This is a genomic window from Mangrovicoccus sp. HB161399 (genome assembly GCF_013184745.1).
GTDB lineage: Bacteria > Pseudomonadota > Alphaproteobacteria > Rhodobacterales > Rhodobacteraceae > Mangrovicoccus.
The window spans coordinates 1-54,575 of the sequence record NZ_JAATVU010000002.1; the positions used below are offsets into that span (position 1 = coordinate 1).

Below are 54,575 nucleotides of genomic sequence, written 5' to 3' on the forward strand. Positions count from 1 at the left end.
CAGCGGCGCCGGGTCTCGGCGAAATCCCGGCTGGGCGAGAAGCTGACCTACATCCACAACCACTGGGACGGCCTGCAGACGTTCCTGAATGACGGTCGCGTCGAGATCGACTCCAATTCCGTGGAGAACCTGATCCGCCCGATTGCCCTCAATCGCAAGAATGCGCTCTTCGCGGGCCATGACGAGGGCGGCCGTGCCTGGGGACGGATCGCCTCGCTGATCGAGACCGCCAAGATCAACGGCGTCGAACCCTTCGCCTACCTGAAGGCCACGCTGGAGGCGATTGCCGCCGGGCATCCGCAGAAGCGCATCGACGAACTTCTGCCATGGAGTTTCAAGCCGTCAACCTGAGATCCCGTGAGCCGGGAACACCGCTTACAACGGTTCTTCAGCGCGATATCGTCTCTCGCCTCGTCCAACTCCGTCCGCAGCCGGGCGAGTTCCGCTTCGGCTTCGCGGAGCTTCCTTACCAAACCGGCAATATCCGCGGCGGACCCTTGAAGCAGCTTCGCAAGCGCCGCATCGCTTTCCGGCCCCTCGGACAGAACTTCCTGAGATACCTTGAAGAGCCGGATGGCCAGACCCTCGATAGGCTCGAAGGGCTCCGGCAAGCCTTCATTGCGTATCAGCTTCGTCGCTCGGATGACCTCGTCGAGATATCGCGCAAGTCCTTCGGCACACAGGCTCGCAGATTGCTTTTCCTTGCGCAGACTTTCTGCCTGTCGCCGCGCAGCCTCACCTTTGAGAGGTGTTCTATCATCAATCAGTCGTTGGATAGCCTCGGCCACCGCTGCCGGGCCTTCCTTCCAAACGTCGTCCGGGATCAGGGCGATGTGGCGGCAGAGGTCCCAGTCGGTCCATGTGCCTGCGCGGATCGCGAGATACCAGTTCAACCAAAATTCTCCGAAAGTCCCCATCATTCCAAAGAAGGTGGCCAACCCACGATGCCAAGTCAGGATCGGGCTTGGTGGTGTAGCGTCTGGCCACAGCGGTAAGCGCATAACTTCACTCAACTCCACTCGACTAACCTGATCGATGTCGTCAGCGAAGCATTTGTATAAGGCCGACCTCACCTCATCCGACTCTCGGCCAATCTCATTAGGAAAGAGTCCGTCCGCCACCGAGCGAGCCGCGATCAAATGCAGGTTGCGCTCATTTCTTTGAGACGCCCCTATCGCGTCGGCGGAAGAACGGATTGCGCTAGCTACCCAACGTCCGGGCATTACCCTCTGACCATCAACAGTCTGAACTGAGAACTTATCAACTGCCGAATACGCCGACGATACTGCTTCGCGTGCGACAGCGGCGAACTTGGCATCCGGTTTCCCGGCTTGCATCAACGCGATCACGTTCGCCCTAAGGACGATCATTGCATATCGGTCGACTTTATCATTCTGACTCAGCGATATCGCTGGAACGATGCGTAGTGCTGCCCGAATTGCAAGAACTGCACATTGGTCATTGTTTAGCGACGCTAGTGCTCTCAGAGCGCTTGAGTGATCAAAGACGTGCATCCAACCGCCCCGCTCAAATCCGCCTCCACCCTGCCCGCAGGCCTTGCCCCCAACAACCACCTTGACGCCGCATCCAATCCCGCGCATCTGGCGGCCATGTCCAAGGAAAAGAAACCCCAGCAGGTCTTCACCCTTCTCGTCCAGATCGGCCGCAAGGCCGGGGACGGGCTGCCCGAGGGCGCGACCGGCGCGGCGCTGATGTGCTATTCCTCCGGCGTCGACGAGGCCGAGGCCGTGCGCGAGACCGTCGCCGTGCTGAAGCAGGCCGACCTCGCGCCGCTCGACGTCACCGGCTACGGCACCCGCGCGGAACGCGAAGACATGGGCCACGAGATCGACGAGGACGAGGCCGGGCTGATGGACCGCGCGCTCGCGGAGAACGCCGTGATCGTCGCGCAGATGACCCCGTTCTTCGGAGACGAAGACAAGGGCTGATCCCGGCGGGCGGATTGCGCCCCCCGGCCCCGCGCGGTACTCCCGTCCCAGAAGGAGACCGCCGATGACCACCGATCCCGTCGAGCTGACCCGCCGCCTCGTGCGCTGCCCCTCCGTCACCCCCGAGGAAGGCGGCGCGCTGTCGCTTCTGGCCGCGGAACTGACCGCGGCAGGCTTCGACTGCAGCCGCGTCGACCGGAACGGCACCGCCAATCTCTTTGCCCGCTGGGGCGCCAAGGGCCATCCGAAGACCTTCGGCTTCAACGGCCATACCGACGTGGTGCCGGTGGGCGATGCCGCCGCCTGGACGATGGACCCGTTCGGCGCCGAGGAGGCCGATGGCTGGCTCTACGGCCGCGGCGCGACCGACATGAAATCCGGCGTCGCCGCCTTTGCCGCCGCCGCGATCGACCTGGTGACGGAGACGCCGCCCGACGGTGCGGTGATCCTGGCCATCACCGGCGACGAGGAAGGCCCGGCCAAGGACGGCACGGTGGCACTGCTCGACTGGATGGCGGCGGAGGGCGAGAAGATGTCGGTCTGCCTCGTCGGCGAGCCCACCTGCCCCGAGAAGCTGGGCGACATGATGAAGATCGGGCGGCGCGGCTCGGTCAGCGCCTTCTTCACCGCGACCGGCATCCAGGGGCATGTCGCCTATCCGCACAAGGCCGCGAACCCGGTGGCGGCGATGGCGAAGCTGATCGACCGGCTGAGCTCGGCCATGCTTGACGAGGGCAACGACCATTTCGATCCCTCGACGCTGGCGGTGACCACCTTCGACACCGGCAACCCGGCGACCAACGTGATCCCGGCCAGCTGCCGCGCGACGGTGAACATCCGCTTCAACGACATCCACACCTCCGACAGCCTGGCCGCCTGGCTGGGGCAGCAGATGGCGGAGGTCGCGGCGGAGACCGGAATCGGCTTCGACATGACCACGGCGGTGTCGGGCGAGAGCTTCCTGACCCCGCCGGACGCGCTGGTCGATCTCGTGGCGCAGGCCGTGACCGCCGAGACCGGCGTGACGCCGGACCTGTCCACCTCGGGCGGCACCTCGGACGCGCGCTTCGTCAAGGATCACTGCCCGGTGGTGGAGTTCGGCCTGGTCGGCCACCGCATGCACCAGGTGGACGAGCGGGTCGAGACCGCGCAGATCCCGAAGCTCAAGGCCATCTACACCCGCATCCTGACGGAGTATTTCGCCCAGTGACGATCACCGAAGCCTCAACCGAGAAGGACATGGCGGATATCCGCGCGCTGCGCGAGGCCGTCTTCATCGTGGAACAGAACGTGCCCGCCCAGCTGGAATGGGACGGGCTCGACGCCGAGGCGCGCCACCTGATCGCGCGCGAGGCCGGCAACCCGGCGGGGACGCTGCGCTGGCGGGTGATCGGCGACGTGGCGAAGATCGAGCGGGTCTGCGTGCTCGACACCTATCGCGGCACCGGGATCGGCGCGCAGCTGATGTTCGCCGCGCTAGACGCCATCCGCGCCGAGCCGGAGGTGGCGCGGATCAAGCTGTCCTCGCAGGTCCCGGCCGTCGGCTTCTACCGCAATCTCGGCTTCACCGAGGACGGACCGGAATACGACGACGCCGGCATCCCCCATGTCGACATGTGGCGGCAGCGCCCGTGATCCGTCCCCGGCTGGCGGTCATGGTGAAGGAACCGCGGCCGGGCCGGGTGAAGACGCGGCTGGGGCGCGAGATCGGGACCGTGCCCGCCGCCTGGTGGTTCCGCCATCAATGCGCCGCGCTGCTGCGCCGCCTGCGCGATCCGCGCTGGGATCTGGCACTGGCCGTCAGCCCCGACCGCGACGGGCTGGAGAGCCGGGTCTGGCCCGGGGACCTGCCGCGCATCGCGCAGGGCGGCGGCGATCTGGGCGACCGGATGGGGCGGCTGCTGCGCCTGCCCGGCCCGGTCATCGTGATCGGCGCTGACATTCCCGGCGTCACCCGGGCGCATGCCGCCCGCGCGCTCCATGCGCTCGGCTCGCATGACGCGGTGATCGGCCCGGCGGCGGATGGCGGCTACTGGCTGATCGGCCTCTCGGGGCGGCGCGCGCCGCCGCCGGGCCTGTTCGCCGGGGTGCGCTGGTCGACCGAGCATGCCCGCGCCGACACGCTGGCGACGATGGCGGGGCTGCGCGTCGCCCTGACGGACATGCTGTCCGATGTCGACACGCTGGCCGACCTGCAGGCAGCGCGCCACCTTGGCAGCAGCGGCCCGCGCCGCTAGAACCACCCCGAGCATCTCCGCGAGGACCCCCATGACCTTCCGCCACAAGCACCTCCTCGGCATCGAGCCGCTGCATCCCGAGGAGATCCGCACCGTCCTCGACCTGGCCGACAGCTATGCCGAGATGAACCGGCGCGAGGACAAGCACGGCGACGCGCTGGCGGGGATGACCCAGGTCAACATGTTCTTCGAGAATTCCACCCGGACCCAGGCGAGCTTCGAGCTGGCGGGCAAGCGGCTGGGCGCGGACGTGATGTCGATGTCGATGCAGACCTCATCGGTGAAGAAGGGCGAGACGCTGATCGACACCGCGGTGACGCTGAACGCGATGCATCCAGATCTGCTGGTCGTGCGCCATCCGCATTCCGGTGCGGTGGGCCTTCTGTCGGAGAAGGTGAACTGCGCGGTGCTGAACGCGGGCGACGGGCGGCACGAGCATCCGACCCAGGCGCTGCTCGACGCGCTGACCATCCGCCGCTCCAAGGGGCGGCTGCACCGGCTGAACATCGCCATTTGCGGCGACATCGCCCATAGCCGCGTGGCCCGCTCGAACATCCTGCTGCTGCACAAGATGGAGAACCGCGTCCGCCTGGTCGGTCCGCCCACCCTGCTGCCCGCGGGCGTCAAGGACTGGGGCGTCGAGGTCTATCACGACATGGAGGAAGGCCTCGCCGATTGCGACGTGGTGATGATGCTGCGCCTCCAGCGGGAGCGCATGGATGGCGGCTTCATCCCGTCGGAGCGCGAGTATTTCCACCGCTTCGGCCTCGATGCCGAGAAGCTGGGCTATGCCAGGGACGACGCGATCGTGATGCATCCCGGCCCGATGAACCGCGGGGTGGAGATCGACGGGCTGATCGCCGACGACCTGACCCGCTCGGTGATCCGCGAACAGGTGGAGATGGGCGTCGCCGTGCGCATGGCCGCCATGGACCTGCTGGCGCGGAACCTGCGCGCCGAACGGGCTGCCGCCCCGGTCATGGCATGAGCGACCCGAAGGACCCGCGGATGAGCGGAATGATCGCGCTGGCCGCGCTGGTGGTGATGGCGGCGCTGACCGTCCTGGTGGTGGTGATTGCCTGAAGTCACGCCGCATCCCCTTCCGGGACAGCGCCCGCTCGCCGGCATGGGCTGGATGGTCCTCTCGGGCCTCGCCTTCGTCTGCTTCATCACCGCGATGAAATCCGTGGGCTCAGCCGTGCCGGTGGTCGAGGGCGCCTTCCTGCGCTTCGCCTTCGGGCTGGTCTTCCTGCTGCCCCTGGCGGGCCGCATCCGCGCGCATTGGCCGAAGGGGCGCGACATGCGGCTCTTCGTCGGCCGCGGGCTGGTCCATTCGGTGGCGATCTGCGCGTGGTTCTTCGCGATCTCGCAGATCCCGCTCGCCGAGGTCACCGCGATCAACTATCTCGCGCCCGTCTGCGTGACCGTGGGCGCCGCGCTGTTTCTCGGGGAACGGCTGGCCGCGCGCCGCATCGCCGCCGTCGCCGTCGCGCTCCTGGGCGCGCTGATCCTGCTGCGCCCGGGTTTCCGGACGCTGGAACCGGGGCATTTCGCGATGATCCTCGCAGCTGTCAGCCTCGGCAGCTCCTACGTGATCGGCAAGACCCTGACCGCGCGGTTTCCGCCGACGGTGATCGTCGCCTGGCTCAGCCTCTCGGTGACGCCGATCCTGGCGCCGCTGGCCATCGCGCATTGGGTGACGCCGCCCTGGCAGGTTCTGGCGATGCTGGCGCTGGCCGCGGTCTTCGCCAATCTCGGCCATTACCTGATGACGCTGGCCTTCCGCGCCGCGCCGGTCGCCGTGACCCAGCCGGTCACCTTCCTGCAGCTCGTCTGGTCGGTGCTGCTGGGCTACGTGGTCTTCGGCGAGTCGGTCGATCCCTTCGTGATCATCGGCGGCGGCGTGATCGTTTCGGCCGTCTCCTTCATCGCCTGGCGCGAGCACAAGCTCAAAAAATCGGGCGGCTAGGGGCCGTTTTGATCGGCGTCAAGGTCAGGATCGGCTGTCTCTGCGTAAGGTTGGGAGGTCACCTGAAATGAGGACACCGACGATGACCCACGTTGCCCACGCCCTGGCCGAGGAGTTCCCTGAGCAAGTCGAGACCCTCCGCCATCTGCGCCAGTCCGACGCCCGCGTCGCCAGGCTGGCCGATGAATACACCGAAATCAACGACATCCTGCACCGGGTGGAAACCAATCTCCAGCCGATGTGCGACATCGAAGCCCTGCGGCTGCGCCGCTCCCGGGTTGCCCTGAAGGACGAGCTCGCGAAGCTCCTGTCCCGGGCCGAGCCCGTGGCCGTCTGACGGTCCGGGCCGAGCGCACCGCACGCGATGGGGAGTCACGCGCGCGGTGCGCCGCCAGTTGCCGGCGCTCACGGCGTCCATTCCCAGACTTTCGGCGGCCGGGTCCGGGCGCGGCGGCGCTCCAGGCGCCAGCGCGGCTGGCCCGGCTCGTGCACCGGATCGAGCGACCAGCGGCTTTCCACCCCCGGCGCCCCGCCGGTCCCGGGGGTCAGCAGCAATCCCAGCACCTGTCCGCCGCCGGTCTCCGCCGCCAGGTGGAGCCGCCGGACCGGCGTCATCGCCGGGGGCGCGGGCAGCTCGCAGACCGCCAGCGGCACCGCCCCGCTGCGCAGCGCCTCCTCCATGCACCACAGCAGATCCTCGGCACGGACCGGCTCCGCGAAGATCAGCCGCCCGGGATCGAGGATCTCCCGCATCCCGTCGGTGTTCAGCTTCTCGGATTGCCAGGAGGGACGGATCCACAGCACCGGCCCGTCCAGCCGCGCCGCCGCCATCAGCGCCAGCCGCCGCCGCGCGGCGCCGCAGAACTCATGCGCCCGTCCGGGCAGCAGCGACATTTCGGGCGAGACCTGCAGCTCTGCCGCCGGGCGCGGCAGGGCGCGACTCAGGATCATGTCATTCATGCCCGGATTTTAGCATGTTCTTTCTTTGTTCCAAAGCGGGGGCCGCCCGGCCTTGCGGTTCCGGCAGTGCCATACTAGCCAAGTCCCGGACCGCATCCGGAGAAGACACATGCAGAAGAAGCAGCTGGGCCGCACCGGCCTGACCGTTACCGAGCTCTGCCTCGGCACGATGACCTGGGGCAGCCAGAACACCGAGGCCGAAGGCCATGCCCAGATCGACATGGCGGCGGACCGCGGCATCAACTTCATGGACACGGCCGAGATGTACCCGGTCGCGCCCGTGCTGGCGGAAACCGTCGGCCGCACCGAGGAAATCATCGGCAACTGGTTCGAGAAGACCGGCCGCCGCAACGACTGGATCCTGGCCTCCAAGATCGGCGGCGCAGGCGGCAAGGCCCGCGGCGGCGCCGCGATCAGCGCGGGCGAGATCCGCACCGCGGTCGACAGCTCGCTCAAGCGGCTGAAGACCGACGTGATCGACATCTACCAGCTGCACTGGCCGAACCGCGGCTCCTACGCCTTCCGCCAGAACTGGCGCTACGACCCGTCGAAGCAGGACCGCAACGAGACGGTCGAACACATGCAGGACGTGCTGGGCGAGCTGGCGAAGCAGATCGAGGCGGGCAAGCTGCGCTATGTGGGCCTGTCGAACGAGAGCGCCTGGGGCATGGCCACCTGGTCGCGCGTCGCCGACGAGATGGGCGTGCCGCGGATGGCGACGATCCAGAACGAATACTCGCTGCTCTACCGCGAATTCGACACCGATGCCGCCGAAGCCTCGATCAACGAAGAGATCCCGCTGCTGGCCTATTCGCCGCTGGCGACCGGCATCCTGAGCGGCAAATACCAGGACGGGGCCCGTCCCGAGGGCAGCCGCGCCACCCGCACGCCCGACCTGGGCGGCCGCCTGGTGCCGCGCGCGCTGGAGGCCGTCGCGGCCTACCGGAAGGTAGCGGAGAAGCACGGGCTGACGATGGTGCAGATGTCGCTTGCCTTCTGCCTGTCGCGCCCCTTCATGGGCGCCGCGATCATCGGCGCGACCTCCACGGCGCAGCTGGAGCAGGTCCTGTCCGCCGACGGCGTGACGCTGAGCGAGGAATGCCTTCAGGATATCGCCGAGGTGCACAAGGCACATCCGCAGCCCTACTGAGGCAATCCCGGCGAGTCCGGTCAATTTTAAGTAAAAAGCTCCGGCCAGGCCTCCCCTCCCGGCCGGAGCGCAGTATCTGGAGGTCAGCCGCACCGCAGGGTCCTCCCCTACCCCGCGGATGCGGCCGACCGTCTATGGAGGTGCGGATGAACAGGCGTCAGCCCTTCGCACTCTCCATATATTCCTGTTCGAGCCTTTTCCGTGCCGCGGCACGGCGGCCATGCATGGCCGGGGTCTGCTTCAGGAGCTTCATCCGGGCATAAAGCCCCAGAGCTGCTCCTGCAAGGCATATGACCGCTTCATGCGGCGCGAAAAGCTTGTCGCCGAACAGCGCCGCCAGGATTGCAAGCCCGTAGGCCCAGAAGCCGGTAAACCCGATCACGCATACAAAGGCCCAGAGTTTCTTCATCTCCAATCCTCCCGGCGGGGCGCCCAAGTTGCTGCGCAGCAGCGACAAATTGCGTTTCATGGGCGTCACCTTGCCGCAGGGGACCCTAACCCGACTCGGGGGGGCTGCGTCAAGCGCATAACCGCCATGCTCACGGCGCTGCGGTGCAATTTGCAAGAAAATTAGGATTTCACTGGCGGAAACCCGTCAACCCCAATACGACCACCAGCCGCGGACGAAATGGGTGCCGACGATGACGCAGAAGGACACCCAGTAGAAGAGGAAATACAGGTTCGCCGCCCTGAGGAAGCGCAGCGACAGCTTGGCCACCGGATCGGTTTCGGCCCGCTCCTTCAGCGCCGCCTTGTATTCGGCGGGCCCGCCGCCGATTTCCAGGACATGCGAATAGAAGTAGGCGCGCTTGTACAGCAGGAAGACCAGCGGAAACCCGATCGCCAGCCCGATATAGCCAAGCGCATAGATCCGGTCGATTTCCTGGACCATCCCGCATTTCCCTCCGCATCCTGGCGCCAAGCCGGCGCGACGGAATGCTAGCGGCGATGTGTTGCTTCCAGGTCAACGCCGCCTGCGGTTTCCGCGGCCGGCGGGCGGCCGCGGCAAGGTCTACATCAGGTCGTCCTCGGCATCGCTGGCGGAGATCCCCATCGCCTCGAGCCCGTCCTCGAGATAGCCCGAGAGCTGCGGGATCCCGGCAAGGTAGTCGGCGGTCGGCACCCGCGCCTCCTCGCGCGCGGTCTGCAGGGCCTCCTCCCATTCCTCCGGCGCAAAGCTTTCCCGGCCGACCCAGGCGAGGGCGACCAGCATCAGCGCGTCGTCTTCGTTCATCCCCTCGATGAAGGAGGACAGCTCCGCCCGCGCTGTGGAATCTCCGCTGTCCTCGGCCTCCCGCGCCAGCAGGATCACCTGGGCCACGATGTCGGCATGGATTTCGGGCATTTTCGCCTCCTTGGTGAGTCACAGCTTCACGATTGCCGAATCGTGCGGCGAAGGAAAGGACATAGATCAGATCCCGGACACGCCCGCGCGTCAGCTGCGCCTGGCACCGAAGAGACGCGTCCAAAGCGCGTCCGGCAGCGCCCGCCCAAGCCGGAAGACCAGCGAGAAGCCCCGGGGGAAATCGCGGCGGAAGCCGCCCCGCTTCATGTGGCGCAGGACGATCGCGGCGGCCTGCTCGGGCTCCATGATGAAGGGCATGGCGAACTTGTTCCGGTCGGTCAGCCGTGTGCGGATGAAGCCGGGATTGACCAGCTGCACCTTGACCCCTGACCCCGCGAGGTCGCAGGCCATGCATTCGGCAAGCGACATGATGCCCGCCTTCGAGGCGGTGTAGCCGATCGAGCCGGGCAGCCCGCGATAGCCGGTCAGCGATCCGGTCAGCACCACATGGCCGCGGCCGCGCTTGGCCATGGCCGGGACCACCTGTCCAAGCACCCGCACGGCGCCGCAGAAATTGACGTCTGCCATTGCCTCTGCCTGCTGCGCGTCCCACTCGGCGGCGGCCATCGGCCAGTAGACCCCGGCGACGAAGACCAGCCCGTCGATCTCGCCAACCTCCGCCGCCGCGCGCCGGACGGCCGCCGCATCCGCCACGTCGAGCGGCACGATTTCCGGCGCGCCGGGCATCCCTGCCGCCACCCGGTCCAGCCGCTCCTGCGAGCGGGCGCTCAGCACCAGCCGCGCGCCCTCGCCCGCCAGCGCCTCGGCCACGGCGAGCCCGAGTCCCTCGGAGGCCCCCACGACCCAGTACCGGCGCCCCTTCAGTTCCGTCATTGTCCTGCTCCAGCCGCCGGTCAGGCGGTTTTCCCCAGGGCCTCCCGTGCTTCTGCCGGGCGCATCACCGCCACCAGCTCCGCCACCTTGATCCCGAACTTGCGGAACTGGCTGCGGTTCACGATCGACCCGTTCTCCATCACGTACATCCAGTCGGTCACGTTCAGCACATGCCCGCCGGACGTCTCCGGCAGCCGCAGCCGGTAGTGCAGGCACAGGGCGGGACCGCTCTGCCGTCCGCGCCCGGTGCCCAGCACGTCAGGCGCCTCCGCAAGGACCGCGCCGTCCTCTCCGACGGTCAGGGTCCAGACGCGGTGCTGGCTGCTGCCATCATGATAACGGAAGGCCTCGGTCATCGTTCCCCGGTTCCCGTCCCAATCTGCCTGCATCCGCGCAACAAATCGTGCGGCGACCCGGCCGAACGGTCCGTAGATCACGCCTTCGCAGTCCAGGGGGCCGTTGACGTCGCGCGCCAGGTCGAAGGCCGGTCCCTCGCCCGCGTAGTCCTCGGGGCGCTGCGCCCGGAAGGACGCAGTGCGCAGCACCAGAGCCAGGAGCAGCAGCGCAGCCGCCATCCCGGCGAGAAAGGTCAGGAGGAAGGGCATGGCAGTTTCCTTTCTTCGAGTGGGGTCGCGGCCAGCAGCGCCATCGCCGCAAGCTTCAGCCCGAGCGGCAGAAGCCCGTAGAGCAGCGCCAGCAGGAGCGGCGCACCCGTCCGGCCCTCCTGCAATCCGGCGCGGTCGAGCACGGGCAGCAGCACCAGCGCGGCAAGCGCCATCGCCGCCTTGCTGATCGCCCCCCAGAGGCCGAAGCCCTGCCCGGCGGCAGGCGCGATCCGGGCGAGGCAGGCGGAGAACAGCGCGGGCAGGAGCGTCAGGTCGGCCGCAAGCGCCGCGCCGGACGCCACGCAGATGACGGCGAAGGGGACGGCATCGCCCTCGCCCAGCAGCGGCACGGCGGCAAAGCTCGCCACGGCGAGCGCCATCGCGGCCATCAGGACGGGCCGCGTGCCCAGCCGTTCCGCCAGCCGTCCCCAGACCGGCGCGGCCAGCGCGGCGGCGGCGAAGAACAGCAGCAGCAGCGGCCCGGCTGCCTCCGGCGCGCCGAGGCGGTAGTCGGCGAAGAACAGGAACAGCGTCGAGGTCACCGCCAGCGGCAGGAGGTCGACGAAGACGAGCAGCAGCAGCCGGCGCGCCTCCGGATCGGCGAGAAGGCCGCGGATGCCCGCCCCGTCCGCGGCCGGGCGGAGCCCGGTCCATTCGCGGCGCATGGAGAAAACCGCCGCCGCCGCCAGCATGGCCGTGCCAAGCGCGAAACCTGCGAACCCGAGGAGGAGCGGCGCCATCGCGGCAAGGCAGACGCCTGCCAGCGTGCCGGTCTCCCGCCAGGCGGCGAGGCGCAGATGCCCGCCCGGCAGGCGCTCGGCCCGTGCCACGCCCTCGGCATAGAAGGAGACGGTCAGGAAGGACCATGCGCTGAACATCAGCGTCAGCATCGCGGCGAACCACAGGAGCGGCGCAACCGGCGGCGCGACGGCGAAGAGCCCGGCCATCGCCGCGGCAAGCACGCCCGCGGCTGCCGCAACGGCGATGCCCCGCCTCCGCCCCAGCCGGTCCGACAGCCATCCGAGGACCGGATCCTGCACCAGATCGACGATCCGCAGCCCTGCCAGCACCGCGCCCAGCGCGGCCAGCGGCACGCCGTAGCTGTCAACGTAGAATTTCGGCGCGTGCAGGTAGATCGGAAGCCCCGCCACCGACAGGAAGGCCGCGAAAAGCGGCCAGGGCAGGAGGCCGGGCAGCGTCACCGGCTGACCTCCTCGGCGGGCGGTTCCGGGCGGACATGCCAGCCCGCGCCCTTGAGGCGGAGCTTCAGCGCCTGCCAGTAGATCAGCCCCAGCACCCGGCGCGAGCCGAAGGGGCGGCGCAGGCACATGGCGAGGATGCCGCGCGAGGTCAGCGGCGCGCGGCGGCCGGTGAGCGTGGCGAAGAGGCGGCCCTTCTCCGAGCGGTAGTCGATCCAGATCCCGATCCGGTCGGGGCGGATGTCGAAGCGGAAGGCATAGCCGCCTTCCACCGGCAGGAAGGGCGAGACATGGAAGATCTTCCGCGCCTCCAGCCGGTCCTGCGGGCCGATGGGCCGCTGGTCGGGATGATGGACCAGGTAGGAATGCCGGTCGCCGAAGGTGTTCGACACTTCCGGCACCACCGCCCGCAGGCGGCCCTCGCGGTCATGGCAGAGCCAGAAGCTGACCGGGTTGAAGACATGGCCCAGCACCCGAGGCTGCGCCGCCAGCAGGATCCGTCCGTCGCAGGCGTCGAGCCCGTGCGCCGCCAGGACCTCGCGCAGCCAGGCGACCCCGCGCCCCTTGCCCGGCGCGCCGCCATGGTCGCGGTCCTGCAGGGAAACGAGGTTCGCCCGGTTGCGCGAGAACAGCCGCGGGCCCTCGCAGTCCTCGGGATCGCAGAGCACGTAGTCCACGGCGTAGCGGAAGGCGTTCTCCACCTGCCCCTCGCGCCCGTGGAAGGTCTCGCCGCGGAGATGCTCGGCCCGGCTCACGCCACGCTCCGGTCCGCGGGCACCGCCCCGCCGATGCGCGCGGCGGCCTCCAGCCCGGTGGAGAGCCCGTCCTCGTGGAAGCCGTTCTTCAGCCAGGCGCCGCAGAACCAGGTGTTCCGCGCCCCGTTGATCGCCCGCACCGCCTGCTGCGCGCGGAGCGTTTCCGTGGTGTAGACCGGATGGCGGAAGGTCGCGGCGTGATGGACCTTGGCCGGGTCGATGGCCCGGTCGCTGTTGAGGCTGACGAACAGCGGATCGTCCATCGGAATCGGCTGCAGCGAATTCATCCAGTAGGTCAGCCCGATCCGCTCGCCCGGCCCTTCGCGGCCCTCGGTATAGACCCAGGAGGCCCAGGCCCGGCGCCGCCGCGGCATCAGCGCGGCATCCGAATGCAGCACGACCTCGTTCGGCTGGTAGGAAATCCGGCCGACCGAGGCCAGCTCTTCCTCCCCCGGGTCGGCGATCATCCGGATCGTGTCATCGGCATGGGTGGCGAAGACCACCTCGTCGAAATGCTCCCATGTGCCGCCCGCCGTCTTGATCCGGACCCCCCCGCCCTCGCGCAGCACGGCATCGACCTGCGCGCGCTTGCGGATCTCGGCATTGCGGCGCACCAGCACCTGCTCCAGCCGCGCGACGTATTCCTGGGAGCCGCCCTCGACCGTATACCACTGGTGCTGCCCCTTCACGTCGAGCAGGTTGTGGTTCTGGAAGAACCGCACCATGGCGGCGGCCGGGAAATCCAGCACCTCGCGCACCGGGGTCGACCAGATCGCGCCCGAGAAGGGCAGCAGATAGTAATCGCGGAACCAGTCGGAGCTGCCCAGCGCGGCCAGCATGTCGCGCACCGTCAGGCTGTCATCCTGCGCGTATTCATGGGCGCGGGCGTTGAAGCTCAGCACGTCGCGCAGCATGCGCCAATAGGCCGGGCGGCCGAGGTTGCGGCGCTGCGCGAACAGCGCGTTCAGGTCCTGCAGCGCGTATTCCACGCGCCCGCCGCCGATCGAGACGCCGAAGGTCATGGCGGAGGGCGCGACCTTCACGCCGAGTTCGGTGAAGAGCCGGGTCAGCTGCGGATAGTTCGCGCGGTTGAACACGATGAAGCCGATGTCGACCGGCTGGCTGCCATGCTTGCCGCCCATGACGGTGTGGGCGTGGCCGCCGAGCCGGGGAGAAGCTTCGAACAGCGTCACCCGGTGCCAGGGCGACAGCCCCAGCGCCGCGCCCATGCCGGAGATGCCCCCGCCGATCACCGCCACGCGGCGCGGTGCGCCCGATCCGTCTGCTGCCATTGCCCGTTCCTCGCTGAATTCGTGAAGTGGATACGGCGGGCAGGCGCTGCCGGATCAAAAATAAACTTCCGGGCTTCGGCCATGTTTTGGCGGAACAAATCCCGCCGCGCGCTAGTTCTTCCCGCGGGCCCGCAGACGAGGAACTGACGCTTTGCAGGACATGAGCCGATCTCCTAAGCTGGAACTGACCGTGCATGCAGGACAAGCGGAGCAGGCCCTCGCCTTGAACGTTCGGAAGACCGCCGAAACACCCGAAGACCGCTGGGTCCGCGTGATGGCCCGCATCCGCGAAGCCCGCGACCAGGCGGCCTTTGCCGAGCTGTTCCAGCATTTCGCCCCGCGCGTGAAAGGCATGCTGATGAAATCCGGCAGCGACGCGGCGACGGCCGAGGAATGCGCGCAGGAGGTGATGGCCACCGTCTGGAACAAGGCGGCGATGTTCGATCCCTCGCGCGCCAGCCTGGCCGCCTGGATCTACGCCATCGCGCGCAACCGGCGGATCGACATGGCGCGCCGCGCCTCCCGCGCAGAGCCCGAGGACCTGCCCTGGGGCCCCGAGGCGGAACCCGACCAGGCCGACGCCCTGGCCTTCCAGCAGGAGAGCCGCGCGCTGGCCGATGCGGTGCAGCGGCTGCCGGAAAAGCAGCGCACGCTGGTCGAACGGGCATTTTTCGGCGAGATGACCCATGGGGAAATTGCCGAAGTGACCGGCCTGCCCCTTGGCACCATCAAATCGCGCATTAGATTGGCGCTCGACCGCCTGAGACGGGAGATGACCAGGCCTTGACCCAAGACGTGACGCATATCCTGCCGGAGGAACTCCTCCTGGCCTACGCCACCGGCCGCCTGCCGGAGGTGTTCGATCTTGTCGTCGCGGCGCATGTCTCGATTTCCGACGAGGCGCGCGCGCGGCTCGACAGCTTCGACGCCGTGGGCGGCGTCCTGCTCGAGGACACCGCACCGGCCGCCATGGATGCGGGCAGCCTTGACGCCTGCATGGCGATGATCGCCGGCGCCCCGCCCGCGCCGCGCCCCGAGGCATCGCGCAGCATCTTCCCCGCCCCCCTGCACAAGGCCGTCGGCGGCGGGCCGGAAGCGGTCGCCTGGCGGCCGATGGGCATGGGCGTGCGGCAGGCGATTCTCGCCGAGACCCGCGGCGCCTCGGTGCGGCTGCTGAGCATCCCGCCAGGCGCGGCGGTGCCGGATCACGGCCATCGCGGCATGGAAATGACGCTCGTGCTGCAGGGCGCCTTCGAGGACGAGTTCGGCCAGTACCATCGCGGCGACGTCGAGGTCGCCGACGAGGAGGTCGAGCACATGCCCAAGGTGATCGGCGACGAGACCTGCATCTGCCTGGCGGCGACGTCCGACCGGCTGCGCTTCCACAGCCTGCTGCCGCGGCTCGCCCAGCCCTTCCTGCGGATCTGACGCGCTTGGCGCCTGCCGTTCCCGGCGGAATGGTTCGCGCGATCCGCGCGCGCAGCCCGCGGATCATCGGCATCGACGGCGACCTGGGCAGCGGAAAGACCGCGCTTGCCCGCGCCCTGGCAGCGGCCCTCGGCCTGCCTATCGTCCATCTCGACGATCACCTCGCACCGGGACGCGGCTGCTTCCTCGACGCGCTCGATCTGGAGGCGCTGCGCACGGAGATGGCCTCCGCTCCGCTCATCGTCGAGGGGATCTGCCTCGAAGCCGCGCTGGCACGGATCGGCATGGCGCCGGATTTCCGGATTCTCGTCCGCCGGCCCCCATCTGCACCACTGCGAAAAGACGCCATTTTCCTCGAAACCATGGCATATTTGCGGGACTGCAGGCCCGAGAGCCGCTGCGACATCCTTCTGGAGCCAGACCCGATGACCGGATCCTTCCCGCCCCTGCCGCAGCCGCCGGACACGGCGCTCGACATCGCCTATATCCGCGCGCGGACGCAGATCTGCATCACGCTGGCGGTCGGCGGAATGCTGTCCTTCATGCTGGGCAGCGTGCTGGTCTTTCTCGGGGCGACCGTCGCGGACACGCAATCGATCAAGCTCGCCGGGCTGGAACTGAATGCGAGCGGGCTTGGCGCGATCGTCTACGGGACCTCCTCGGTCTGGGCCTGGCTGGCCTACCGCGCGCGGCCGCATTTCTCGCGCCGCTACGAACGCAGCCAGACCGATGCCGACGGGACCAGCTTCAGCGAGCGCTATTCCAGCACCCAGCTGCGGGCCGGCGGCGGAACCTGACGCGCCGGGGGTGCGGACCGGCCCGGAGGCCGGCCCGCAGATCTCACCACATATGCTCCCTCCGCCGGGGCGGGTCGCGGTCTGCCGGCAGGCCGATATCCCGCCGCAGGTGGTCGGGCATGAACTCGATGTCGCGCCGGATGACCGGCGCGCGCATCAGTCCGGCAACGGCAGCGAAGAAGAAGCGCCAGGAGCCGTGCTCGGCGATGAGCGCGTCGATGGCGACGGGCATTGGCGCGGGCGCGCCGAAAACGTCTTGCTTGATCATGGTCATTGCGGGTCCCCGCCCGTGAAAACACGGAATGCGGGCCTTTCTTTTCAGTTGGTTGCTTGGGGGAAAGATCAGCCGCAGGATCGCCGGACCGGACGCGGGGGCGCCGGTTTGGTGGTCTTGATGCTGGTCGGAGATGTCAGGGGGCGGAAGCCCGGGTCAGAGAAGACGACCCTGTCGGTACGACACCTTGCAACCCGCAACCTTTGCCCAGGCGGTATTCGGACGCGGCATGCGCTTGACTGCTGTCATGGAACGTCCTCCTTGGCTCAAGTTGATCGGGTGCCCCGGCCTTAGCCGAGTTTTCCACAATCGCAAAACGGAAAATGCCCTTGATCTGCACAAATGGCGGTTTTGCAGACCGCTGCCCGCAAAACGGGCAGCGGTCCCGGCGCGGGGGCCTCCCCTCCCCCGGCCTGTGCCGGCCGACCAGTCTCAGCGGAACCGCAGGTTCCCCGGATGGAGCTCGCTCACCGAGCGGGCCCCCATCAGCCGCATGCCGCGCTCAAGCTCGGCCTTCATCAGGGTCAGCGCGCGCTCCACCCCCGGCTGGCCTGCCGCGGCCAGCGGATAGAGGTAGAAGCGGCCGCCGCCCACGGCCTTGGCTCCGAGGCTGAGCGCCTTCAGCACATGTGTACCGCGCTGGATGCCCGAGTCCATGATGACGTCGATGCGGTCTCCGACGGCATCGACAATTTCCTTCAGCTGGTCGAAGGGCGCGCGCGACCCGTCGAGCTGCCGGCCGCCATGGTTCGACAGTATGATGCCGGTGCAGCCGATCTCCACCGCGCGCTTGGCGTCCTCGACCGACATGATGCCCTTCAGGCAGAACTGCCCGTCCCAGTCGCGCACCATCGCCGCCACGTCGTCCCAGGTCATCGACGGATCGAGCATCTCGGTGAAATAGCGGCCGATCGACAGCGTGTCGCCGCCCATGTCGATATGCGCGTCGAGCTGCGGCAGGCTGAATTTCTCGTGGGTGACGTAGTTGATCCCCCAGGCGGGCTTCATCGCGAATTGCGCCATGCCGCCCAGCGTCAGCTTGAAGGGGATCGAAAACCCGGTGCGCAGGTCGCGTTCCCGGTTGCCGCCGGTGATCGAGTCGACCGTCAGCATCATGACGTCGATGCCCGACTCCTTGGCGGTCTGCATCATCGCCTTGTTCAGGCCGCGGTCCTTGTGGAAGTAGAACTGGTAGCATTGCGGCGTTCCGTACTGCTTGCGCAGCTCGGCCATGCTGGTCGTGCCCAGCGACGAGACCCCGAACATGGTGCCGAATTTCGACGCCGCCGCCGCCACCGCGCGCTCGCCGTCGTGGTGGAACAGCCGCTGCAGCGCGGTCGGCGAACAGTAGATCGGCAGGGCCAGCTTCTGCCCCATCACCGTCACCGACAGGTCGATGTCCTCGACCCCGGTCAGCACCGAGGGGACCAGGTCGCAGGCCTCGAAGCTTTCGGAATTGCGCCGGTAGGTGACCTCGTCATCCGCCGCGCCGTCGATGTAGTTGAAGATCGGCCCCGGCAGGCGCTTCTTCGCCAGCCGCCGGAAGTCGTGGAAATTGTGGCAATCGCTCAGACGCATGGGCTCCTCCCGCCCCGCAGGGCTCCTGTCCGGTTCTCCTTCGGAGGGGTAGACTCATTTTCCCCATCTGGTCAATCATTCTTGCCAATTCGTGGCAATATGCGCATCCCGCCGATCCCGGCAATTTGTGGAAAATTCCAACCTTAACATCCTGTTAGAACTTCCGGACCTGTCTGCCCTCCTCGGTGCAGAAACAGGCACGCCATGGCAACCACCACCACCACGGTGACCACCTGCTCCTGGAGCACCATCACCATGGTCGGCGGCGCCGCTCCGGCCGTGGGCGAATCCTTCCGCTTCGACCCGGACCATTCGACCTCGTCCGACGGCTGGACCGCGGCGCTGACCGACGACGATGCGCGGGCCGACGGCTCGCCCTCGGCCCAGCTCGACGGCAGCCAGACCGCGGTCGCGACGGATGCCACCGGCGCCACGGTCAGTTCGGGCGCGTCGCGGCTGGGCAGGCATGCGGTGGTCACCGACGGCGCCGGCACGACGATCAACTTTACGAGCTGATCGTGGACGGCTCGGTGGTCGGCCATGTCGCCCATGCCCCGATCGAGCCGGGCGTGACCTACCACATCTCTTCCTATTCCGAGACGACCACCGGCCCTTTCTACAGCTCGCTGGCCACCACCGACTACGAACAGTCCGCCGGCAACGCGATCTCGGGCGGCGCCTATGCCGACGACATCCGCACCGGCGACGGCGCGGACTCGATCGACGCCGGCGCAAGCGACGACGTGGTGGTGGGCGGGGCGGGCAACGAAACGGTCAGCCTCGGCGCGGGAAATGACAGCTTCGGCAGCACGGCCGACCTCGAAGACGGCGACGACGTGGTCCATGGCGGCGACGGCGACGACTGGATCCATGGCGGCAACGGCGACGACTGGATCCATGGCGGCAACGGCCATGACACGCTGATCGGCGGCGCGGGCACAGACTACCTCTACGGCGGCGAAGGCTCGGACATCTTCCAGATCGTCGACCATCACGACATCACCAATGTCCATGGCGGCACGTCCAGCTGGGATGCCGACACGATGTGGTTCTCGACCTACACGTCGAGCCTGGGCATCACCGTCACCTTCGCCGACAATACCGGCGGCAGCTATGCCTTCCAGTGCACCGCCGCCTCGGGCAGCTTCACCGAGATCGAGGCGGTCGGCGGCACCAGCTACGGCGACACGATCGACGCCTCCGCCTCGGCGCTGAACGTCACGCTCTGGGGCGTCGGCGGCGACGACCTGATCAAGGGCGGCAAGGGCCACAGGAAGCGGCACGGTCATGCAAGCCTCTTCGGGTGGAAATGCGGTTCCTTCCGAAATGGCCCGCCAGGCGGCCCACATCCGCGCTGGCGGCGCGCGCCGGAACCGCTTGGCAGGGGACCGCGCCCGCGCTAAGGGAGGCCATGCTCTCCTACCAGCACGCCTATCACGCCGGAAACGCGGCCGATGTCCACAAGCACGCGCTGCTTGCCGTGGCGCTCGACTACATGGGGCGCAAGCCGAAGCCGATGACCTACATGGAAACCCATGCCGGGCGCGCGCTCTACGATCTGGGCGGGCCGGAGGCGGCCAAGACCGGCGAGGCCGCGGCAGGCATCCGCAAGATGGAAAGCTGGTTCCCGGAGGACCACCCCTACGCCCAGGCGCTCGACGCGGCGCGGCAGCTGGGCGGCCCGGAGGCCTATCCCGGCTCGCCGATCGTCGCGGCCACGCATCTGCGCGACACCGACCGGCTGATCCTGGCGGAGAAGCACCCGCAGGAGGTCGCCGCGCTGAGGCAGGCGATCAGCTGGGCCGAGATCCACGCCGCCGACGGCCCGCAGCTGGCGCTGTCGCTGACCCCGCCCGAACCGCGGCGCGGGATGATGCTGATCGACCCGTCCTACGAGGTGAAGACCGAATGGACCGCGATCCCCGAACTGGTCGCCAAGGTCCGGCGCAAATGGCCGGTCGGGGTGATCCTGCTTTGGTATCCGCTGCTGGCCTCCGGCGCCCATCAGCCGCTTGCCGAAAGGCTGGCGGCGATGGAAGGCGACGCGGTGCTCAGCGAGGTCCGCTTCCCGCCCGCGCGCCCCGGCCACGGCATGGTCGGCAGCGGGCTATGGGCCGCCAATGCGCCCTGGGGATGGGACGATGCGGCAAGGGCGCTGGAAGCGCGCTTCGCCGCCCTGTGATGCCGGCGCCTCAGCGGTAGAGGCGCCGGATCTCCACGTAGCCGGCCATTTCGCTGATCCACTGGCGGCTGTCCCAGACGATGCCGTCCGCGCCCACCCAGTAGATGTTGGTGAAATCCCGGCCGCTTTCCATCGCGTAGCAGCTTTCGCGCATCCGCGTCGCGGAATGGCGGACCTGCAGCACCACGCGGTCCTCGGGCCCTTCGTTGACCAGCTCGCAGAAGAACCGGTCCTTCAGGATGCTCTCGTCCCCGGCAATGAAGCGCAGGTCGCGGGCATAGCGTGCCGTTGCGCGCCGCGGCAGCGCATCCGCCAGCCCCTTGGTCGTGGCGGTCAGCAAATCCGGCCCGAGGCCGCGCGTCGAGAACAGCGCGCCGTTCTTCAGCGTGAAGGTGACGCCGTTCAGCGTGATCCAGGTCACCGCATTGCCGTTGTTGCCGAAGACGATGGCCGTCGCCTGGTCGCCGGTCACTTCCATGTCGACCATGATCAGCGGCACGGCCGCCGCCTCCACCTGGGCGCGGGTGACCACCGGCCCCTCGCGCGGCGGCGGCGGGAAGATGGCCGCGCCGATCGTCTGCAGCGAGCCGCTGATGATCGAGTTGATGGAGGTATCCACCGGCGCGTTCCCGCAGGCCGCGAGGAGCGACGCCGCAAGAACCGCCGCAAGTCCGAGCTTCCGCGTCTTCATCGCCAGAACCGTCCCCACTGATCTTCGATCCGATCCTGCCGCCCCGGCTCGACCAGGCCATAGAGGCGGCCGTTGACGTTCAGGCGGGCGCCGCCGTCGCGCTGCAGCGGGCGCATGGTGAATTGCGGCACCGCCGTCGAGGACCGGCCGCTGAACCAGCCCAGCGGGATCGTCAGCGTGATGCCCTTGTCGAACGAGCCTTCGCCGTAATCCGAGGCGGAGACGTCCGTGAAGGTGGCGAAGGCGCCGACCTTCCAGCCGTTGGCATAGACCCGCTCCAGCTTCAGCGTGGCGCCGTCGTCGCCGGCCAGGTAGCGGCCGACATCGACCTCTGCCAGGTAGTCGTCGTAGCGGTAGTAGACCGAGCCGTGCCCGGTCACCACGTCGTAATCCTGCAGGCCGAAGCCGCCGTCATAGTCGCGCTGCTTGACGTAGTTGAGTTCCGCGCCGAAGGCGAAGGGCGTGTCATAGGGCGCCCAGAGCATCTCCGACGAGACGCCGGCAAACATCTGCTCGAGATAGCCCGCCGTCATCCGGCCGTAGAGGTTCTGCCCGGGCCGGAAGTAATAGGCCGCCTGCAGCGTCTCGATCCCCGGATCGCCCTCTGAATCGTAGAGCGGGAAATCCGAGCGGACATGCGGCAGCACGCTGTCGGACTCGCGCGAGTTCTGGTCGAGATTGCCCACAACCTTCTTGGTCACCGAGCCCGACACGATCAGCCCCTTGGCCAGTTCGCTTCCCGCGCCGAGGCGCAGGCCCAGATCCGCGCGGAACGGGTTGTCAGGGTCGAACAGGCTGGTGCGCATGTAGGGCTCCAGCAGCCACTGGAAGCGCGGGTAAAAGCCGAACGCCTCGTCGGCGCGCGCCATCGGCGCCGGCGTGCCGGTGACCGCGGCCGCGGCCGCGGCCAGCATGCGCTCCGTCCCGTCGGGAGCGACCTCGTAGCGTTCCAGGTCGGTGCGCCGGAAGGTGAAGGCCGGAAGCGCCATTCCCGCCGTCATCGGCACGATGGTGAAGACCTCCACCGACGGCGGCAGCACGGTCGCCATCAGCCGCGCCGCCCGGCCCAGGGCCTGGGGCTCGGCGCCGTAGCCGGAATTGCGCAGGTAGAGCGTGGCATGGGTGCCGTCGATCTTCAGCCCTTCCATCTCCAGCCGCTCGAGCAGCAGCACCTCGCCGAGGCGGGCCTCGACGGCCTGGCGGCCGGCCTCGCTTTCGCTCCAGGCGGTGGAATAGGCTTCCGGGGCGGCCGCGCGCGACGGGCGCGGCGTGATCGGGAAAGGCGCGCCGTCCAGAGAGCCGCCGGTCGGCGGCCGGTCCGGGTTGAAGTTGAAGGCCAGCGAAACGCCCAATTGCGAGCCGTACATGTAGTAGCCCGAGATCTCGGTGCCGCCCTTGGTCTGGTAGGTCGCACCGAAGTTCAGGGGCGAGTCGCGGTCGAAAATCCCCAGCGATTCCGATTCCAGCGTGTAGTGGTCGCTGGAATATTCCGCCTTCAGCACGAGGTTGTCGCGGACCTGCCACTCGATCGAGCCGAAGGCGCCGATCTCGCCGCGGAACAGCGTGTCGAAATTGGCTTCGCCGCCCTCAGCCACATCATCCGGGGTGAGCGCGGGCCGCTCGCCGAAGCCCGTCAGCACCGAATTGCCCGCCAGCCGTCCCCAGCCCGCCCCTGCCGAGACGCGGATGCCGGTGCCCACATGCTTGGAGGCAACGACGTATTCCGCGCCGTAGATGCCGGTGCCGATGAAGTCCTGCAGGCCGATCGTTACCGCCGGGACCAGCCCGCTTTCCTCGATCGCAGTGAAGCGCAGGTCGAAGCTGCGGTCGTAGTAGGTGCTGAAGCCCGCGGAGTCGAAATCCTGGATCTCGGTGTAGCGGAACCCGCCGTACAGCCGGGGATGGACCTGCGCGCCGAACTGGTAGCGGGTCATTCCGGCGAAATTCGAAATGGTGAAGGACAGTTCGCCGTCCGGCTTGGAGAAGGCGTTCGGCATTTCGATCGCGCCGGGCACGTTGTACATGCTCATGGTGGGCCAGTCGGACGGCCGGAATTCCTGTGCAGCGGCCGTGCTGGCCAGGAGTAAGGAAAGAACCGGACCTCCGGCCCGGAGCCCTGTTCTGAACGCAGCCTTGCCGTTCACGATCTACCTACCTCAAACATCTTGCCCGACTGTCGACCGAAGGGAAACGCACTGCAACATCCGCCATCCGTCCCGTCGGAGCCCATTTCGGCTTGTGCCATTTTTCACACGCTTCGCGTGCAGCCTGCCGATGCCGTCAGGCCTGCCGCTGGCTGTTGTCGGCCATCGCGCCCTCGACCCAGCGGGCCAGCACCGCGCGGGCGGCGCCAGTGTCGTTGTCCTCGATCGCCTCGCGCAGGTCGCGCAGGAAGGTGGCAACCTCGATCTCCGACAGGCTGGATTCGCGCGCGCGGGTGATCTTGGGATGCTTCGTCGTCATCCTTCCGTCGCCGATCAGCAGCTCCTCGTGCATCTTCTCGCCCGGACGGAGCCCGGTGACGCTTATCTCGATGTCGCCCTCGGGATGCTCGGCATCGCGCACGGTGTAGCCCGCCGCCTCGATCATCTGGCGCGCGAGGTCGATGATCGCCACCGGCTTGCCCATGTCCAGCACGAAGACATCCCCGCCCGAGGTCAGCGCGCTGGAAATCAGCAGGAGCCGCGCCGCCTCGTCGATGGTCATGAAATAGCGCGTCACGGACTCGTGGGTCAGCGTCACCGGTCCGCCATTGGCGATCTGGTCCTGGAAAAGCGGGATCACCGACCCGGACGAGCCCAGCACGTTGCCGAACCGCACCATGGAGAAAAGCGGTCCCGGCCGGGTGGCCATGTCCTGGATGATCAGTTCCGACAGCCGCTTGGAGGCGCCCATGACATTGGTCGGCCGCACCGCCTTGTCGGACGAGACGAGAATGAACCGCTCCACCCCGCTGTCGCGCGCGGCATCGGCCAGCGCCTTGGTGCCCAGCACGTTGTTCCGCAGCCCGGCGATCGGGTTGGTTTCGACCAGCGGCACATGCTTGTAGGCGGCCGCATGCAGCAGGATCTGCACGCCCTCACGCGCCATGACCGTCCGGCACAGCGTCTCGTCGGTGACCGAGCCGAGCACCGGGACCAGTTCCACGTCGGTGAACAGGCCGCGCAGTTCCAGGTCGATGCTGTAGAGCGCCAGCTCGCTTGCCTCGAACATGACCAGCCGCTTGGGCGCCAGCGCCAGCAGCTGGCGGCAAAGCTCGGAGCCGATGGAACCGCCCGCCCCGGTCACCATGACGGTGCGGTTGCGGAAGGTGCCGCGGGCCAGCGACATGTCGCTCTGGAAGGACTTGCGCTGGAGGAAATCGGCCGGGCTGACCGGAGCCAGCTTCGACGGCAGCGGCTCCTCGCCGGTCAGCTGCGCGAAGGAGGGAAGCGCCTGCACGTCGACGCCGAGCGGGACCAGCTGGTGGTGGATGCGCGACCGCTTCACCGCCGACAGCGACGGCATGGCGAGCAGCACCTTGGAAACGCTCTTTTCCGAAACGATGCGGGGCAGTTCGATCGGCGCCCAGACCGGCAGGCCGGAGACGAAGACGCGGTGCAGCGCCGGGTTGTCGTCGACGAAGCCGACCGGAACCACGAAGGCGTCATGGCGCAGGGCGTTGGCCAGCTGGATGCCCGTGCGCCCGGCGCCGTAGATCAGCACAGCGCTGCGCGGATGGCGGCGGCTGAGGATGCTGAGCAGCACGAAGCGCAGAAGCACCCGGGACCCGACCACGCCGATGAACAGAATGAGCCCGAAATTGAGGAAGGTCGACCAGGGCAGCGCGTGGTCCACCATCCCGTTGAGCGAGGCGCCGACCACCGAGACCAGCACGGCGTAGGCAAAGGCCAGATGGACGCCGTTGGCCTCGAACCCGTTCAGCCGGATCCGCGGCAGGCCGAGGAACAGCGACACCATCGCGGCGAAAACCATCAGCGCGATGGCGATCGACCAGTTTTCGAGGAAGGCGACCGAAGGATCTGCGGCCCCGCCCCGGAAGAAATTCGCCAGCAGCAGCGCTGCCGGAACGATGCAGACGTCGAAACCAACGAGAATCCACCGCTTCTGCATCATGGTCAGCGAACTGACCAACCCGTAAATGCTCTGATCTTCGCGGTCCACTCTAGCCTTCCATCACCTGCAACAAGCTCTTCCCGGCTTTCTCCCGGGGAAACAACAGATATCGACTGTCAAATCAATGGAACAAAGTTGCTTAAGATCGGGTAGTCAGCCCTGATCACCGCCACAGTTCGTCGCATCCTTTCCAAACAATCGCGCGGGAGACCTTCCCTGCCGCTCCGCGGGCACCTCGCGCCCGCCCTCCCGCCAGCTCATTAAGATTTTACCAATCAAGTCAGCATTCCGCACTTGTATTCTGCGCCGCAGAAATGCCGTGCGGGAAAATTGCATAGCTAGGTTGATTTCAGCCGAAAGCCGGGAAGCACTGCACAAAAAGTTTGCATAAGTATAAGAAAGTCCAGGCAGATCGACCGGTTTTTCCTGTAGATCAGGTCGATCCGGGCCTTCCGCGGCACGCAGCGGCGGCGATAGACACGGTCGGTTTCCTCGGCGCTGGCGCAATCAGCAAGAAGCCGTCCCTCGTGCCGGTGGAAATGCAGCGTTGCGAGCCCGGTGATTCCCGGGCGGCAGGCCAGCACCTCCCGGTAAAGTTCCGGCGCGGCTTCGACATAGCGCCGGAGCGGCGGGCGCGGACCGACAAAACTGAGATCGCCGCGCAGCACGTTCCAGATCTGCGGCAGCTCGTCGAGCCGGACGGCGCGCAGCCAGCGGCCGGTCCGGGTGATCTGGTCCGCCTTGTCGCCGCCGGTCACGCCGCCCCGCTTCGGGTCGACAGTCATGGTGCGGAACTTGACCAGCGTGAAGCCTTCCTCGGCGGTCTTCATCCGCTCCGACAGGTAGAAGACCGGCCGGCCGTCGATCAGCAGCACAAGCACGGAGATCACCGCCAGAACCGGAAGGACCGGCACCAGCAGCAAGACGCAGATGGCGAGATCGAGAAGCCGCTTTTGCGGGGTCACGGCCGTCCTCCTCCCGCCAGCAGCCAATCCGCGGCAAGCGCCTCGGCGGTGGCCCCCGTGGTGGCGAGGCCCGGCCAGAGCGCCCGCATCCGCGCGAGATCGAGCGCCAGGCTCGGCACTGCGCCGCCCGGAGCGTCCTGCCACTGCCAGGGCACCGGATGGCCGAGCGTGCACAGCGCCTCGAGAAGGTCGCCCATCCCGGTTTCGCCGCCGGGCTCGGCAAGGTTGACGATCCCGAAGCGCCCTTCGGGCGGGGCGGCCGCGGCGGCGGCAACGGCCCGCGCGAAAGTGACCGGCGAAAGATAGCTGCGGCGCGGCCCCGTGCCGGCGGCGAACCGGTCGAGCCGCAGCGGCGCCTCAGGTGCCGCCCGGCGCACGGCCTCGCCGAGCATGTCGGCCCCGGCGATGTTCGACAGGCGCAGGCACAGCACCCGCGGTCCTTCCGGATGCGCCTCCGTCCAGGCGGCGGCAGCGAGTTCCATCTCGAGCTTGGACCGGCCATAGGGCCGTTCCGGCTCGGCGGGTCCGGTCTCGGAGAAGGGCGCCGCGGAACTGCCGGGCCGGTAGACGGCGGCCGAAGAGCAGAGCAGGACCAGCGGCGTCCCCAGCGCGGCGCCAAGCTCCAGCCCGGCCAGCGCCAGGCGGGTGTTTCCGGAAAGCTCTTCGCCGCTGCCCGAGGTGACGCCGGACAGGACCAGCAGCGCGGAGGGCACGAACCCGACTTGCGGCGCAAGCTCCGGCCCGCATGGCCCCGCCAGCCCGATGCCGGGACCCGGGCTGCGCGCATGGAAAACCGCGGGCATGCCGGCTGCAGTGCGCCAGGCACCGCGCAGCAGCCGCCCGGCACGGCCGGAAGACCCCAGGACCAGGACCGGCGCCGTCATTATCCGCTGTCTCTCTGGTTGGCCTTGTGGATCTCGAGCCCCTCCTCGACGTCGGAATAGAGCGTGAGATGGCCCTCGTGCAGCACCGCGGCCATGTCGCAGACCCCCTTGATCTGGGACAGGTTGTGGGTGGCCATGATGGCACTCGACTCGCGCAGCCGCGTGTGGAAGGTCTCGGCGCATTTCTCGCGGAACCGCTTGTCCCCGACCGAGGTGACCTCGTCCACGAGATAGCAGTCGAAGGGCACGCCCATCGACACCGCGAAGGCGAGACGGGAGCGCATGCCCGAGGAATAGGTCCGCAGCGGCATGTGCATGTAGTCCCCGAGCTCGCTGAAATCGCTGACGAAGTCCACCATGGCATCGGTGTCGATCCCATGCACGCGCGCGACGAAGCGGGCATTCTGCGCGCCGGTCAGGTCGTTGTGGAAGGCACCGGCGAAGCCGATCAGCCAGGAGATGGCGCCGTTGCGGATGATCTGGCCGGAATCGTAGTCCTGCGCCCCGGAAATCATCCGCATCATGGTCGACTTGCCGGTGCCGTTATGGCCCAGGAGCGCAACCTTGCTGCCCGCCGGAAACAGCACGGAGCTGTCGCGGATGATGTACTTCCGCTCCCTGCCGCTGACCGGGTAGCTCTTGGTGAGCGACACGAAGCGCACGGAACCGCGGCCTCCGGGCGGGCGGGCGCCCTTCCTCAGGACCGGGCCGGAGTCCGGGGCCGCATCTGGATTCCTGCCGGAGCGGAAACGGGCGAACATCGGTCCAGCCCTCTCAGCGCCTGTCGCGGACCGACATGAGGACCAGCATGGCGATGCCCCAGACCACCGTGAGGAACCCGACGCAGGTCAGCCCGAGGGTGATGCGCTGCGGATAGATCGAGCTGGCCGCGAGGGTCGGCTTGATGTGCACGGCAAGGTAGCGGCTCTTGCGGCGCGCCTCGGCCACGGCGGAATCGTAGGCCCCGAGCGCCGCGGTATAGGCCTGCTCGGCGAATTGCCGGTCGACCAGAAGCTCCTCGTAGGTGCCCACGGCCGGTGCCTGGTCGCTGCCGACATTGGCGCGCTCGTCGGCGATGCGCTGGCGGATCGCCTCGATCATGCGGTCGGCGCGCTCCAGCCGCGGGTCGTCCTCGCGCGTCGTGGTGCCGACCAGCGCATCGCGGGAGATCATCTCTTCGGCGAGGCGGGATTCCAGCGCGGAGATCACGCCCTCCTGCCCGGCCACCACGGCCGAAGGATCGACGAACTGGCTGCTGCCGCGGAATTCCGCAACGGCCACCCGCGCCTTCTTCAGACGCTCCTCGGCGATGGTAAGGTCCTGCTTCGCCTCGTCGATCGCGTCGCCCTCGGAAATCCGGCTGAGATCGTTGATCAGGGTCGCGCTCTCGTCGAGGATGACCTGCGACAGCTTCTGCGCGTCCTCGGGCGTGAAGGCCTGCACCTCGAGGGTGATCAGCCCGGTATCCGCCTCGTAGATCAGCTTCACCACCCGGCTCCAGTAGTCGACCATGTCCTCGATGGTCGCGTCGGGCTTCATCGCGAAGACCGGATCGACGTCGTGGTGCGGGCTGTACATCGCCTTCAGGTCCAGCTTCTGGTCGGCGATCTCGACCATGCGCTGCGACTGGATGAACTGGTAGAGCACATCGGCATCGGGCGTGGTGCCCGATCCGGCGCCGAGCGCGGACAGGCCGAAGACGGTTTCCATCGAATTCGTGGTGTCTTCCTTGTGGACGAAGAAGGCCGAATTCGAGGCATAGCGGTCCTGCGCATGCTCGTAGAGATAGTAGAAGGCCGCCGCGGCCGGCAGAACCACCATCAGCAGGAAGGTGTAGAACAGGTAGCGGTGGCGGTGGCGCAGCCGCGCCCGCGGAACGGGCGCCATGCTGACGCGGTTCAGGGGCGGCTTGCGGCCGCCGCCGCCGCCGCGCCCGGGCGCCGCGGGGAGCGGCGCGTCGGGCGTGCGCGCCGGCACCGGATGGCTTTCGACCGTGGCGGGCACGTTGCTGCCCTTCATGCCCTTGCGCGGGCCGTTCCCGCCGCCGCCCGGACCGCCGGGCCGCCTGCCGGGCCCTCCGGGTCCGGCACCCTGGCCACCGGGCCCCTGGCCGCCCGGACCGCGCCGGGCGGGACCCGGCTTGCCGGAAATCACCTCGGGCGTCACTTCGGCGTCTTCGCTCTTGCCCTGCTGGGCCTCGGGGGGGTTACCGCCCTGGGCGGCTCGGGGGCTGTTCACTGTGGTCCACGCTCATGCTTCACGGGTTGAATTAGGCCCTGCCGCACCCGTCATGCGCAACCTGTCATGACCGCGCATGCCCGGCAGGGCGGAACCGTTCGGGGCCGGAGCCCGCGGGCCGCTACATTTCGTAGAGGATAACACGGTAATAGCGGTTGAGGAAAAATAGTCCGGCCAGCGCGGGAATGGTCGCAAAGAGCGTGATGTACATGAGCGACACGTAGGAGGCGTCGTACTGGTAGTAGACCCCCGACCGCATGATCCCGACGATCTGCAGGATCGGGTTGTACCACAGCCAGTCCTTCAGCACGTCGGGCATCGAATCGTAGGTGAAGAAGACGCCGGAACAGATCATCAGCGGCCGCGTCGCAATCGCCCAGAGCTGCTTCCAGAGGGGATAGAAGGAGAACAGGAAGCAGTTCAGAAGCCCGACCCCGAGCGCCAGCAGCATGATCATGAACAGCGCCAGGGCGATCCGCGGGATGTCCAGGATCATCTCCGGACGGTAGATGAGCATGATGGCGCCGAGCACGATGTAGAAGACCAGCACCTGCATCAGCGCGTTGAGCAGGAACCGCGCCAGGATCGCGTCGATGAAGGTCACGCTGGGATAGGCCAGCAGCGATTTCGAGAAGGAGATCGAGCCGGAGATCTTCGCCTGCAGGTTCGAGTACATCATGAAGGGCAGGATGCCGGTCGCGTAGAACAGCATGAAGTTGTCCCCGACCGGCGGCGTCCTGACAAGCAGCTGGAAGCCGAAGGACAGCACGACGATGCCGAGCGTCGGCTCCAGCACGGCCCAGAGATAGCCCCCGGGCGACTTGCCGTAGGTCGTTGCCATCTCGCGCAGGATGAGCGCGCCGACGACGCGCGGCATGCGGGCAAAGGCGTTCAGCAGGTTCAAGGCGTCCGCGCTCCTTCTCGTTTCGGGGGTCTGTCCGGCATCACAGCGTTTCCAGGAGCACCATAAGCTCCTCCGCCTGATCGGCAAAGCTGCGGCAGGGCACGGGATCCGGATGGCCGTCGCGGTTCTGCAGCTCCTGCCCGAGGATCTCGGACAGCTCCTCGGGGCTGGCGCCGATCGGCAGCCGCCGGGACTTGGCCCGGTGCTCGGTCGCGCCGCCGCCCTCGGTCTGGATCACCCGCACGCCGCGGCTGATCGCTTCGCGCACCACCAGGCCGAAGGTCTCGCGCCACTGCGACAGGAACAGCAGCACGTCGATCGACGCGTAGAACTGGTCGAGCCCGGCCGCCTGCTCGAAGCGCGGATGGATGTTCCAGCGCCCGCGCATGCCCTGGAACATGCTCGGGCGCCACCAGCTTCCGTCGAGCGAGCCGTCGACCACGACCCCGCGGAAATCGGCGCGGTCGAGCCGCTTGAAGGCCTCGCGCACCAGCGGCCAGCCCTTCACCGCCGAAGGACCGCCGACAAAGCCGAAGGTCAGCTCGGACGAGGCGGCCCGCCGCTGTGCCTGGTCGTCGAAGAAGCCCGGGCCGGGGTGGTTGATGCCGTTTTCCAGGATCGCGCTGCGCCGCGCGGGCAGGCCCGAGCGCAGCGACAGTCCGTGCGCGAAGGCGCTGGGGAACGTCACCAGATCGGCCTGGCGAACCGCGGCGAAGAGCTTCTGGTTGCGTTCGTTCAGCTGCGCCCGGCCCGAGACGCAGCCGACGCACTGGCCCAGCCGCACCGGGTCCTGGCCGCAATAGCGCCCGTCGGGCTGCACCATGAACTGCCGCTGGCACAGCCACCAGAAGTCATGCACCGACAGAACCACCGGCAGTCCGAAGCCGCGCAGTCCCGGGATCAGCCCTGCGCCCAGCCCCTGCAGGCAATGCAGATGCGCCACGTCGGCACCGACTTGCGACGCGATCTGCACCACCCGCGCGGTCATCTGGTCGTCCCAGTAGCGCAGGGTCGGCGCCGGGCCCGGCGGCATGTTGATGCGGAACGTGTCGATGCCGTCGCGATGGCTGCGCACCACGGCATAGGGCGGCAGCTCCTCGGCCTGCATCGTCGCCACGGCGCTGACCTGGATGCCCGCGGCCAGGAGGTGGCGGGCCACCTCCTTCGCCACGATGGTCGCCCCTCCGTAATTGTCGGGATCGAAATGCACGTTGACCACGAGAACGTGGCGGAAACGGGCGGAGGTCACGACGCGAGCCACTCCCTGAGCCCGGCATCGGTGACGCGCGCCGCCGCCGGGTCGCTCCATTCGCGGTGCAGTTCCGCCTTCGCCGCACGGCCCAGCTCCCGCCCGCGGTCCTCTCGGGCCGCGAGCGCCTGCAGCGCCGCATCCCAGTCCGCCTCGCCCTGCGCCAGCCAGCCGGTGCGGCCATGGCGCACCGCCGCGGGCAGGTCGCCGACCGGGCTGGCAATGACCGGCCTGCCGGCCGAGGCGGCGTCGAAGACGCGCACCGCGCTCTTGCAGAGATTGAAGGGATCGTTGGCCAGCGGCACCAGCACCGCGTCGGCCTCGGCCAGCTGGGCCAGATAGGCCGGATAGTCCTGGAAGGGCACCGGGAGGATCTGCCGGAGCAGCGACGGGTCCAGCCCGGCATGGTGGTCCAGCCCGTGGCCGATCAGGATCAGCCGCCGGGCCGGATCCGCCGCAAGGAACCGCTCGATTGCCGGACGTGCCACGGCAAGATCGCCCAGCCGCCCGTCCGAGCCGCTGGCCAACGCCAGCGTCAGCCCCGGACCGCCCGCCACCGGCGCCGCCGCGCCGATATCGGCCAGCATGTCGGAATCGGCATAGTTGCGCCTCAGGTAGACCGGGCGCGGCAGGAAGGCGCTGACGGCCTCGATCAGCGCGGGCGTCGAGACGCTGATCGCGTCGCAGGCACCCATCACCGCGAGGATCCCCGGCGCGGCATCGGCGAAATGGCGGGTCAGGATCTCGGGCAGGCTGACCTGCGAGCCGGTGATCGCCGGCACGGAAAACAGCGGATCGTCGAGGTCGTAGAGCACCGGCAGCCCCAGCCGCCGCGCCTCGTAGAGATACATCCAGGTCCGCGCGCCCGGTTCCAGCCGGTAGAGCATCACGTGGCTGGCCATCTGCAGCGCGGTCAGGGACTCCGCCTCGTCGCGGTGGTCGGCCGCGGAGAACCCCATGCCGCAGGCGCGGGCGAGGCCGCTCATCTGGTCGACGCGGTAGCGGGTGCATTGCGGCAGGCTGGCCTCGGCGATCACCGCCAGGTGGCGGCGGGCGGCAGCGCGTTCGCCGCCGAAGAAGACGCCGTTCTTCGCGAGATGCTGCCAGGTCGGCCCCAGCGCATAGACCGAGCGCGCGGCCGCGCCGAATCCGACCGCCTTGCCGACCGTGGTCTGCGCCAGCCTGATCCGGCCGTAATTCGCGACCCGGCCGAGAGCGGCGCGCGTTCCCTCTTCGCGGGCGATGGCGCGGAGCCGCGTCGCCAACGGAAGCGGATTTGGGACACCATATGCCATCTCGACCCCGCACTTTACCTGCGTTTACAGGTACACCTCCGGAGGCTGCGGAGCAATTCCCTCCCTTGCCGCATGCGGGAATTCCGCCATAACGGAGCTCCGGAACGGGCGGGAACGGAAGACACGATGGAAGAGATAACGATCCTGCTCTGCAGCTACAACGGCGCCGCGCATCTCGGCGAGCAGCTGGACAGCTTCTCCGCCCAGACCTGGAGCAACTGGCGGCTGGCGATCGGCGACGACGGCTCTCGCGATGCCACGCTGGACATCGCCGCGCGCTTCCGCGATCCGGCGGGACGGCCGCCGCGGATCGTTGCCGGGCCGCAACAGGGCTTCGCCGCCAATTTCCTCAATCTCGTCTGCAACGCCACGGACGAACCGGGCCATGTCGCGCTGAGCGACCAGGACGATGTCTGGTTTCCCGCCAAGCTGGAGCGCGCGATGGCGCTGCTGGCCGGGACCGACCCCGAGATTCCGGCACTGGCCTGCGGGCGGACGATGCTGACCGACGAGGCGCTGCGCCCGCTCGGACCTTCGCGGCGCCACCGCCATTTCGCCTTCGGCAATGCGCTGGTGCAGAACGTGGTCGCCGGGAACACCATCGTCCTCAACCCGGCGGCCCACCGGCTGATGCGCGCGGCGGGGATGCAAGCCGTGCCGTATCACGACTGGTGGTGCTACCTGATGGTGACCGGCGCGGGCGGACGGATCCTCTACGATCCCGAGCCATGCATGTCCTACCGCCAGCACCCCGAGAACGTGCAGGGCGAGAATCTCAGCCTCGGCGCGGTGCTCCGGCGCGCCCGCGACTTCGGCGGGGGGACCTGGCGCCGCTGGTTCGAGGCCAACATCGCCGCGCTGGAGGCCTGCCGCCACCTGCTGGCCGAGGAGAACCGGGCGCGGCTCGACGCGTTTCTCGCCCATGACCGCAGCACCGCCGCGGGGCGCGCCCGCGCGCTGGCGGCGCTGGCGGCCTGGCGGCAGAGGAAGATCGAGACCGTCGCGCTCTATGGCGGGACGCTGCTCGGATCGGCCTGAGCGGTCAGAGGATCTCGTCCAGGCGGTCCAGCGGACGGCACAGCCGCACGCCCTTGGGCGAGGCCACGATCGGCCGCTCGACCAGCACAGGCTCGGCCACCATCGCATCCAGGATCGCATCCGGATCGGCGCCGGGTCCGTCGATGCCCAGTTCGGCCGCGCGCCCGCCCTTGGTCCTCAGCGCCTCGGCAGGCGCGAGCCCGGCCACCGCGAACAGCGCCTGCAGCTGCGGCTTCGTCCAGCCGGTCTTCAGGTACTCGACCACGACGGGCTCCTGCCCCGCGGCGCGGATCGCCTCCAGCGCCTTGCGCGAGGTTCCGCATTTCGGGTTGTGGTGAATCACGATCGTCATGATGCCTCTCCTGCTGTGGCCTGCCCTGCGGCGCGCCGTCATGGGCTTATCACTTGTCTCCCGAGCGGGCACTGTGCCAGCGTGCCGCCAGGCCCGGCGCCCAATGCCGCGACAGGAGACCCGATGACCCAGACCATGCCCCTCGAGACGCCGCCCGACCGGCCGCACCGCACCTTCAACGATGCCGCCGAGGCCGTGGCCTGCCTCCAGGAGCTCTATGACGAGGCGAAGGCCTTCCTGTCGGACCGCTTCGCGGCGGCCGTCACCGGCGGCTCGACGGAGGCGCGCTTCCGCGCCTACTATCCCGAGGTCCGCGCGGTGATGACCAGCTACGCCTCGGCCGACAGCCGGCTGAGCTTCGGCCACGTGACCGAACCGGGCCGCTATGCCACGACCATCACCCGGCCCGACCTGTTCGAGGGCTACCTGACCTCCCAGATCGGCCTGCTGCTGCGCAACCACGGCGTGCCGATCCAGGTCGGCTGGTCCACGACGCCGATGCCGATCCATTTCGCCGCCGCCGGCCAGAAGGTGCCGCAGGAAGGCGCGCTGGACTTCCCGCTGCGCGACATCTTCGACGTGCCGGACCTGGCCACGACCAATGACGACATCGTCAACGGCTATGCGGTGACGCTGGAGGACGGCTCGATCCCCTTCGCGCCCTTCACCGCGCAGCGCATCGACTACTCCCTGGCGCGGCTGGCGCATTACACCGCCACCGATCCCTCGCATTTCCAGAACCACGTGCTGTTCACGAACTACCAGTTCTATGTCGAGGAGTTCGAGGCGATCGCGCGCCAGGCGCTGGCCGATCCGGAGTCGGGCTACACGTCCTTCGTCGGCCCGGGCAATTCCGAGATCACCGGCCCCGAGGGCGAGCTGATGCGGCTCGCCAAGATGCCCCAGATGCCGACCTACCATCTCAAGCGCGAGGGACAGGCCGGGATCACGCTGGTCAATATCGGCGTCGGCCCGTCGAACGCGAAGACCGCGACCGACCACATCGCCGTGCTGCGCCCGCATGCCTGGATCATGGTCGGCCATTGCGCGGGCCTCCGGAACTCGCAGCGGCTGGGCGATTTCGTCCTGGCCCATGCCTATCTGCGCGAGGACCACGTGCTCGACGACGACCTGCCGGTCTGGGTGCCGATCCCGGCGCTGGCCGAGATCCAGACCTCGCTGGAACAGGCGGTGGAGGAAATCACCGAGCTGAAGGACTTCGAGCTGAAGCGGATCATGCGCACCGGCACGGTGGCGACGATCGACAACCGGAACTGGGAGCTGCGCGACCAGTCCGGCCCGGTGAAGCGGCTCAGCCAGTGCCGTGCCGTCGCGCTCGACATGGAGTCCGCCACGATCGCCGCCAACGGCTTCCGCTTCCGGGTGCCCTACGGCACGCTGCTCTGCGTCTCGGACAAGCCGCTGCACGGCGAGCTGAAGCTGCCCGGCATGGCCTCGGACTTCTACAACACGCAGGTTTCGAGGCACCTGAGGATCGGGATCCGGGCCATGGAGATCCTGCGCGACATGCCGCTGGAGCGAATCCATTCCCGGAAACTGCGCAGCTTCAACGAAACGGCCTTCCTCTGAGCGCTGCCAGGCTGGTGCATAATTGCAACAAATCTGCGCGGGGAGCGGCCCCGGACCGCTCCCCGGAGGCCTCCGGACCACAATTTCTGTGGGCAAATCCGCCGATCCTGCCGAAAACCTTTGTAAAGCGATTGAGTAGCTGATTCCCTTAGTTCTAAGGTGGGCGCCAAACCAAGAACCATACAGGCACAAGGAACATGACCGTGACCAAACCGCTGACCAAGACCCAGCTCGTGGCTGCCGTGGCAGAGGCCATGGAGACCGACAAGAAGACCGCGACCGCTGCGCTCGACGCAATCGCGGACATCATCACCTCCGAGGTCGCCAAGGGCGGCGCCGTGACCCTCCCGGGCGTCGGCAAGATCTTCTGCCGCGAGCGCCCCGAGCGCATGGTCCGCAACCCGGCCACCGGCGAGCAGATCAAGAAGGAAGCCGACCGCCAGGTGAAGGTCACCATCGCGAAGGCCCTGAAGGACGTCGTCAACGCCGCCTGATGCGGCCCTGACACGCGCGCCGCGGCCCCCGCAGGGGGCCCCGGCAGACCCTATTCGGCAGCCAGCGGCATCTGCGGCCGCGCGAGCCCCGCCACTTCCGCGATCAGCCGCGACATCACCCGACGCATCCGCGCGAAGCCCTCATGCGGCACCAGCGTGCGCTCGTCCATGTAGAGCGACCTGTCCAGCTCCACCTGCACCACGCTCTGCATCGAGGACGGCCGTCCGTAGCGCTGCGAGATGTAGGCCCCGGCAAACGGCGTGTTGCGCGCCACCACCAGGCCCTCCGATTCGAACACCGCCTCGATCGCCGCCGTCACGTCCGGATCCGCCGAGGCGCCGAAGCGGTCGCCCAGCACGACATCCGGCAGCCGGTCCATCGACATGCAGTGATGTTCGATCGCCTCGTGCGGCATCGAATGGCAATCCACCAGAATCACCCGTCCGAAGGCCTCGCGCTGGCTGGCCAGCAGCCCCTGCAGCGCGTCGTGATAGGGATGCCAGTGCTCCGACAGCCGTGCCTGCGCCTCTTCGATCGGCAGCCGCCCGCGATAGATCGCGCGCCCGCCTGCCACGACGCGGGGAATCACTCCGAGCCCGGAGGTCACCCGCGGATTGTGCGCCTGGCGCCGGACGCCGTGAATCAGCGCCGGATCCAGTTCGTCGGCGGCGCGGTTGAGATCGACATAGGCCCGCGGCGTGCGCGCGGTCAGCAGCGGCACCCCGAGTCGCGGCGCATCGGCGATCAGCTTGTCGACAAAGGCGTCTTCGGAGGATCTCAGCGTGTGCGCATCGAGAACGGAGGCCTCCAGGAAGGCCTCTCCGTAGCCGCGTCCGGAATGGGGGGAAGCGAAAATGGCGCCCGAGAGCGGCGTTTCCGGCAGGTACAGGTCGAAATGGGTCTTCTGCATCGGCACTCCTCAGACTTTCCTTATAGTCAGATTCTTTTCTCTGTCGAAAGGGCTTGCACCCCCCGGCGACTCTGATTAGAAGCCCCCCACCGACGCCGAGCAGCAGCGGAACGGAACGGAAGGCAGTGCCCGAAGGACCGGAAAACTGAGGCAGAGCGGAAGGCTAGTGGGCGGTTAGCTCAGCGGTAGAGCACTACGTTGACATCGTAGGGGTCACAAGTTCGATCCTTGTACCGCCCACCATTGCCTCCTCGGATAACCGGCCCCCGTTTCGGGGGCCTTTGGCTTCAACCAGGCGCGGACGCGCCGCGAAATGAGGAGAAAGGCCATGAAGGTCCGTAACTCGCTCCGCTCGCTGAAGCAGCGTCATCGCGACTGCCGCGTTGTGCGCCGCAAAGGCCGGGTGTACGTGATCAACAAGACCCAGCGCCGCTTCAAGGCACGCCAGGGCTGACCGATCAGCATCTACGACGTCAAAGCCGCCCCTCGGGCGGCTTTTGCGTTTCCTGAACCTTTTTCCGTCACGCCTTCGGCACCGGGCCGCGAGCGGTGCGCCACTTGCGACGGTCTGGCACTGGCCATTATAAGGTTGCAGGTCCATATCTGGGCTGACCGGAAGAAGGGATCCCCATGGCGCTCGTCGATACGCTCAAGCAGGCCGTCACCTGGTGGAACGGCCAGACCCTCGGCACGAAGATCTTCACCAACCGCCACGGCCGCAAGGTCGGCGAGGACGAGCAGGGCAACATCTTCTACCAGACCGAGGACGGCAAGCGCCGCTGGGTCATCTACAACGGCGAGGCCGAGGCCAGCCGCGTGTCGCCCGACTGGCACGGCTGGCTGCACCACACCTGGGACGAGCCGCCCTCCGACCGCCCCCTGGCGCACAAGCCCTGGGAAAAGCCGCATATCGAGAACCTGACCGGCACGGTCATGGCCTATGCGCCCGCCGGCTCGATCCGCCAGCCCGCGCCCGCGGCCCGCAGCGACTACGACGCCTGGTCGCCCGAATAAGGGAATCCCCATGTCCGAGAATGTCACCGAAGTCGCCGTCGGCGGAGCCGTGCTTGCCGTGGCCGCAGCCTTCCTGTTCTACGCGCTCGGTTCGGCCGGCAGCATCGGCAGCACCGCCGGCTATCCGCTGACCGCCAGCTTCCGCTCCGCCGAGGGAATCGGCGTCGGCACCGATGTCCGCATGGCCGGGGTGAAGATCGGCTCGGTCACCGGGATGGATCTGAACGCCCAGACCTTCCGCGCCGAGGCCACGGTGCAGATCAACAACGGCATCGAGCTGCCCGACGACAGCGCCATCGTGATCTCCTCCGAAGGCCTGCTGGGCGGGAATTTCGTCGAGGTCCTGCCCGGCGGCTCCGCCTACAACTACAAGTCCGGCGACGAGGTGCTCGACACCCAGGGCGCCGTCAGCCTGATCAGCCTCCTGATGAAATTCGTGGGCGGCGGGGAATGATCCTGCACCGCCTCCTGGCGGCGGCGGTCCTTGCCCTGCCGATGGCCGCGCAGGCCCAGGAAGACGTTCCGGTGGTCACCGAGCCCTTCGCCATCCTGCGCGGGCTCGACCGGCTGTCGGGCGAGCTGACCGAATTCCAGGTCCAGGCGGGCGGCACCGCGATCTACCGCGACCTCGTCGTCTCGGTGGCGGAATGCCGGGTGCCGCGCGACAACCCCTCGGGCGACGCATATGCCTACCTGACGATCCAGGACCGCCGCGCCTCCGAGCCGAATTTCCAGGGCTGGATGGTGGCCTCCTCGCCGGCGCTGAACGCGCTCGACCACATGCGCTACGACGTCTGGCTCATCCGCTGCAGCAATTCCTGAGGCGACGGCACCGGCGCGTCCGCGTCGAAGCGCGCGCGCCGCACCAGCGCGCGGGCTAGCAGCCGGCGGTAGTCGCGCCGCGAAATCTCCTGCGCGCCGAGCGAGCGCAGGTGCGGCGTGACGAACTGCGTGTCGAACAGCTCGAATCCCTGCCCCTTCAGCCGGTCGACCAGATAGGCCAGCGCCAGCTTCGAGGCATCGGTGCGGCGCGAGAACATGCTCTCGCCGAAAAACGCTCCGCCGAGGCTGACGCCGTAGACCCCGCCGACCAGCGCGTCGCCGTCGCGGATCTCGATCGAATGGCCGAAGCCCAGCCGGTGGAGCTCGCAATAGAGCTCGAAGATCCCGTCGTTGATCCAGGTTTCCTCCCGGTCGGCGCAGCAGGAGAGCACGCCGGCGAAGTCGCGGTCGAAGCTGACCTGGAACTCCGCCCGCCGGATCGTCTTCGCCAGCGAGCGCGAGATGTGGAACCCGTCGAGCGGAAGGATACCGCGGCGGCGCGGATCGACCCAGAAGATCTCCGGGTCGTCGCGGCTCTCGGCCATCGGGAACACGCCCATCGCGTAGGCGCGCAGCAGGATTTCGGGCGTAAGGTGCATGCTGTCCATGGTCACCGCGTGACTTGTCACCGGCCACCCGGCCAATCAAGCGCAAAGCTCCGGCGGACGCCAGAGACATTCTGTCCCCCGCCGCCCGGGCGCGTCAGGCCGCCGCCAGCGCGCGGTGGATGTCCTCCGCCGCGTCGCGCCCCTGCGCCACCGCCTCGACGGTCAGGTCGCTGCCCCCTGTGGCGCAGTCGCCGCCCGCCCAGACGCCCGCGACGGAACTGCGTCCGCCCGGGCCGATGGCGATCTTGCCGCCTTCCAGGCGCAGCCCGCCCGGCACGTCCTCCAGGCACTGGCCGATCGCCTTGAACACCTGGTCGGCCGGCAGGCGGAAGGTGGTGCCCTCGGTGCGCAGGAACTCCACCTCCGCCACCGCGCCGTCGCCATGCAGCTTCAGCGGCTCCGCCCCGGTGACCACGCGCACGCCCTTGGAGGCCGCGTGCTGGCGCTCGTGGGCGTGCAGGCTCATCTCCTCCTCGGAGCGGCGGTAGACCATGGTGACGGATTGCGCGCCGAGCAGCTTGGCCTGCACTGCGGTTTCCAGCGCGGTCATGCCGCCGCCGATCACCACCACGTCGCGGCCGACCGGGATTTCCTGCCAGCCCTGCTGGCGCAGGCCCGCGATGAAATCGACCGCGTCATGGACGTTGGCCTTCCCGGCGCCTTCCGCGCGCAGCGCGTTCACCCCGGCCAGCCCGACCGACAGGAACACCGCGTCGAATTCCTCCTGCAGGCCCTGCAGCGTGATGTCCCGGCCCAGATGCATTCCGGTGCGCAGCTCGATCCCGCCGGTGGAGAGCAGCCAGGCCACCTCCTGCTGGGCGAAGCCCGCGGGCGTCTTGTAGGCGGCGATGCCGTACTCGTTGAGCCCGCCGGCCTTGGCGCGGCTTTCCATCAGCACCACCTCGTGGCCGAGAAGCGCCAGCCGGTGCGCGCAGGCCAGCCCGGCCGGGCCGCCGCCCACCACCGCGACGCGCCGGCCCGTCGGTGCGGCACGGACAAAGGGCGGCGCCCCGGCCTCCATCGCCAGGTCGGTTGCATAGCGCTGCAGCCGGGCGATCTTCACCGGGCCGCCCTCCTCCACCGGACAGGCGCCCTCGCAGAGCATGTCCGCCGGACAGACCCGGGCGCAGATGCTGCCGAGGATGTTCGCTTCCAGGATCGCCGCCGCGGCACCCTCGGGATCGCCGTCGCGGATCCGCCCGATGAAGCCCGGCACGTCGATCCGCGCCGCGCAGGCGGAAACGCAGGGCGCATCCGCGCAGAACAGGCAGCGCGCGGCCTCGGCGGCTGCCTGCGCGGCGCCCAGACGGCCCTGGGGATCGGCGAAGTTCCGCGCTAGGGACTCGGCATCGAGGCGGCTGGAAACGATGCCGGGCGTGCTCTGGTCATGGGCCATCTGGGCGGTCTCCCCGTGGGTTCTGTCAGGTCACAACTCCGTTAAAGCCCGCAGCCCGGCCGCACATTGAGCGAAATCAAGCGAATCTGCCGCATGGATCCGGCCAAAGCTGCCTGCGACAGCTTTCCACTCCCCGAAAGCTGCCATATATGACCGGACCAAGACGGGCGTTCAGCCCACAGATTGGATCTAACGAGGCACGCATGACCGATAATCCGCACGGCGCCGATGTGGCGTTCATCGAAGCTCTGGCGAAGCTGCTGCGGGAGAACGACCTGAGCGATCTCGAGGTCAAGCGCGAATACGGCGAGGATGACAGCCTGACCGTCCGCGTCAGCCGCACCATGACCGTCGCCCCCGCGCCCGCCGTCGTCCATGCCGCAGCCCCCGCCCCGGCCGCCGCGCCCGCCCCGGCAGCGCCCGCCGCAGCCGCACCGGCCGCCGCGCAGGAAGACCCCGCCGCGCATCCCGGCGCAGTCACCTCGCCGATGGTCGGCACGGTCTACCTGCAGCCCGAACCCGGCGCCGCCTCCTTCGTCTCGGTCGGCAGCGAGGTCCAGGCGGGCCAGACGCTGCTGATCATCGAAGCCATGAAGACGATGAACCAGATCCCGGCGCCCAAGGGCGGAACGGTCAAGCGCATCCTCATCGAGGACGGCAGCCCGGTCGAGTTCGGCGCCCCGCTGATGATCATCGAGTAAGCCCCATGTTCAGCAAGATCCTGATCGCCAACCGCGGCGAGATCGCGCTCCGCATCATCCGGGCCTGCCGCGAGATGGGCATCGCCTCGGTCGCGGTCCATTCCACCGCCGACGCCGATGCGATGCATGTCCGCATGGCCGATGAAAGCGTCTGCATCGGTCCGCCCCCGGGCACCGACAGCTACCTGCACATCGCCTCGATCATCTCGGCCTGCGAAATCTCGGGCGCCGAGGCGATCCATCCCGGCTACGGCTTCCTGTCCGAGAACGCCAATTTCGTCCAGATCGTCCAGGACCACGGGCTGACCTTCATCGGCCCGACCGCGGACCACATCCGCATCATGGGCGACAAGATCACCGCCAAGGACACGATGAGGAATCTGGGCGTGCCCTGCGTCCCCGGCTCCGACGGCGGCGTGCCGACGCTGGAAGAGGCCCGCATCGTGGCCGCCGAGATCGGCTATCCGGTGATCATCAAGGCGACCGCCGGCGGCGGCGGCCGCGGCATGAAGCTCGCCAAGACTGCCGACGACATCGAATACGCCTTCCAGACCGCGCGCTCCGAGGCGAAATCCGCCTTCGGCAATGACGAGGTCTACATCGAGAAGTACCTGGGCAAGCCCCGCCACATCGAGATCCAGGTCTTCGGCGACGGCAAGGGCAAGGCCGTGCATCTGGGCGAACGCGACTGCTCGCTGCAGCGCCGCCACCAGAAGGTCTTCGAGGAGGCCCCCGGCCCCTGCATCGCCGCCGAGACCCGCGCGCGCATCGGCAAGACCTGCGCCGAAGCCGTGGCTGCGATCAACTATGCCGGCGCCGGCACGATCGAGTTCCTCTACGAGGACGGCGAGTTCTACTTCATCGAGATGAACACCCGCCTGCAGGTGGAGCATCCGGTGACCGAGGCCGTCTACGGCGTCGACCTGGTGCGCGAGCAGATCCGCGTCGCGGCAGGGCTGCCGATGGAATTCGTGCAGGAAGACTTGGTGCCCCATGGCCACGCCATCGAGGTCCGGATCAATGCCGAGCGCCTGCCGAATTTCGCGCCCTGCCCGGGCCGGGTCACCGCCTATCACCCGCCGGGCGGCCTCGGCGTGCGGATGGACAGCGCGCTCTATGACGGCTACGCGATCCCGCCCTATTACGACAGCCTGATCGGCAAGCTGATCGTGCATGGCCGCGACCGCGACGAGGCGATCGCCCGGCTGCGCCGCTCCCTGGGCGAACTGATCGTCGACGGCATCGACACCACCGTGCCGCTCTTCCCGATGCTGCTCACCGAGCCCGACATCCTGAAGGGCGACTACACGATCCACTGGCTCGAGAAGTGGCTCGAGGAAAAGGTCCAGTCCTGAGGAACTGCGGCGGCTCCGGCCGCCGCTTCCGCATTCTGGCCCCATCGAAATCCCGAAGATGGGACCAGCCGATCCGGCCCGCGGCGTTGACTTTCCGCCCAGCGGCCCCACCCTGCCCGGCAAGCCCGGCGCCCTTGCGCCATGACGACCCGAGGACAGGAAGATCCCATGACGACGCTAGCCGCCCGCCTTTCCAATTCCGACCTGCTGGTCACTTCCGCGCTGGTCGCGGGCAAGTGGATCAGCGCCGCGGAGGCCGCGAAGACCTTCGAGGTGACGAACCCCGCCACCGGCGAGGTGATCGCCGTGCTGCCCGATCTGGGCGTGGCCGAGACAAAGGACGCCATCGACGCGGCCTATGAGGCGCAGAAGCCCTGGGCCGCGAAGACCGGCAAGGAGCGCGCGCATGTGCTGCGCAAGTGGTTCGACCTGATGATGGCGAACCAGGATGACCTCGCCGCGATCCTGACCGCCGAGATGGGCAAGCCGCTGGCCGAAGCCAAGGGCGAAATTTCCTACGGCGCATCCTTCATCGAGTGGTTCGGCGAGGAAGCCAAGCGCATCTACGGCGACCTGATCCCCGGCCACCAGCCGGACAAGCGCATCATGGTGATGAAGCAGCCCGTCGGCGTCGTCGCTTCTATCACGCCCTGGAACTTCCCCAACGCGATGATCGCCCGCAAGGTCGCCCCGGCGCTGGCCGTGGGGTGCACCTTCGTCTCGCGCCCCGCCTCGGAGACGCCGCTTTCCGCGCTGGTAATGGCCAAGCTCGCCGAAGAGGCCGGCGTGCCCGCGGGCGTGTTCAGCGTCGTGACCTCGTCCTCGGCCTCGGAGGTCGGCCAGGAATTCTGCTCCAACCCCAAGGTGCGCAAGCTGACCTTCACCGGCTCGACCAATGTCGGGCGCATCCTGATGAAGCAGTCCGCCGAACAGATCCAGAAGACCTCGATGGAGCTCGGCGGCAACGCGCCCTTCATCGTCTTCGACGATGCCGATCTGGATGCCGCGGTCGAAGGCGCGATGATCTGCAAGTTCCGCAACAACGGCCAGACCTGCGTCTGCGCCAACCGGATCTACGTGCAGGCCGGGGTCTATGACGCCTTCGCCGAGAAGCTGACCAAGGCCGTCGAGGCGATGAAGGTCGGCAACGGCTTCGACGAGGGCGTGGTCGCCGGGCCGCTGATCTCGGAAAAGGCGGTGAAGAAGGTCGAGGAGCATATCGCCGACGCGACCTCGAAGGGGGCCTCGGTCGTCACGGGCGGCAAGCCGCACGAGCTGGGCGGGACGTTCTTCCAGCCGACCGTGCTGACCGGCGTGACCAAGGAGATGCAGGTGTCGACCGACGAGACCTTCGGCCCGGTCGCGCCCCTGTTCAAGTTCGACACGGTCGAGGACGTGATCGAGCAGGCCAATGACACGATCTTCGGCCTGGCCTCGTATTTCTACGCCAACGACCTCGCCCGCGTCTTCCGCGTCGCCGAGGCGCTGGAATATGGCATCGTCGGCGTCAACACCGGGATCATCTCCACCGAGGTCGCGCCCTTCGGCGGCGTCAAGCAGTCCGGCCAGGGCCGCGAAGGCTCGAAATACGGCGTCGAGGACTACCTGGAGCTGAAATACGTCTGCCTCGGCGGCGTCTGACGGCGAGGCCCCGGCCGACATGGCCGGGGCGCACCCTCCGGAATTCCGCGCCAACCCCGGGAGCGATCCCGGTGCCCGCGCGTCCGCGGTGGTTCGACGGCGATGCCGGGAATGGTCCATTTCTTCGCGCCGACGGCAATCCGGGTCCGCATGGACGTCGGCGCCAAGGATCGATCCGGCGTCATGCCAACGGCTCGACCGGACCATTGACCTGCGCCCCCGGATACCCAGGCGGATCGCGGCCGGGGAGCTGTCTGGCATCGCCTTGACCACTCCCCATGCCGCGGCACTCTTTGCCGCCGTCCATGGCCATGTTCAGACACACCGCCCCATCGGACGAGTGCCGCTCGCCACCGGACGAAGGGCCGACACGGACCGGCCGGGCTGCGGCAGGCGCGGCGATCGCCGCCCTGCGTCTCGGCGCGGACAGCATCGCCTGTGGCGGCCCGGGCACCAGCGGCCGGATCTATTTGGATGCAGCGCCGCGGCTCGGCCAGGGGAAAGCCCTGCCGTCGAAAGGCCTGCCCATTGATGGGGGTCGCCGGTGGCCCCGGTCACCGCGGACGAAACCGAACTGCCGTCGCCCCGTTCACCACGCTCCTGGCCCGCCCGGCGTTGCCCCCGCATCCATCTTTTGTTGGCGCCCCTTTCGGCATGTCCGCCTTCCCGAGCCTGCAGCCCGGCTTCGGAGCGGCCGCAGATCCCGGCACCCTGCCGCACCCGGGACCGAGTGCGGCGCTTCCGGCGGCCCGCGCGATGCGCTTCGAGTTCGGATCGCAGCCGCACGGCCCACCGGTTGGCTGCACCTCCGGCAAGGACCGGCCACGCAGCCTGCACAGTCCTGCCGATATCGATTGAACAGGCTGCATCTCTCGTCCGGCACCGGAGTCTGCTGGGACCGTCCAGAAACCGCTTCGGAACCGGCCCCCTTGCCTGACCTGTCGCCATGTCTCGAACTGCCAGGCATCCCTTCCGTGCGGACGGCAATTTGCAAAGTGGCGCACCGTCCCTGCAGGCCGGCCGGCCGCACAATGGAATCCAAACGGGCTGCCCGTCCCATCGTGCCGCCTCCTGCCGCCTGCCGCGTGTTCCAGGCGATCGCAGGCGCCCATTACACGCGGTGGCGGGCACGAATGCGACGTGCTCCTGGGCAGGCCCGGCCGACGGTCCGAAGCTTCGCCGCGTCTCGTCCTGAGCGAGGGACCGAACGCCACCGGACAGACGGTGGATGCGACGAATTTGAGATGAACTGCGGCTGAATCAGCCCAAGCGCTGAGCGGGCGGTCGCCACGTCGCTCGGGCTGGAGAAGGGAACTGCCGGGGCCGATCTCGGGCGGACCCGGACGGCCTGGCTGCGTTCGCCGCGGCCGGAGCCCCTGTCCAACGGCGACTTCGGATCCCTTCTATTTTCCATGGCACCGGTCGAGCCAGACCAAGCCGCTGCCGACAAGGACCTGGGCCGTCGCGGCGTCGCGCGGGCCATATTCCGCAAGGAGAACCAGGCAGCTGTTCCGCTGGGTTTCCGCTAGCTTGGTGCTGCGGACATTGCGAGGCCCGGAAGGGGGCGCCGTCCATCCTGCGATCCGGCGGACGCATACCGAAATCGGGCAGGCCTCCGCCGACTTCGCGGGCGACATGATCAGAGCGACGGGTCCGGAGACCGGCGAAGCGCACGGCCAAGCTGTTCATCGCCGCGATGGGAGCCTCGAACAACGCTTGGGCGGGCGCCTTGGCTCCCAAGGTCTCGACGACCGGATGAGCGCCGATGTCAGGATGTTCGCGGTCATGTGCGGCGTTCCCAAAGCGGTGGTGCCGACAACCTGAACTCCGCCGCCATCAGGGCGGACCGGCTCGATCCCGGGCTGAACCGAACCCCTGCCAAAATGGCTGGGCAAGACTGTACGGCGGTCCTCCCGGTGCGGACGCGCGGGCTGCACAAGAGAGACGTCAATGCCGCCGCGGGTCCGAGACCGATAGCGAATTCAAAAATGGACGCCGCAGGGCATGCCGTGCAGCGCTGGACCCTCGCGGGGCTGCGCAACCGCCGATTCTGCTCCCTGGCCGAGGCCACTGCCACGATCCTGATGCTGGGAGAACAGCTGAACATGCGCGCCACGCGCGGCTAGAACGTCAACTGCGCCGAACTTTACGCGACGCTGAACCGCCCGATCTGGCCGCCGTTGCCTCCTGTCCCCCATGAGTTCGCGGGCACGCTTCGCACGCGGTTGCCATGGCGGGTTGGACGGGTGCTGGTACCCGGTGCCGTCCCGGCACATCCGGCAGAAGGCCGATCTGCGCGCCCGCGGCGCCATCGTCGCGACGTTGCGACGTTGCGCAGGATAGCCGACCATCCGTGCTGTCCGGGACGCAGGAGCCACGCCACCGCGCCAAGCCTATGCCGTCGTCCCACTGCCGCCTTGCGGAATGGAACCCTGCCCGCATGCCTGCGGCAGCGGAAAAGCTCGGCCCGCCGATCGGCACCTTCTGAAAAACATCATGGCGGACTGCCCCCACCCCGGGCCAGGGCTCCGCTCCTGTCCCGGCGTCCTTGCATTGGCCGCGAACTGTGTTCCAACCCGCCCAGATGCCGTCTTGCGCCAGGGCACGCCAGTCCGCGCTCAGGTCCATTGGCTCGATCCGGCCGATCCTGGAAACCAACCACGGTCGGCCTTCCTGAGGGGAGAAGCCGGGCAATTTCCCTTGCAGCATCCCAACATGCGTGGCCCGGGCGGCTAGCATTGCATAGCAGACCGGCCTTGCTGACTCATCCCGACTCCGGGCGCCTCATTCTCGCAGGCATGGCCAAATATCCGGACGCGCCGCCGCCAGGCCGGAACTGCCCTCAAAGCCTCGGCGTCGAGGACAGGCTCAGGCCTTTCGCGGGCCGCGAAGCCGCCAGTCATGGCACCAGGCGCCTGACAGTCCGGCCCAAATTTGCAGTCGCCCGCCTCGTCGCCTGCATGGAGAACATCGACCTGCCCCCCCCCCGGCGCGGCATCGACCGCGCGTCACGGCCCACCTCGTCCCGGGAGCCTAGATCAGCCACCACGAGTCCCTAGCGGCCACAGGCTGACTAGGCTCCAGAGTAGCTGGATTGCCTGCGCGTTTGGGCACGAGGGCTACCGCGGTGACCGCCGTGCCGAAACTGCTCGATGCTATCGTCGGGGGCGATGGGCGCCGTGCCCGGGCGTTCAGGACCTTTGGCAGAGCCGCGCTCGTGATCTTCGGCCGCTGGGCCTGGCCGTCCTGTCCTCATCCGAACGCCGGAACCTTCCCGAGATCGCCGCGGCCGCAGCTCGACGATTGTCGCCAGCCGACTGCCCGTCCAGCATTGGCACGGCGCCATCGGGGATCGGGCACTTGCGGACGCGATCCTCGACTCGCCCACTCGCAACGCGCGGCGCCACGCGCTCCACGGCGACAATGAGAATGCACGGCCAAAGCGCGAAACGCGCCTGTCGCGCAAGATCGAACCTGTCTCCGGGAACATGTCGTTCTGGCTGCCTGCCATCGCGAGCAATGGCTGCCCACGATGCTCGGGAACGCGCGCCCGTGATCGCGTGCAATCTGCGCACACCTTACCCGGAGTGCGCAGCCTGCTGCGGCCCGTCCGGGAAAGCGCTGGAACCATCGCTCCTGCCTGCGACGGGCCTGCAAAGGAGATTCCCGCCAGATGATCGATTCACATGGCAATTTCGGCCATCCGACCCGTGATCCTGGTGCTCGGGCAGCGGCCAGCCGCAGACACACTCGGAGCCAGCTTCTTTACGCCCACCCCGCCCGCGTCTCCTGGCGGCGGGCCACCATCCGGCTGCAATCGCGCCCGGTCCGGCCGCGGGACGGCATCCCTGGCCCGCACACCGCGCAGGCAACGCCCGGGGTCGCTGCTGGCCGGACCGAGGGCGCCCGGGCCTCCGGGCGCGCGGGCAGCCGGGTCCGGCCACCGCCGCCATGGCAATCCGCGCACATGGGCCCGGCGCTGCTATTCGGAGGCGGGCGGCGCCGGTTCCGCGCCGGCCTCGGCACCTTCGGCGGGCGCGTCGGAGACGAGGTTGTCATTCTTCCACGTCCCGCTCAGCACCGTCCCGTCGGCATAGGTCAGCACGCCCTGGCCGGAGCGGCGGCCCTCTTCGAAGCCGCCTTCGTACATGTCGCCATTCTCGAACACGACCTTGCCGTGCCCGTGCTGGCGGCCCTCCTTGAAGCCGCCGGTATAGACCAGCTGGCCCGGCATGGTCAGGACGCCCTCGCCGTCGAAGACATCGTCCCTGAACCCGCCCTCGTAGGTTGCGCCGCTGGCGAAGCTCGCCTTGCCCTGGCCCTCGCGCAGGCCCGCCACCCAGTCGCCCTCGTAGGCATAGCCGCCGGGCAGCACCAGCTTGCCCTTGCCCTCCTCGCGCCCGTCGCGGAAGCCGCCCTCGTAGACCGCGCCGGAGCGCAGCCGGCTCTTGCCCTGGCCCTCCATGATGCCCGCCCGGAAGCCGCCCTCGTAGACGTCGCCGCTGGCGAACTGCACGAGGCCGGGACCGTCGGGCAGCCCGGCCTTGAACTGGCCGCGATGCACCGTGCCGTCGGTATAGGTCAGCACGCCCTCGCCGTCGAACTGGCCGTCGGCCCATTCGCCCTCGTAGCGGTAGCCGTCGGCGCCCTCGTAGGTGCCGCGGCCCGAGATCACGTCATCCTCGTAGGTGCCCTCGTAGCGCTCGCCGGTGGCGTATTCCGTCACGCCGGGCCCCGAGCGCTTGCCCATCGACAGGCTGCCCCGGTAGACGTCGCCGTTCACGTAGGTGACCACGCCCTCGCCCGAGAGCTGGTCGGCCACCCACTGGCCCTCGAAGCTCGACCCGTCCGACAGCGTCAGCTTGCCCTGCCCCGAGCGCTGGTCCATCGCCATGCCGCCCGCGTAGACCGAGCCGTCCGGCAGCGTCACCCGCGCCTCGCCCGAGCGGCGGCCGTTTTCCCAGCCGCCCTCGTAGACATAGCCGTCCGGCATCCTCAGCGTGCCCTTGCCATGGGCAAGGTCGTCCTTGAACCCGCCCTGGTAGACCGACCCGTCGGGATAGGTCCGCGTGCCCTCGCCGTTCATCTTGCCGCCGGTCCAGGTGCCGATCATCACCGATCCGTCCGGCAGGGTCAGCTGGCCCTGGCCCTGCGGCTGGCCCGCTTCGAAGGCGCCCTCGTAGACCGCGCCGTTGACCAGCTGCGCCCGGCCCTGGCCCTGCTGCTTTCCGGCCACCCAGTCGCCGGTGTAGCGGTAGCCCGAGGGCAGCGTGTAGCTGCCGAACCCGTCCGGCAGGCCCTCCGCCATCGCGCCTTCGTAGACGCCGCCATTGGAGAACTGGACGGTGACCGGCCCTTCCTCGGCGGTCACCGCATAGCCGAGCCCTGCGATGAGCAGCCCGGAAAGGAGAGCGGTCCGGAGCTTCGGAGACATGTTGCGGCACCTTCGTTCGTTCGTGTTCCAGCCTTGCGCGTTTCTACCGGCAGGGGCCGCGCCAAGTCCAACGGTGTTTCCCGTCCCGGCGCGCTCCGGCGCTTGCGCTCCGATGGTATCTGACTTAAGTCAGGAAAAACTGTCTGACCGGAGTCAGGAATCATGCCGCTCGATCCCGTTGCCCGCTTCCGCCGCTTCGCCCGTGCCGCCACGGCGGAACTGGGCGCGCTCGACCAGTCCTTCCTCGGCCGCGGCCGCCCGCTGGGCGCGGCGCGGGTGCTGAACGCCATCGGCCGCGGACAGGAGGACCTGGCCGAAATCCGGGTGCATCTGGGGCTCGACTCGGGGCTGGCGAGCCGGCTGCTGCGTTCGCTGGAACAGGAGGGGCTGGTCGAGACCGTGCGCCACAGGGAAGACGGACGCCGCCGGGTGCTGCGGCTGACCGCGAAGGGCGCGGAGGAATTCGCCGCCTACGAGTCGCTTTCCGATGCCCGCGCGGCGAAACTGCTGGCCGGGCGGCCGGATGCCGCCGAGCTTCTGGACGCGATGGACCGGATCGCGCTGGCGCTGGGGCGGCAGCATGTCGCCATCGCCGAGGCCGATCCGCGCGGCGATGCAGCCCTGCACTGCCTCGGGGAATACTATGCCGAACTTGGCCGCCGCTTCGCCCAGGGGTTCGACGTGAACCTCTCGCGCGACCCGCAGGCCGCGGACATGGTGCCGCCGAAGGGCAGCTTCCTGATCGCCTGGTCGGACGGGCTGCCGGCTGGCTGCGTCGGCGTGAAGGGCGCGGGCGACGGCACGGCGGAGATCAAGCGGCTGTGGGTCGATCCGCTGACCCGCGGCGCCGGGCTGGCGCGGCGGCTGATGGCGGCGGCCGAAGCGCGGGCGCGGGCGCTCGGCATCGGCGTGCTCAGGCTCGACACCAACAGCGCGCTGCCCGAGGCGGTCGCGCTCTACCGCAGGGACGGCTGGACCGAGATCCCGCGCTTCAACGACGATCCCTATCCGGACCTGTTCTTCGAAAAGGCGCTCTGACGGGCGGAGCGGTGCCTCAGCGGATCTGCCCGCGGTCGTAGATCATCTGCTGCGCGATGCCCGCCCCGAGCAGGTAGACGGAGGAGACCGCCACCAGGCCGGTCAGGGCGGCACCATGCGCAAAGCCGGCCCAGGCGGCATAGGCGACGGCGCCGGTCCAGACCATCGCCACCGGCAGGGACAGCGCCCGCCAACGCACGGTCCGAACCGGGTGGATGAATTTCAGCGGCAGGAACTGCGCGGCCGACAGCAGCAGCGCCAGCCCCAGGATCACCTCCCAGGACGGCTGGATCACCAGCAGCGCCAGGGTCACCATGTTCCAGCACCCCGGAAAGCCGCGGAACGAGGAATCGGCGGTCTTCATCCGCGTGTCGGCAAAATACAGCGACGAGGCGAAGGGGATCAGCAGCACCACGAACCAGCCGGTCCAGCCCGGCAGCAGGCCCGATCCGTAGAGCGCATAGGCCGGGATCATCACATAGGTCAGGAAGTCGATGATCAGGTCCAGCAGCGTGCCGTCGAAGACCGGCGCGTTCGCAGACACGTCGTACCGCCGGGCGAGCGGCCCATCCAGGCCGTCGACGGCAAAGGCGACAGCCAGCCAGATCGCCATCATGGCCCAGTCCTGCTGGACGGCTTCCAGCAGGGCCAGCATGGCCAGCGATGCGCCTGCTGCGGTGAGGAGATGCACGGAATAAGCTCGGAAACGCATCCTTCGGGGATTGCCCCGTCTCGCCCCGGGATGCAAGCACCGGCTTGGTTTTCCGGCCCTTGCCCGGCATCCGGCCCCGCCCGGAGCCCCGCCACCGTCCAAAACCGCGGGCGCAGCCGTCCGCCCGGGACACGGGGCCGGCGTGCCGCCGCGCTGGGGCATCGATGGCGCCCGGGCAGGCCTGCGTCGGCGGCAGGTCCCTGCCGGCGGCGCGACGTTCGCGGGGCGGACCGTCGCCAGCCCGGCGCGGGCTTGGGCGCGCGCGGTGAGCAGGACGGCAAAACCGCCTTTCCAGCCCCGACCGTACCGGGCCGGCGGCATGGCGGGGCTTTCCCTCCGCCCTGATCTTGCTAAGAGGGGAGCGAGATCCCGGGGAGCCCGACCATGACCGCCACATTCCGCCTGACCCTGGCCCAGCTGAACCCCACGCTGGGCGACCTTTCCGGCAATGCCGACAAGGCCCGCGCCGCCTGGGCCGAGGCAAAGGCCGCCGGATCGCAGATGATCGCCTTCACCGAGATGTTCATCACCGGCTACCAGGCGCAGGACTTGATCCGGCGCCGTTCCTTCGTGGCCGCGGCCGAGGCGGAGATCCGCAAGCTGGCCGAGGATTGCGCCGACGGCCCTGCCATCGGCATCGGCGGTCCCTGGCGCGGCGAGGACGGGCTCTACAACGCCTTCTGGATCCTCGAGGGCGGCAAGGTCACGGCCCGCGTGCTGAAGCACAACCTGCCCAACAACGACGTGTTCGACGAGGTCCGGCTCTACAAGCGCGGTCCGATCCACGGCCCCTATTCCATCGGCCCGCTGCGCATCGGCTCGCCGATCTGCGAGGACAGCTGGTCCCCGGACGTGGCCGAGGCCCAGGCCGAGAGCGGCGCGCAGATCCTGCTGGTGCCGAACGGCTCGCCCTACCACCGCGGCAAGCAGGCCGAGCGGATCGGCATCATGGTCTCCCGCGTGATCGAGACGGGGCTGCCGCTGGTCTATCTCAACATGGTCGGCGGCCAGGATGACCAGGTCTTCGACGGCGGCAGCTTCGTGCTGAATCCCGGCGGCCACCTGATGGCGCAGCTGCCGGTCTTCGACGAGGCGCTCGCGCATGTCGACTTCGAGGAGACCGAGGAAGGCTGGCGCGCGAAGAAGACGGATCTGGCCACCCATCCCGACGGCTGGGAGCAGGACTACCGCGTCATGGTCGAGGGCCTGCGCGACTACCTGGGCAAGACCGGCTTCTCCAAGGTCGTGCTGGGCCTGTCGGGCGGCATCGACTCGGCGCTGGTCGCGGCGATCGCCGCCGATGCGATCGGGCCCGCGAACGTGCATTGCGTGATGCTGCCCTCGGAATACACCTCTGCGCATTCGCTGGAGGATGCCGCCGCCGTGGCCAGGCGTCTGGGGACGCGGATCGACACGCTGCCGATCGCCGGGCCCAAGCATGCAGTCGAAGAGGTGCTGGCGCCGCTGTTCGAGGGCCGCGCCCCCGACATCACCGAGGAAAACATCCAGTCCCGCCTTCGAGGGCTGCTGCTGATGGCGCTGTCGAACAAGTTCGGCGAGATGCTCCTGACCACCGGCAACAAGTCCGAGGTCGCGGTCGGCTATGCCACGATCTACGGCGACATGAACGGCGGCTACAACCCGATCAAGGACCTCTACAAGACCCGCGTCTTCGAGACCTGCCGCTGGCGCAATGCCAACTGGCGGGAATGGATGAAGGCACCCGAGGGCGAGGTCATCCCGGTGCGGGTGATCGAGAAGGCGCCTTCGGCGGAACTGCGCCCCGACCAGAAGGACGAGGACAGCCTGCCGCCCTACCCGGTGCTGGACGCGATCCTCGAGGGGCTGGTCGACGAGGAGAAATCGGTCGACGAACTGGTCGCCGAGGGCTTCGACAGGGAAACCGTCCGCCGGGTGGAGCACCTGATCTTCATCAGCGAGTACAAGCGCTACCAGGCGGCGCCCGGCGCCCGGCTGACCAAGCGCGCCTTCTGGCTCGACCGGCGATATCCGATCGCCAACCGCTGGCGCGACGCCACGCGCTGAGCCTGCCGGGCGGCGCTACTGCCCGGCGTCCGCGTCCGGCAGCAGGCCGAACAGCGCCAAGAGCTGCGGCCAGGCCTCTTCCAGCGCCTCGGCCGCGGTCAGGTCGTGCAGCATCGCCCGCCGCAGCGCGTAATGGTAGATCGCGAAGCCGCCGCCGCGCAGCACCTCGGCATCCCAGCCCGGCGGCAGCTGCCCGCCGGCGCGCCCTTCCGCGACCAGCTGCAGCACCGCATCCCCGAAGACCTTCAGGTCGGCCTCGTTGCGCGCGGCCTCCTCGCGGTTCCAGGTCCAGGCATGGCCCTGCAGCACCTGCATCATCCGCCGGTCGGACAGATCCGCCTCCAGCATCATGCCCGCCAGCGCCCTGATCTTCTCCAACGCCGTGCCGGGCCCGCCGAGCACCTTGTCCACAACTGATTCGCGGCCCTCGTGCAACTCGCGCATTATCGCGTAGGCGAGCCCCGCCTTGCCGTCGAAATAGGCATTTATCAGCGTGTGCGAGACCCCGGCGCGGCGCCCGATCTGGG

58 protein-coding genes and 1 tRNA gene (1 of these 59 running past the window's edge) are annotated in these 54,575 nt (G+C 68.5%); 30 read left to right on the forward strand and 29 right to left on the reverse strand.

The window, feature by feature from the left end:
* Positions 1 to 351 (forward strand): transposase (locus HCC78_RS01350; RefSeq protein ID WP_172326947.1); only part of this gene is annotated, 351 nt, incomplete at its 5' end.
* Here the strand turns inward: HCC78_RS01350 and HCC78_RS01355 are convergent.
* Positions 258 to 1,370 (reverse strand): hypothetical protein, encoded by a 1,113-nt coding sequence (locus HCC78_RS01355; protein WP_172326948.1) that lies wholly within the window; start codon positions 1,368 to 1,370, stop codon positions 258 to 260. The genes HCC78_RS01350 and HCC78_RS01355 overlap by 94 nt on opposite strands.
* A 240-nt stretch (positions 1,371 to 1,610) precedes the next feature.
* On the opposite strand from HCC78_RS01355, the gene HCC78_RS01360 reads away from it, so the two are divergent.
* From HCC78_RS01360 to HCC78_RS01390, 7 genes are all read left to right on the forward strand, one after another.
* A complete protein-coding gene (locus tag HCC78_RS01360; protein ID WP_172327113.1) occupies positions 1,611 to 1,949 on the forward strand; it encodes a hypothetical protein in 339 nt (112 codons plus the stop codon).
* 64 nt (positions 1,950 to 2,013) lie between these two features.
* Complete coding sequence (gene dapE, locus HCC78_RS01365; RefSeq protein WP_172326949.1) at positions 2,014 to 3,159, forward strand: succinyl-diaminopimelate desuccinylase; 1,146 nt, start codon at positions 2,014 to 2,016, stop codon at positions 3,157 to 3,159.
* Positions 3,156 to 3,584, forward strand: a complete 429-nt coding sequence (locus HCC78_RS01370) for a GNAT family N-acetyltransferase (protein WP_371743755.1) — start codon at positions 3,156 to 3,158, stop codon at positions 3,582 to 3,584. Before dapE ends, HCC78_RS01370 begins: the two co-directional genes overlap by 4 nt.
* The gene (locus tag HCC78_RS01375) at positions 3,584 to 4,186 is read left to right on the forward strand and encodes a TIGR04282 family arsenosugar biosynthesis glycosyltransferase (RefSeq protein ID WP_172327115.1); all 603 of its coding nucleotides are present in this window, start codon (positions 3,584 to 3,586) and stop codon (positions 4,184 to 4,186) included. The genes HCC78_RS01370 and HCC78_RS01375 overlap by 1 nt, the downstream gene beginning before the upstream one ends.
* A gap of 31 nt (positions 4,187 to 4,217) precedes the next feature.
* Complete coding sequence (locus HCC78_RS01380) at positions 4,218 to 5,174, forward strand: aspartate carbamoyltransferase catalytic subunit (RefSeq protein WP_172326950.1); 957 nt, start codon at positions 4,218 to 4,220, stop codon at positions 5,172 to 5,174.
* 87 nt (positions 5,175 to 5,261) lie between these two features.
* The gene (locus HCC78_RS01385; protein ID WP_371743756.1) at positions 5,262 to 6,155 is read left to right on the forward strand and encodes a DMT family transporter; all 894 of its coding nucleotides are present in this window, start codon (positions 5,262 to 5,264) and stop codon (positions 6,153 to 6,155) included.
* Positions 6,156 to 6,237: 82 nt separating this feature from the next.
* Entirely contained in the window at positions 6,238 to 6,492 is a 255-nt protein-coding gene (locus tag HCC78_RS01390) for a YdcH family protein (protein ID WP_172326951.1), read from the forward strand.
* Positions 6,493 to 6,560: 68 nt separating this feature from the next.
* On the opposite strand, the gene HCC78_RS01395 is transcribed toward HCC78_RS01390, so the two are convergent.
* Positions 6,561 to 7,115 (reverse strand): ImuA family protein, encoded by a 555-nt coding sequence (locus HCC78_RS01395; RefSeq protein ID WP_172326952.1) that lies wholly within the window; start codon positions 7,113 to 7,115, stop codon positions 6,561 to 6,563.
* 109 nt (positions 7,116 to 7,224) lie between these two features.
* Here HCC78_RS01395 and HCC78_RS01400 point away from each other — a divergent pair, with 109 nt between their 5' ends.
* A complete protein-coding gene (locus HCC78_RS01400; RefSeq protein WP_172326953.1) occupies positions 7,225 to 8,265 on the forward strand; it encodes an aldo/keto reductase in 1,041 nt (346 codons plus the stop codon).
* A gap of 157 nt (positions 8,266 to 8,422) precedes the next feature.
* Here the strand turns inward: HCC78_RS01400 and HCC78_RS01405 are convergent, their stop codons facing one another.
* The 8 genes from HCC78_RS01405 to HCC78_RS01440 form a co-directional block, all read right to left on the reverse strand.
* Complete coding sequence (locus tag HCC78_RS01405; protein ID WP_172326954.1) at positions 8,423 to 8,734, reverse strand: hypothetical protein; 312 nt, start codon at positions 8,732 to 8,734, stop codon at positions 8,423 to 8,425.
* A 126-nt stretch (positions 8,735 to 8,860) separates the two neighbouring features.
* A complete protein-coding gene (locus tag HCC78_RS01410; protein WP_172326955.1) occupies positions 8,861 to 9,157 on the reverse strand; it encodes a hypothetical protein in 297 nt (98 codons plus the stop codon).
* 120 nt (positions 9,158 to 9,277) lie between these two features.
* Entirely contained in the window at positions 9,278 to 9,610 is a 333-nt protein-coding gene (locus HCC78_RS01415; protein WP_172326956.1) for a DUF3775 domain-containing protein, read from the reverse strand.
* Between the two features lie 90 nt (positions 9,611 to 9,700).
* On the reverse strand, positions 9,701 to 10,444 hold the full coding sequence (locus tag HCC78_RS01420) for an SDR family oxidoreductase (RefSeq protein WP_172326957.1): 744 nt from the start codon (positions 10,442 to 10,444) through the stop codon (positions 9,701 to 9,703).
* Positions 10,445 to 10,464: 20 nt separating this feature from the next.
* Positions 10,465 to 11,049, reverse strand: a complete 585-nt coding sequence (locus HCC78_RS01425; RefSeq protein ID WP_172326958.1) for a DUF3833 domain-containing protein — start codon at positions 11,047 to 11,049, stop codon at positions 10,465 to 10,467.
* Complete coding sequence (locus HCC78_RS01430; protein WP_371743757.1) at positions 11,034 to 12,251, reverse strand: MFS transporter; 1,218 nt, start codon at positions 12,249 to 12,251, stop codon at positions 11,034 to 11,036. The genes HCC78_RS01425 and HCC78_RS01430 overlap by 16 nt, the downstream gene beginning before the upstream one ends.
* On the reverse strand, positions 12,248 to 13,003 hold the full coding sequence (locus tag HCC78_RS01435; RefSeq protein WP_172326959.1) for a DUF1365 family protein: 756 nt from the start codon (positions 13,001 to 13,003) through the stop codon (positions 12,248 to 12,250). The genes HCC78_RS01430 and HCC78_RS01435 overlap by 4 nt, the downstream gene beginning before the upstream one ends.
* Entirely contained in the window at positions 13,000 to 14,295 is a 1,296-nt protein-coding gene (locus tag HCC78_RS01440; protein WP_172326960.1) for an NAD(P)/FAD-dependent oxidoreductase, read from the reverse strand. The genes HCC78_RS01435 and HCC78_RS01440 overlap by 4 nt, the downstream gene beginning before the upstream one ends.
* A gap of 274 nt (positions 14,296 to 14,569) precedes the next feature.
* On the opposite strand from HCC78_RS01440, the gene HCC78_RS01445 reads away from it, so the two are divergent.
* Genes HCC78_RS01445 through HCC78_RS01455 form a run of 3 tightly spaced genes read left to right on the forward strand, consistent with a single transcriptional unit; the run spans position 14,570 to position 16,520 of the window.
* Positions 14,570 to 15,082: a sigma-70 family RNA polymerase sigma factor gene (locus HCC78_RS01445; protein ID WP_253948996.1), complete on the forward strand. Its 513-nt coding sequence runs from the start codon at positions 14,570 to 14,572 to the stop codon at positions 15,080 to 15,082.
* Positions 15,079 to 15,723, forward strand: a complete 645-nt coding sequence (locus HCC78_RS01450) for a ChrR family anti-sigma-E factor (RefSeq protein WP_172326962.1) — start codon at positions 15,079 to 15,081, stop codon at positions 15,721 to 15,723. Before HCC78_RS01445 ends, HCC78_RS01450 begins: the two co-directional genes overlap by 4 nt.
* Positions 15,724 to 15,728: 5 nt before the next feature.
* Positions 15,729 to 16,520: a hypothetical protein gene (locus HCC78_RS01455; protein WP_172326963.1), complete on the forward strand. Its 792-nt coding sequence runs from the start codon at positions 15,729 to 15,731 to the stop codon at positions 16,518 to 16,520.
* A 43-nt stretch (positions 16,521 to 16,563) separates the two neighbouring features.
* On the opposite strand, the gene HCC78_RS01460 is transcribed toward HCC78_RS01455, so the two are convergent.
* Together HCC78_RS01460 and HCC78_RS01465 are read right to left on the reverse strand one after the other, a co-directional pair.
* On the reverse strand, positions 16,564 to 16,794 hold the full coding sequence (locus tag HCC78_RS01460; protein WP_172326964.1) for a hypothetical protein: 231 nt from the start codon (positions 16,792 to 16,794) through the stop codon (positions 16,564 to 16,566).
* A 432-nt stretch (positions 16,795 to 17,226) separates the two neighbouring features.
* Entirely contained in the window at positions 17,227 to 18,372 is a 1,146-nt protein-coding gene (locus HCC78_RS01465; protein WP_172326965.1) for an alpha-hydroxy acid oxidase, read from the reverse strand.
* 204 nt (positions 18,373 to 18,576) lie between these two features.
* On the opposite strand from HCC78_RS01465, the gene HCC78_RS01470 reads away from it, so the two are divergent.
* Genes HCC78_RS01470 through rlmJ form a run of 3 tightly spaced genes read left to right on the forward strand, consistent with a single transcriptional unit; the run spans position 18,577 to position 20,554 of the window.
* Positions 18,577 to 18,888, forward strand: coding sequence for a hypothetical protein (locus HCC78_RS01470; RefSeq protein WP_172326966.1), 312 nt, complete (start codon positions 18,577 to 18,579; stop codon positions 18,886 to 18,888).
* A 2-nt stretch (positions 18,889 to 18,890) separates the two neighbouring features.
* Positions 18,891 to 19,775, forward strand: a complete 885-nt coding sequence (locus tag HCC78_RS01475; RefSeq protein WP_172326967.1) for a calcium-binding protein — start codon at positions 18,891 to 18,893, stop codon at positions 19,773 to 19,775.
* A gap of 8 nt (positions 19,776 to 19,783) precedes the next feature.
* Positions 19,784 to 20,554: a 23S rRNA (adenine(2030)-N(6))-methyltransferase RlmJ gene (rlmJ, locus tag HCC78_RS01480; protein ID WP_172326968.1), complete on the forward strand. Its 771-nt coding sequence runs from the start codon at positions 19,784 to 19,786 to the stop codon at positions 20,552 to 20,554.
* A gap of 10 nt (positions 20,555 to 20,564) precedes the next feature.
* On the opposite strand, the gene HCC78_RS01485 is transcribed toward rlmJ, so the two are convergent.
* The 10 genes from HCC78_RS01485 to HCC78_RS01530 form a co-directional block, all read right to left on the reverse strand.
* Entirely contained in the window at positions 20,565 to 21,245 is a 681-nt protein-coding gene (locus HCC78_RS01485) for a YjbF family lipoprotein (protein ID WP_172326969.1), read from the reverse strand.
* Entirely contained in the window at positions 21,242 to 23,275 is a 2,034-nt protein-coding gene (locus tag HCC78_RS01490) for a YjbH domain-containing protein (protein WP_172326970.1), read from the reverse strand. Before HCC78_RS01490 ends, HCC78_RS01485 begins: the two co-directional genes overlap by 4 nt.
* 250 nt (positions 23,276 to 23,525) lie before the next feature.
* Positions 23,526 to 25,361 (reverse strand): nucleoside-diphosphate sugar epimerase/dehydratase, encoded by a 1,836-nt coding sequence (locus HCC78_RS01495; RefSeq protein WP_172327118.1) that lies wholly within the window; start codon positions 25,359 to 25,361, stop codon positions 23,526 to 23,528.
* A 338-nt stretch (positions 25,362 to 25,699) separates the two neighbouring features.
* On the reverse strand, positions 25,700 to 26,326 hold the full coding sequence (locus HCC78_RS01500; protein ID WP_172326971.1) for a sugar transferase: 627 nt from the start codon (positions 26,324 to 26,326) through the stop codon (positions 25,700 to 25,702).
* A complete protein-coding gene (locus HCC78_RS01505) occupies positions 26,323 to 27,210 on the reverse strand; it encodes an NAD(P)-dependent oxidoreductase (protein ID WP_172326972.1) in 888 nt (295 codons plus the stop codon). The genes HCC78_RS01500 and HCC78_RS01505 overlap by 4 nt, the downstream gene beginning before the upstream one ends.
* Positions 27,210 to 27,872: an ABC transporter ATP-binding protein gene (locus tag HCC78_RS01510; RefSeq protein ID WP_371743758.1), complete on the reverse strand. Its 663-nt coding sequence runs from the start codon at positions 27,870 to 27,872 to the stop codon at positions 27,210 to 27,212. The genes HCC78_RS01505 and HCC78_RS01510 overlap by 1 nt, the downstream gene beginning before the upstream one ends.
* Positions 27,873 to 27,984: 112 nt before the next feature.
* A complete protein-coding gene (locus HCC78_RS01515; protein WP_172326946.1) occupies positions 27,985 to 29,448 on the reverse strand; it encodes a hypothetical protein in 1,464 nt (487 codons plus the stop codon).
* A 121-nt stretch (positions 29,449 to 29,569) separates the two neighbouring features.
* Complete coding sequence (locus tag HCC78_RS01520; RefSeq protein ID WP_253948993.1) at positions 29,570 to 30,352, reverse strand: ABC transporter permease; 783 nt, start codon at positions 30,350 to 30,352, stop codon at positions 29,570 to 29,572.
* Between the two features lie 40 nt (positions 30,353 to 30,392).
* Entirely contained in the window at positions 30,393 to 31,601 is a 1,209-nt protein-coding gene (locus HCC78_RS01525; protein WP_172326974.1) for a glycosyltransferase, read from the reverse strand.
* Complete coding sequence (locus HCC78_RS01530; protein ID WP_172326975.1) at positions 31,598 to 32,866, reverse strand: glycosyltransferase; 1,269 nt, start codon at positions 32,864 to 32,866, stop codon at positions 31,598 to 31,600. Before HCC78_RS01530 ends, HCC78_RS01525 begins: the two co-directional genes overlap by 4 nt.
* Positions 32,867 to 33,022: 156 nt before the next feature.
* On the opposite strand from HCC78_RS01530, the gene HCC78_RS01535 reads away from it, so the two are divergent.
* Positions 33,023 to 33,934: a glycosyltransferase gene (locus HCC78_RS01535; RefSeq protein WP_172326976.1), complete on the forward strand. Its 912-nt coding sequence runs from the start codon at positions 33,023 to 33,025 to the stop codon at positions 33,932 to 33,934.
* Positions 33,935 to 33,938: 4 nt separating this feature from the next.
* Here the strand turns inward: HCC78_RS01535 and arsC are convergent, their stop codons facing one another.
* Positions 33,939 to 34,286 (reverse strand): arsenate reductase (glutaredoxin), encoded by a 348-nt coding sequence (arsC, locus tag HCC78_RS01540; RefSeq protein WP_172326977.1) that lies wholly within the window; start codon positions 34,284 to 34,286, stop codon positions 33,939 to 33,941.
* 123 nt (positions 34,287 to 34,409) lie between these two features.
* On the opposite strand from arsC, the gene HCC78_RS01545 reads away from it, so the two are divergent.
* Both HCC78_RS01545 and HCC78_RS01550 read left to right on the forward strand, forming a co-directional pair.
* Positions 34,410 to 35,876 carry an AMP nucleosidase gene (locus HCC78_RS01545; RefSeq protein ID WP_172326978.1) on the forward strand — a complete coding sequence of 489 codons (1,467 nt, stop codon included), beginning with the start codon at positions 34,410 to 34,412 and terminating at the stop codon, positions 35,874 to 35,876.
* Positions 35,877 to 36,079: 203 nt separating this feature from the next.
* Positions 36,080 to 36,370, forward strand: a complete 291-nt coding sequence (locus HCC78_RS01550) for an HU family DNA-binding protein (protein ID WP_172326979.1) — start codon at positions 36,080 to 36,082, stop codon at positions 36,368 to 36,370.
* A 50-nt stretch (positions 36,371 to 36,420) separates the two neighbouring features.
* On the opposite strand, the gene HCC78_RS01555 is transcribed toward HCC78_RS01550, so the two are convergent.
* On the reverse strand, positions 36,421 to 37,281 hold the full coding sequence (locus tag HCC78_RS01555) for an N-formylglutamate amidohydrolase (RefSeq protein WP_172326980.1): 861 nt from the start codon (positions 37,279 to 37,281) through the stop codon (positions 36,421 to 36,423).
* A 168-nt stretch (positions 37,282 to 37,449) separates the two neighbouring features.
* Between HCC78_RS01555 and HCC78_RS01560 the strand changes: the two genes are divergently transcribed.
* From HCC78_RS01560 to HCC78_RS01580, 5 genes are all read left to right on the forward strand, one after another.
* Positions 37,450 to 37,524, forward strand: a tRNA-Val gene (locus HCC78_RS01560).
* 85 nt (positions 37,525 to 37,609) lie between these two features.
* On the forward strand, positions 37,610 to 37,735 hold the full coding sequence (gene ykgO, locus HCC78_RS01565; RefSeq protein ID WP_010141322.1) for a type B 50S ribosomal protein L36: 126 nt from the start codon (positions 37,610 to 37,612) through the stop codon (positions 37,733 to 37,735).
* Positions 37,736 to 37,911: 176 nt separating this feature from the next.
* The gene (locus HCC78_RS01570) at positions 37,912 to 38,295 is read left to right on the forward strand and encodes an NADH:ubiquinone oxidoreductase subunit NDUFA12 (protein WP_172326981.1); all 384 of its coding nucleotides are present in this window, start codon (positions 37,912 to 37,914) and stop codon (positions 38,293 to 38,295) included.
* Between the two features lie 10 nt (positions 38,296 to 38,305).
* Entirely contained in the window at positions 38,306 to 38,749 is a 444-nt protein-coding gene (gene mlaD / locus HCC78_RS01575) for an outer membrane lipid asymmetry maintenance protein MlaD (RefSeq protein WP_172326982.1), read from the forward strand.
* Entirely contained in the window at positions 38,746 to 39,117 is a 372-nt protein-coding gene (locus HCC78_RS01580; RefSeq protein ID WP_172326983.1) for a DUF2155 domain-containing protein, read from the forward strand. Before mlaD ends, HCC78_RS01580 begins: the two co-directional genes overlap by 4 nt.
* Here the strand turns inward: HCC78_RS01580 and aat are convergent.
* A complete protein-coding gene (gene aat / locus HCC78_RS01585; RefSeq protein ID WP_371743763.1) occupies positions 39,081 to 39,725 on the reverse strand; it encodes a leucyl/phenylalanyl-tRNA--protein transferase in 645 nt (214 codons plus the stop codon). The two genes, HCC78_RS01580 and aat, sit on opposite strands and share 37 nt — an antisense overlap.
* 94 nt (positions 39,726 to 39,819) lie before the next feature.
* Positions 39,820 to 41,121, reverse strand: a complete 1,302-nt coding sequence (locus HCC78_RS01590; protein WP_172326984.1) for an NAD(P)-dependent oxidoreductase — start codon at positions 41,119 to 41,121, stop codon at positions 39,820 to 39,822.
* A gap of 203 nt (positions 41,122 to 41,324) precedes the next feature.
* Here HCC78_RS01590 and accB point away from each other — a divergent pair, with 203 nt between their 5' ends.
* From accB to HCC78_RS34675, 5 genes are all read left to right on the forward strand, one after another.
* Positions 41,325 to 41,822, forward strand: coding sequence for an acetyl-CoA carboxylase biotin carboxyl carrier protein (accB, locus tag HCC78_RS01595; protein WP_172326985.1), 498 nt, complete (start codon positions 41,325 to 41,327; stop codon positions 41,820 to 41,822).
* A gap of 5 nt (positions 41,823 to 41,827) precedes the next feature.
* Positions 41,828 to 43,177, forward strand: coding sequence for an acetyl-CoA carboxylase biotin carboxylase subunit (accC, locus tag HCC78_RS01600; protein WP_172326986.1), 1,350 nt, complete (start codon positions 41,828 to 41,830; stop codon positions 43,175 to 43,177).
* A gap of 168 nt (positions 43,178 to 43,345) precedes the next feature.
* A complete protein-coding gene (locus HCC78_RS01605; protein WP_172326987.1) occupies positions 43,346 to 44,818 on the forward strand; it encodes an NAD-dependent succinate-semialdehyde dehydrogenase in 1,473 nt (490 codons plus the stop codon).
* Between the two features lie 1,988 nt (positions 44,819 to 46,806).
* Positions 46,807 to 46,944, forward strand: coding sequence for a hypothetical protein (locus HCC78_RS01610; protein ID WP_172326988.1), 138 nt, complete (start codon positions 46,807 to 46,809; stop codon positions 46,942 to 46,944).
* 1,128 nt (positions 46,945 to 48,072) lie between these two features.
* Positions 48,073 to 48,495: an ATP-binding protein gene (locus tag HCC78_RS34675; RefSeq protein WP_371743764.1), complete on the forward strand. Its 423-nt coding sequence runs from the start codon at positions 48,073 to 48,075 to the stop codon at positions 48,493 to 48,495.
* A 305-nt stretch (positions 48,496 to 48,800) separates the two neighbouring features.
* Here the strand turns inward: HCC78_RS34675 and HCC78_RS01620 are convergent, their stop codons facing one another.
* A complete protein-coding gene (locus HCC78_RS01620) occupies positions 48,801 to 50,252 on the reverse strand; it encodes an MORN repeat-containing protein (RefSeq protein ID WP_172326989.1) in 1,452 nt (483 codons plus the stop codon).
* A gap of 162 nt (positions 50,253 to 50,414) precedes the next feature.
* Here HCC78_RS01620 and HCC78_RS01625 point away from each other — a divergent pair, with 162 nt between their 5' ends.
* Positions 50,415 to 51,290, forward strand: a complete 876-nt coding sequence (locus HCC78_RS01625) for a MarR family winged helix-turn-helix transcriptional regulator (RefSeq protein WP_172326990.1) — start codon at positions 50,415 to 50,417, stop codon at positions 51,288 to 51,290.
* Positions 51,291 to 51,306: 16 nt separating this feature from the next.
* Here HCC78_RS01625 and HCC78_RS01630 read toward each other — a convergent pair whose 3' ends face one another.
* Positions 51,307 to 52,002, reverse strand: a complete 696-nt coding sequence (locus tag HCC78_RS01630; protein ID WP_172326991.1) for a phosphatidylcholine/phosphatidylserine synthase — start codon at positions 52,000 to 52,002, stop codon at positions 51,307 to 51,309.
* Positions 52,003 to 52,386: 384 nt separating this feature from the next.
* On the opposite strand from HCC78_RS01630, the gene HCC78_RS01635 reads away from it, so the two are divergent.
* On the forward strand, positions 52,387 to 54,048 hold the full coding sequence (locus HCC78_RS01635) for an NAD+ synthase (RefSeq protein WP_172326992.1): 1,662 nt from the start codon (positions 52,387 to 52,389) through the stop codon (positions 54,046 to 54,048).
* Positions 54,049 to 54,063: 15 nt separating this feature from the next.
* Here HCC78_RS01635 and HCC78_RS01640 read toward each other — a convergent pair whose 3' ends face one another.
* Positions 54,064 to 54,575, reverse strand: the 3' portion of a protein-coding gene (locus tag HCC78_RS01640; protein ID WP_172326993.1) for a TetR/AcrR family transcriptional regulator. The gene runs 58 nt beyond the window's last position; 512 of the gene's 570 nt are visible here — the last part of the coding sequence; the start codon falls outside the window, past its right edge; its stop codon occupies positions 54,064 to 54,066.

Excerpts from the sequence above, each read along its gene's own strand:
- HCC78_RS01555 (WP_172326980.1), bottom strand. The coding sequence starts at position 37,281 with ATGCAGAAGACCCATTTCGACCTGTACCTGCCGGAAACGCCGCTCTCG.
- HCC78_RS01400 (WP_172326953.1), top strand. The coding sequence starts at position 7,225 with ATGCAGAAGAAGCAGCTGGGCCGCACCGGCCTGACCGTTACCGAGCTC.
- HCC78_RS01580 (WP_172326983.1), top strand. The coding sequence starts at position 38,746 with ATGATCCTGCACCGCCTCCTGGCGGCGGCGGTCCTTGCCCTGCCGATG.
- HCC78_RS01485 (WP_172326969.1), bottom strand. The coding sequence starts at position 21,245 with ATGAAGACGCGGAAGCTCGGACTTGCGGCGGTTCTTGCGGCGTCGCTC.
- HCC78_RS01635 (WP_172326992.1), top strand. The coding sequence starts at position 52,387 with ATGACCGCCACATTCCGCCTGACCCTGGCCCAGCTGAACCCCACGCTG.
- rlmJ (WP_172326968.1), top strand. The coding sequence starts at position 19,784 with ATGCTCTCCTACCAGCACGCCTATCACGCCGGAAACGCGGCCGATGTC.
- HCC78_RS01625 (WP_172326990.1), top strand. The coding sequence starts at position 50,415 with ATGCCGCTCGATCCCGTTGCCCGCTTCCGCCGCTTCGCCCGTGCCGCC.
- HCC78_RS01470 (WP_172326966.1), top strand. The coding sequence starts at position 18,577 with ATGGCAACCACCACCACCACGGTGACCACCTGCTCCTGGAGCACCATC.
- HCC78_RS01505 (WP_172326972.1), bottom strand. The coding sequence starts at position 27,210 with ATGACGGCGCCGGTCCTGGTCCTGGGGTCTTCCGGCCGTGCCGGGCGG.
- HCC78_RS01380 (WP_172326950.1), top strand. The coding sequence starts at position 4,218 with ATGACCTTCCGCCACAAGCACCTCCTCGGCATCGAGCCGCTGCATCCC.
- ykgO (WP_010141322.1), top strand. The coding sequence starts at position 37,610 with ATGAAGGTCCGTAACTCGCTCCGCTCGCTGAAGCAGCGTCATCGCGAC.
- HCC78_RS01495 (WP_172327118.1), bottom strand. The coding sequence starts at position 25,361 with ATGATGCAGAAGCGGTGGATTCTCGTTGGTTTCGACGTCTGCATCGTT.
- HCC78_RS01420 (WP_172326957.1), bottom strand. The coding sequence starts at position 10,444 with ATGACGGAACTGAAGGGGCGCCGGTACTGGGTCGTGGGGGCCTCCGAG.
- HCC78_RS01490 (WP_172326970.1), bottom strand. The coding sequence starts at position 23,275 with ATGAGCATGTACAACGTGCCCGGCGCGATCGAAATGCCGAACGCCTTC.
- HCC78_RS01355 (WP_172326948.1), bottom strand. The coding sequence starts at position 1,370 with ATGATCGTCCTTAGGGCGAACGTGATCGCGTTGATGCAAGCCGGGAAA.
- HCC78_RS01410 (WP_172326955.1), bottom strand. The coding sequence starts at position 9,157 with ATGGTCCAGGAAATCGACCGGATCTATGCGCTTGGCTATATCGGGCTG.
- dapE (WP_172326949.1), top strand. The coding sequence starts at position 2,014 with ATGACCACCGATCCCGTCGAGCTGACCCGCCGCCTCGTGCGCTGCCCC.
- HCC78_RS01605 (WP_172326987.1), top strand. The coding sequence starts at position 43,346 with ATGACGACGCTAGCCGCCCGCCTTTCCAATTCCGACCTGCTGGTCACT.
- HCC78_RS01630 (WP_172326991.1), bottom strand. The coding sequence starts at position 52,002 with ATGCGTTTCCGAGCTTATTCCGTGCATCTCCTCACCGCAGCAGGCGCA.
- HCC78_RS01395 (WP_172326952.1), bottom strand. The coding sequence starts at position 7,115 with ATGAATGACATGATCCTGAGTCGCGCCCTGCCGCGCCCGGCGGCAGAG.
- HCC78_RS01440 (WP_172326960.1), bottom strand. The coding sequence starts at position 14,295 with ATGGCAGCAGACGGATCGGGCGCACCGCGCCGCGTGGCGGTGATCGGC.
- mlaD (WP_172326982.1), top strand. The coding sequence starts at position 38,306 with ATGTCCGAGAATGTCACCGAAGTCGCCGTCGGCGGAGCCGTGCTTGCC.
- HCC78_RS01425 (WP_172326958.1), bottom strand. The coding sequence starts at position 11,049 with ATGCCCTTCCTCCTGACCTTTCTCGCCGGGATGGCGGCTGCGCTGCTG.
- HCC78_RS01535 (WP_172326976.1), top strand. The coding sequence starts at position 33,023 with ATGGAAGAGATAACGATCCTGCTCTGCAGCTACAACGGCGCCGCGCAT.
- HCC78_RS01610 (WP_172326988.1), top strand. The coding sequence starts at position 46,807 with ATGGACGCCGCAGGGCATGCCGTGCAGCGCTGGACCCTCGCGGGGCTG.
- HCC78_RS01445 (WP_253948996.1), top strand. The coding sequence starts at position 14,570 with ATGGCCCGCATCCGCGAAGCCCGCGACCAGGCGGCCTTTGCCGAGCTG.
- HCC78_RS01570 (WP_172326981.1), top strand. The coding sequence starts at position 37,912 with ATGGCGCTCGTCGATACGCTCAAGCAGGCCGTCACCTGGTGGAACGGC.
- aat (WP_371743763.1), bottom strand. The coding sequence starts at position 39,725 with ATGGACAGCATGCACCTTACGCCCGAAATCCTGCTGCGCGCCTACGCG.
- HCC78_RS01390 (WP_172326951.1), top strand. The coding sequence starts at position 6,238 with ATGACCCACGTTGCCCACGCCCTGGCCGAGGAGTTCCCTGAGCAAGTC.
- HCC78_RS01465 (WP_172326965.1), bottom strand. The coding sequence starts at position 18,372 with ATGCGTCTGAGCGATTGCCACAATTTCCACGACTTCCGGCGGCTGGCG.
- HCC78_RS01415 (WP_172326956.1), bottom strand. The coding sequence starts at position 9,610 with ATGCCCGAAATCCATGCCGACATCGTGGCCCAGGTGATCCTGCTGGCG.
- HCC78_RS01405 (WP_172326954.1), bottom strand. The coding sequence starts at position 8,734 with ATGAAACGCAATTTGTCGCTGCTGCGCAGCAACTTGGGCGCCCCGCCG.
- HCC78_RS01460 (WP_172326964.1), bottom strand. The coding sequence starts at position 16,794 with ATGACCATGATCAAGCAAGACGTTTTCGGCGCGCCCGCGCCAATGCCC.
- HCC78_RS01545 (WP_172326978.1), top strand. The coding sequence starts at position 34,410 with ATGACCCAGACCATGCCCCTCGAGACGCCGCCCGACCGGCCGCACCGC.
- HCC78_RS01620 (WP_172326989.1), bottom strand. The coding sequence starts at position 50,252 with ATGTCTCCGAAGCTCCGGACCGCTCTCCTTTCCGGGCTGCTCATCGCA.
- HCC78_RS01360 (WP_172327113.1), top strand. The coding sequence starts at position 1,611 with ATGTCCAAGGAAAAGAAACCCCAGCAGGTCTTCACCCTTCTCGTCCAG.
- arsC (WP_172326977.1), bottom strand. The coding sequence starts at position 34,286 with ATGACGATCGTGATTCACCACAACCCGAAATGCGGAACCTCGCGCAAG.
- accC (WP_172326986.1), top strand. The coding sequence starts at position 41,828 with ATGTTCAGCAAGATCCTGATCGCCAACCGCGGCGAGATCGCGCTCCGC.
- HCC78_RS01590 (WP_172326984.1), bottom strand. The coding sequence starts at position 41,121 with ATGGCCCATGACCAGAGCACGCCCGGCATCGTTTCCAGCCGCCTCGAT.
- accB (WP_172326985.1), top strand. The coding sequence starts at position 41,325 with ATGACCGATAATCCGCACGGCGCCGATGTGGCGTTCATCGAAGCTCTG.